Consider the following 57,671-nt stretch of genomic DNA (forward strand, 5'->3'; position numbering starts at 1 on the left):
GAGGCGTACTGAACACGAATGCACATCAGGGATCCCCCCGAAACGGCAGGCGACAGGGTGTCAGCCGCACGGAGGGCCGGCGCCGCGGCCCGGGGCGTACGCGCGGTGGGGGCTGCGGGAGCCGCTCCGTCCGGCGCCGGCGCCCCCGGCCCGTAAACCGGACCGGCCCTTCGTCGTGGACCGCGTACCGACCCGCGACAAGGTCGTCTTCCTCACCTTCGGCGACGGCGCCGCCGAGGACTCCGCGTTCGTGCGGCTGGTCGACGAACTGAACCTGCCGGTCAGCGTGTTCCTGACGGACAGCGCGACCTCACCCGGACACGGCCGCTTCGACCGGCTGAGGCAGGCGGGCGGCGGCCCCGGCACGGTGCAGAACCACGGGGTCGGCCAGGTCTACCTGCCCGGTCTGCCGTACGCCGGACAGCGCGCCCAGATCTGCGGCCAGCGGGACCGCCTGGAGGCCCGCTTCGGCACCGGGCCGCGGCTCTTCAGGCCGCCCTACGGGGCGTACAACAACCAGACGCTGCGGGCGGCGGGCGACTGCGGGGCCGACGCGGTGGTGCTGTGGCGGGTTTCGGCGCGAGGCGGCGACCTGCGGTACGCGCGGGGCGGCCGGCTGCGGCCGGGCGACATCGTGCTCGCGTACCCCAGGGGCCCCGGTGAGCTCAAGGGGCCGGCGCTCACGGAGACGACGGTGCGGGTGCTGCGCAGCATCCAGGAACAGGGGTTCGCGGTGGCGCGGCTGGAGGACTACCTCTGAGGACCGCTTCGGGGGACTGCCTCCGAGAACTGCCTCCGAGAACGGCCTTCGAGAACTCCTTCCGAGGACTGCCTCCGACGCGGCCGGGCACCGGGGCGGGAACACGCGCGGCGGCGCTGAATTGGCACTCGGCTTGACCGAGTGCTAACCGCGTCATAGTCTCGGCGTTGGCACTCTCCACCGGCGAGTGCCAATAGTAGCGACGGGCAGGTCCGGCACCCGCGACGACGGATCCACCTGGTCGCCACCCCACATCAGTTAACCCCGTGAGATCTCCGAAGGGGGAGACCGGACCGTGACGACCACCAGCTCCAAGGTTGCCATCAAGCCGCTCGAGGACCGCATTGTGGTCCAGCCGCTCGACGCCGAGCAGACCACCGCCTCTGGCCTGGTCATTCCGGACACCGCCAAGGAGAAGCCCCAGGAGGGCGTCGTCCTGGCCGTGGGCCCGGGCCGCTTCGAGAACGGCGAGCGCCTGCCGCTCGACGTATCCGTCGGCGATGTCGTGCTGTACAGCAAGTACGGCGGCACCGAGGTGAAGTACAGCGGCGAGGAGTACCTCGTCCTCTCGGCTCGCGACGTGCTCGCGATCATCGAGAAGTAACTCGCCCCAAGATTGCTTTTGATCTGCGCCCCTGGCCCCCAGCGATTGCCGGGCGGCCCGGGGCGCATTTCGTTTGAGAGGACAGAGAAGCTCCATGGCGAAGATTCTGAAGTTCGACGAGGACGCCCGTCGCGCCCTCGAGCGCGGCGTCAACAAGCTTGCCGACACGGTGAAGGTGACGATCGGCCCCAAGGGCCGCAACGTCGTCATCGACAAGAAGTTCGGCGCCCCCACCATCACCAACGACGGTGTCACGATCGCGCGTGAGGTCGAGCTCGACGACCCGTACGAGAACCTGGGCGCCCAGCTCGTGAAGGAGGTGGCGACCAAGACCAACGACATCGCGGGTGACGGCACCACCACCGCCACCGTGCTGGCCCAGGCGCTGGTCCGCGAGGGCCTGCGCAACGTCGCCGCCGGCGCTTCCCCGGCCGCCCTGAAGAAGGGCATCGACGCCGCGGTCAAGGCGGTCTCCGAGGACCTCCTCGCGACGGCCCGCCCGATCGACGACAAGTCCGACATCGCCGCCGTGGCCGGGCTCTCCGCCCAGGACTCGCAGGTCGGCGAGCTCATCGCCGAGGCGATGGACAAGGTCGGCAAGGACGGTGTCATCACCGTCGAGGAGTCCAACACCTTCGGCCTGGAGCTCGACTTCACCGAGGGCATGGCCTTCGACAAGGGCTACCTCTCGCCGTACATGGTGACCGACCAGGAGCGCATGGAGGCCGTCCTCGACGACCCGTACATCCTGATCCACCAGGGCAAGATCGGCTCGATCCAGGACCTGCTGCCGCTGCTGGAGAAGGTCATCCAGGCCGGCGCCTCCAAGCCGCTGCTGATCATCGCCGAGGACGTCGAGGGCGAGGCCCTGTCGACCCTGGTCGTCAACAAGATCCGCGGCACCTTCAACGCCGTCGCGGTGAAGGCCCCCGGCTTCGGCGACCGCCGCAAGGCCATGCTCGGCGACATCGCCACCCTCACCGGTGCGACCGTCATCGCCGAGGAGGTCGGCCTCAAGCTCGACCAGGCCGGTCTCGACGTGCTGGGCACCGCCCGCCGCGTGACCGTCACCAAGGACGACACGACGATCGTCGACGGCGGAGGCAACGCCGACGAGGTCGTCGGCCGCGTCAACCAGATCAAGGCCGAGATCGAGTCCACCGACTCCGACTGGGACCGCGAGAAGCTCCAGGAGCGCCTCGCGAAGCTGGCCGGCGGCGTGTGCGTGATCAAGGTCGGCGCCGCCACCGAGGTGGAGCTGAAGGAGAAGAAGCACCGTCTGGAGGACGCCATCTCCGCGACCCGCGCCGCGGTCGAGGAGGGCATCGTCTCCGGTGGTGGCTCCGCCCTGGTCCACGCCGCCAAGGTGCTCGAGGGCGGTCTGGGCAAGACCGGCGACGAGGCCACGGGTGTCGCGGTCGTCCGCCGCGCCGTCGTCGAGCCGCTGCGCTGGATCGCCGAGAACGCCGGCCTCGAGGGCTACGTCATCACCGCCAAGGTGAGCGAGCTCGACAAGGGCCACGGCTTCAACGCCGCGACCGGCGAGTACGGCGACCTGGTCAAGGCCGGTGTCATCGACCCGGTCAAGGTCACCCGCTCCGCGCTGGAGAACGCCGCGTCCATCGCGTCGCTGCTGCTCACGACCGAGACCCTGGTCGTCGAGAAGCCGGCCGAGGAAGAGGCGGACGCCGGCCACGGCCACGGCGGCCACGGCCACAGCCACTGACGTCGTACGACGTGTGAGGGCCCCCGTTCCCACCACCGCCCGGTGGCGGGAACGGGGGCCTTGTCGTCGGGTTCAGCGGACTGCGCCGAGCTGCCGCATCAGGCCCAGCGCGTCCATGTGCCACCAGCCTTCCCGGATCATTCCGTCCTGGAAGCAGAAGATCGTGGTGCCGGTCATGGTGCACTGCTTGCCGGTGGGGGCGATGCCCATGAAGTCGCCCTTGTGCATGCCGGTCCACGTCCACAGCGTGACCACGTCGTCCCCCTCCGACACCTGCTTGTCGAGGACGAAGCTGAAGTCGAAGGCACTGCGCCAGCCGGTCACGTCACCGCGGATGGCGTCGATGCCGGCCACCGTGTCCTCCTCCTTGAGGACGTCGTGGTCCCGGTAGTCGGCCGCGAACAGTTCGTCAATGGCGTCGAGGTTGCCCCCGGCGGCGACCTCGTGGAAGAAACGGCGGGCGGTCGCCGCGTTCAGCTGCTCCTCACGGATGACGTCGAGGTCCGTGAACGAGGGCATCCCGTCGCAGAGCGCCACCATTTCCTGGAAGATCCGGTCCGTCTCCGGCAGGTGGGAGTTCTTCATCGCCTCTTCGTGCGACGGGAACTCGACGATCTCGACGTAGTGGTTCGCCCGGGAGCGGTCCTTGCCGACGATGTTGTGCGTGGCGGTCCGCTTGCCCTTGGTCTGCTCGGCCCACCGGTCCATGAGCTGGTTCATGTCGTCGGACCGCTCGGTCGTGTAGTCGATTATCTGTACGAATTTCATGACGCCTCCCGCGCTGGGATGGGACACGTCCATCTTAGTGAAATGCGCGTTATACCCCCTTTCAGGCCGAGTGGCGCAGGGACTCCGGACGGACCGGGTCGGCGAAGGGCAGGCCCTGTGCGTAACGCTCCAGCTCGTCCAGCGCCTGGTCGGCCATGCGGTGGAGTTCGCCGCCCAGCGAGCCCGCGATGTGGGGGGTCAGCAGGACGTTCGGGAGGTCGTACAGCGGCGAGTCCGGCGGTGGCAGTTCCGGATCCGTCACGTCGAGTACGGCGTCCAGGCGGCCGGAGGCGAGCTCCGGGAGCAGCGCGCTCTCGTCGACGAGGGAGCCCCGGGCGGTGTTGATCAGGGTCGCGCCGGCGGGCATCGCGGCCAGCTGGCGGGCGCTGATCATGTGGTGGGTCGCCGGGAGCTGCGGGGCGTGGACCGAGACCACGGAACTCCGTGCGCACAGGTCGTCCAGGGAGACCGGCTCGACGCCGAGCGCGGCGGCTTCCCGCGGGGTGACGTACGGGTCGTACAGCAGGACGTCCAGGTCGAAGGGGCGCAGCAGTTCGATGACGCGGCGGCCGATGCGCGAGGCGCCGACGATGCCCACGGTGCGGCGGTGGTTCCCGGCGCCGTGGAGATACGCGCCCCAGTCGTGGTCGGCGCGCAGGGCGCGGTAGCGGGCGGCGGAGCGCAGGACGCGTTTGCCGGCGAAGAGGATCGCGGCGAGCGTGTACTCGGCCACGGGCAGGGCGTTGGCCGCCGCCGCGGAGGTCACGGAGATGGAGCGGTCCCAGCAGGCCCGGGTGACGTGGTGCTTGACGGAGCCCGCCGCGTGGACGACGGCGCGCAGGTTCGGGGCGGCGTCGAGGACTTCGGCGGTGAGCGGCGTGGCGCCCCAGCAGGTGAACAGGACCTCGGCCTCGGCGAGGGCCGCCGCGACGCGCGGCGCCGGGGCGGCGAGGTCGTGCGCGACCAGGTGCGGGTCGGTGCGCGCCAGCCCGGCCAGCCGGACGCGGTGGCGGTCGGTGAACAGGCGTTCCGCGATGCCGGGGCCCATGGCGAGAAGCAGGGACGGCTGACTGTCAGTGGCGTGGTGCATGGTGGAACTCGGGCTCCTCTTGAGTCACTTGACGCTTCCGGCGGTGAGCCCGGCCTTCCAGTGCCGCTGAAGGGAGACGAAGGCGACGATCAGGGGGATGACGGCGAGGAGGGAGCCGGTGACGACGAGGGGGTAGAACTCCGGCTCGCCGTGGGCGTTGCTGTTCCACGCGTACAGGCCGAGGCTCAGCGGGAAGAGCTTCTGGTCCGAGAGCATCACCAGGGGGAGGAAGAAATTGTTCCAGATGGCGGTGAACTGGAAGAGGAAGACGGTCACGAACCCCGGCATGATCATGCGCATACCGATGGACCAGAAGGTGCGCAGCTCACCCGCTCCGTCGATACGGGCGGCTTCGAGGGCCTCGTCCGGGATGTAGCCGGCGCTGAAGACCCGGGCGAGGTAGACGCCGAAGGGGTGGACCAGTACGGGGACGAGCACGGCCCAGTAGGTGTTGACGATGCCCACCTCGCTGGCGAGCAGGTACAGCGGCAGGGCGAGCGCGGTCGTCGGGACCAGTACGCCCAGCAGGACGGCGCCGAACAGCTTCTCCTTGCCCCTGAACCGGTACTTGTCGAAGGCGTAGCCCGCGGCGACGCTGATCAGCGAGCTGACGAGGGCGCCGCCGCCCGCGTACACCAGGCTGTTGAGGTACCAGCGGAAGTAGACGCCGTCGCCGTACGAGGCCAGGGCGGAGAGGTTCGCGCCGAGGCTGAAGTCCTCGAAGGAGAAGGCGTTTCCGGCGAGCAGGCCGCCGGTGTCCTTGGTGGCGGCGGTGACCAGCCAGACGAGGGGGAGGAGCATGTAGACCATGGCGAGGACGAGCGCGCCGTTGACGGCGGACTTCGACAGCCAGCGGCTGGTGGTGGTGCTCGCGGTTCTGTCCGGAGAGCTCATGCCTTCTTCCCCTTCCGTCCGGTGAAGCGGGTGACCGCGAAGGAGAGCAGCGCGGCGGTGAGCGCGAGGAGCACGGAGGCGGCGGCCGCGAGTCCGTAGTCACCCCGGTCGAAGGCCGCGGTGTACGCGTACATGTTCGGCGTCCAGGTGGAGGTGACGGACGATCCGGTGCCCTTGTTGATGATCAGCGGCTCGGTGAACAGCTGGAGCGAGCCGATGACCGTGAACAGCGCGACCATCACGACCGAGGCGCGGATCAGCGGGACCTTGACGCTGAACGCGATGCGCCAGGAGCCGGCCCCGTCCACCGTGGCCGCTTCCAGCACGGAACGGTCCACGGCCTGGAGGGCGGCGTAGAAGATCACCATGTTGTAGCCGAGCCATTCCCACAGCGCGATGTTGATGACGGAGGGGAGGGCGCCTTCGGGTGCGAAGAAGTCGAAGCCGATGCCGCCGGCCTCCATCGCGTCGACGACCGGGCTGAGCTGGGGCGTATAGAGGTAGACCCAGATCAGCGCGGCGATGATGCCGGGGACGGCGTGCGGCAGGAAGAGCGCGAGCTGGAAGAAGCGGCGGGCGCGGGCGAGCGTCGAGTCGAGGAGCAGGGCGAGCGCGAGGGCTCCGCCGATCATCAGCGGGATGTAGAAGACGCAGTATCCGAGGAGTACGGCGAAACCCTCGCGGAAGGCCGGATCACCCAGCGCGGCGGCGTAGTTGCCGAGGCCGCTGAAGACGGTCTCCGATCCGCCGAAGCCCAGCCCCGACTGCTTCTCGGTGAACAGGCTCAGCCAGACCGCGTACCCGATCGGCACCACCATCACCAGGGTGAAGAGCACGAAGAAGGGGGCCAGCAGCATGCCGGCGGCGGCGTTGGTCCGGGTGCGGGCCTTCACGGTCGTCTCAGCCCTCCACCTTCAGGCCGCGCTTCCTCAGCTCGGAGACGGTCGCGTCGTGCCCGGCCTCGACCGCGTCGGCGATTGTCGCGCCACCGCCGGCGACCTTGCCGAACCCGTCCTTGATGACGGTGTTGGTGGTGCCGGTGCTGGGGCCCCACGCCCAGTCGGGGGAGATGGAGGCGCCGGCGTCCTCGAAGACCCGGTAGATGTCCTGGCCGCCGTAGAACTTCGCGTCGAAGGCGGCCTTGGCGGCCGGGCGCAGTCCGGCGGCGGCGGGGAAGGCGCTCGACGTACCGGAGGCGATCCGGGCCTCGATGCCGTCCTCGGTGGTCGTCATCCACTGCGCGAACTCGACGGCGGCCTCCGTCTTCCGGCTGTCCTTGGTCACCGCGAAGGTGGAGCCGCCCAGCATGCCGCTGGCGGGTTTGCCGTCCCAGGACGGCATCGGGGCGACGGCCCACTTGCCGCTCTGCTCGGGCAGGATGCCCGTCAGGACGCCCGCGCCCCAGGAGGCGCCGAGGTAGCCGATGGTGGAGCCGCTCTTGAGGGAGTTGGTCCACTCCGGGCTGAAGGAGGCGTTGTTGCGGACCAGGTCGTCGTCGAGCAGTCCCTGCCAGTACGCCGAGACCTTCTTGGTCGCGGCGTCGGTCGTGTCGACCTTCCAGGTGTCGCCCTCGGCCTTGAACCACTGGGCGCCGGCCTGCCAGGCCATCGCCTGGAAGGTGGTCGGGTCGTCGGGGAAGAAGGTGCCGATGCGCGCCTTCCTGTCGGCCTTCCTGACCTTCTCGGCGGCCTCACGGAACTCGTCCCAGGTCCTGGGGACTTCGACGCCGTACTTCTCGAACAGGTCCTTGCGGTAGTAGAAGGCCTGCGGCGAGGCGTCGAAGGGAACGGCCCAGTTCTTGCCGCCGAGGGCGGTCAGCTCGACGGCCTGCGGCAGGAACTTCTTCCTCACGTCGTCGGAGAGGTGGCCGCTGATGTCCTGGACCGCCCCCTGGCTGACGAACTCCGGGAGCATCGGGTACTCGATGGAGACCAGGTCGGGGGCGTTGCCCGCCTTCACGGCGTTGGAGATCTTGGCGTAGCCGCCGGCGTTGCCCGAGGGGATCTCCTCGTACTTCACCCGGATGTCCTCGTGCGAGGCGTTGAAGGCGTCGACCACCTCCTTCGAGCCCTTGGCCCAGCCCCAGAAGGTGATCGGGACGGGCTTGCCGTCACTGCCGGGGGCGGCGGACTCCTTGTCCGCACCGCTGCCGCTGCCGCCGCAGGCCGTGAGGACGGCGAGGGCGGTGGCGGCGCCGACTATGACGTGGGTCGTTCTGTTCCAACTGCGGCTCACGGCAGGGCTCCTGAACAGGCGGCGGGATGGGCGTTGGCCGTGATCCTTGGACCAGCGCTGACCGAAGTCAAGAGCGAAAGATTGATTGATCGAAAAAAGATCAGATCGATGAGGCTCCGCAGGACGCCCGTACGCGCAACTGCGGAAGCAGCGTCAGATGCCGCCGCGGCTCCTCCCCGTCCGCGTCCCGCCCCCGTCCCGGCCGCCCCCGCCCCAGCCGCTCCACCAGCAGCCCGGCCGCCTGCCGCCCCACCTCGCGCTTGGGCGGCGCCACCGCCGTCAGGGGGGTGTCCGCCAGCGCCGCCACCTCGTCGTCGTACGCGATCAGCGCCAGGTCCTGCGGCACCCGCACGCCCAGTTCGGCCAGCCGCTGCACCACCTGGATCGCGTCCACGTCGTTGTGGATCAGCGCGGCCGTCGCCGCCCCCGAAGCCACCGCCTCCCGCAGGGCCCGTACCGCCGCCTCGAACCGGTCCGGGTACACCTCCGCCGGTACGGAATCGATCACGTCCCGCGGCGGGCGCAGCCCCAGCACGCCCAGCGCGTCCGCGTACCCGGCGCGCACCGCGAGAGCCGTCGGCGAGTCGTCGCGGGCCATCAGCAGCGGCGCCCCGTGCCCCAGTTGCCTCAGGTGGCGCACCGCCAGCAGCACCCCGTGCCGGTGGTCCGAGCAGACCCGGTCGGTCCCGTCCAGCGGCGACCCGGCCGCCGGCCGGCGTTCCAGCAGCACGGCGGGCACGGGCAGCGAGGCGATCCAGTCGCCGTACGCCGCCGGGTCGCCCGGCCGCCGCCATCCCGGCGCGACCAGCAGGCCCTCGGCGCCCGCTGCCAGCAGGCCCTCGGTGCGCGCGTGGTCCTCCTCCGGCCGGTAGTCGGAGATCCGCAGGATCAGCCGGGCGCCGGCCCGCGCCGCGGCCTCGTGCGCGCCCCGGATGACCTCGGCGAAGTAGTACGTCGCGGAGGGCGCCAGCATGCCGAGCACCAGTCCGCCGGCGGCACCGGTGCCGCCGCTCTGCTCCTGCGGCCACGACACCGACCCGTGCACCCGGTCGAGCAGGCCGCGCCCGGCCAGCTCCTCCACGTCCCGGCGCACGGTGACGGGGGAGACCCCCAGCCGGTCGGCGAGATCCGACACGCGGGCCGAACCCCGTTCCCGCACCAGGTCCAGCAGTCGGTCGTGACGTTCAGCAGCACTCTCGCGCACGGCGGCGGTCCCCTCGCAGTTGTGGCGCAGGCCAGAATGATCGAACGATAAGAGTTTCGATCATTCAACCGCAATCCATTGGCGTTCGATCAATTCGGGTTCTGGATTCCGGTGACGCCGCACCCCGCCCGGCCGTCCACCCGTCCACCCCGTCCGACCGCTCGTCCGCCCCCGGCTCTCCAGGGGAGCATCATGCCGCTCGGGAACCAGCCGAAGGGCCCGTACACCCCCTGGAGCCGTGACGACTGGGAAGCGACGGCGGGCCGGACCCGGCTGGCCGTCCGCCCCCACGCGTCCCCCGCCGCGCTCTGATCAACCTGCCCCGCACCCGGCCCGGTTGGTCCGGCCCCCGCTCCGGCGGCCTCGAAGGCTTCGCCGGTACCCTCCTGCCCGCCGCCTTCCGGTTCCGGGGCGCGGGCGCGCGGGGGCCACGACCCGCACGGACACCTCGCCCGCTACGCCGGAGGTATCGCCGCGGGCACCGCCGAGTCCGGCCCGGCCCCCGTCGCCATCCCCGCCGACGTCCGGATCACCGGTCGCGCCATCCGGGTGACCCGGGAGAACGGATCAACTCCCCAGCTCTCCCCGCATTACCGAGGCCCCTGATACCGAGACCCCTGATACCGAGGCCCGTACCGCCGGGATCCGCGCTACCGAGGCCCGTACTTCCGGCCCGTCTTCGAAGTGATCCCTCCGAGCAGGCCGCGCGGCGCCAGCTTCACCGCGCCCATCAGCGCCTTGTACCGGGGATCCGGCACCGACACCGTCTTCCCGCGCGCCAGATCGCTCATCGCGGCCGCCACCAGCTTGTCCGCGTCGAGCCACATCCAGCTGGGGATGTTGTCCGTCCCCATCCCGGCCCGCTCGTGGAATTCCGTACGCACGAACCCCGGGCACAGCGCCATCAGCCGCACCCCGCTGCCCGCCAGGTCCCGCGCCACGCCCTGCGTGAACTGCACGACCCACGCCTTGGAGGCGCCGTACGTCCCGCGCGGCACGAAGGCCGCGACCGACGCGACGTTGACGACACCGCCGCGCCCGCGCTCCTTCATCCCCGCGGTGGCCGCCGCCGTCAGCCGCAGGACCGCCTCGCAGTGCACCTTCAGCATGGTCAGCTCGTCGGCCATGGACACTTCGAGGAAGCGCCCCTTGTTGCCGAACCCGGCGTTGTTGACCAGCAGGTCCACCGGGTGTCTGCGGTCCGACAGCCGCGTCTCGACCGACGCGATCCCGGCCTCCGTCGACAGGTCGGCGGTCAGCACCTCCGCCTCGATGCCGTGCAGATCGTGCAGTTCTGTCGCCTGCTCCTGGAGCCGCTCGGTGTCGCGCGCCACCAGCACCAGGTTGTGCCCGTCCGTGGCGAGGCGCCGCGCGAAGGCGGCGCCGATGCCTGCTGTAGCCCCTGTAATCAGTGCAGTCGTCATACGCGGCACGTTAGTGCCCCGCGTGCCCTGCCCGCCCGGCAGGCTTCCCGGCCGCGGAAACCGGCCAGGGCTCAAAGCTGCCTGTCATTATTCCACGATCACCCCAAGAGCCACTTATGCTTCAAGGGTGATCGAAGCCCGTCATCTCCGTGTCCTGCGCGCCGTCGCCGCCACCGGCTCGTTCTCCGCCGCCGCGCGTGAACTCGGCTGCACACAGCCTGCCGTCAGCCAGCAGATGAAGGCCCTCGAACAGTCCGCGGGCACCCCGCTCCTCATCCGTACCGGCCGCGAGATGCGACTCACCCAGGCGGGTGAAGCCCTGGTCCGGCACGCCGCCGGCATCCTCGCCGGACTGACCGCCGCCGAGGAGGAGGTCGCCGCCATCGCGGGTCTGCGCGCCGGACGCGTACGCCTGGTGTCGTTCCCCAGCGGCAGCTCCACCCTGGTGCCCACCGCGCTGGCCGCCCTGCGCGCCGCCCACCCCGGCACCCGCGTCTCCCTGGTCGACGCGGAGCCCCCGCGCTCGGTCGAGATGCTGCGGGAGGGGGACTGCGACGTGGCGCTGGCGTTCCGTTACGGGCCCGGCGGCGCCACCGAGGACTGGGGCGACCTGGTCGTACGCCCGCTGCTCACCGACCGTCTCGTCGGTCTGGTCCCCGAGGGGCACCGGCTCGCGGAGGCCGGCCGGGTCGGCATCGGCGAGCTGGCCGACGAACCCTGGATCGCGGGCTGCCCGCGCTGCCGCAGGCAGTTGGTCGAAGTGTGCGAGAGCGCGGGCTTCGCGCCCCGGATCGATTTCGCGACCGACGACTACCCGGCCGTGATCGGCCTCGTGGGGGCCGGCCTGGGGGTCGCGGTCCTGCCCGAGCTGGCGATGGAGTCGGTACGTCCGAAGGGCGCGCGCACCGTGGCGGTGGAGCCTCCGGTGCGGCGCGAGATCGTGGCACTCACGCTCCCGGACCTGGCCCAGGTGCCGGCGGTGGCGGCCACGCTCGATCAGCTGGCGCTGGCTGCGGCTCGCTGAGCGGGGAGGGCGCGGGACGACGCGGGGCGGGGTGAGAGCGGGGGAGGGGCGGGAGCAGGGGGGAGAGGGAGGAGCGGAAACGTTCCTTCAGGAGGTCGGTGTGGCGGCGGGCCCCGCCGAAGCCGAGATGAGGCGGTTGCGCGCGCGGCCCATCAGCTCTTCGCGCTCGTCCTCGGTCAGTCCGCCCCACACGCCGTAGGGCTCACGCACCGCAAGAGCGTGCGCCGCGCACTCCGCGCGCACCGGGCACCTCATGCAGACCTCCTTAGCCGAGTTCTCACGCGCACTCCGTGCCGCGCCCCGCTCCCCCTCCGGGTGGAAGAAGAGCGAGCTGTCCACCCCACGGCACGCTGCGAGCAGCTGCCAGTCCCACAGATCGGCGTTGGGTCCGGGAAGGCGGGAGAAATCTGCCATTGCTTGTCCCCTTGCATCGATGCATCGAGAGTGCTCTGGACTTGAGGCGGCATCCACTGGTGTAAGCAGATGTAAATATGACTCATTGCGAATCTAGCCACAGACACCAGCAAAACGGAAGAAAAGCCGCTAAATGGGGCATAGCTTTACTTAGGAGACATGGCAACCCCTGATGCGCCCCTGCGCAACCGCACACTTACGTAGAGTGCCGATGGCGCACGTCCGGCCCGTAACTCTTTCGAGTGACCGTCGTTGAGTGTGTGAAGCGGTTGAAGGAACAAGCGATCGGGCAAGTGTCCGGGAGCGTCAATCGCACAGGTGACGAAATACGTACCAGCCTGGAGGCTCAAGGTGACGCGCATCAGCTGCGGAGGGCGGTCATGACATCCGTCCTCGTCTGCGACGACTCCCCGCTTGCCCGAGAGGCGCTCCGCCGCGCGGTCGCGACCGTGCCCGGCGTCGAGCGCGTGACGACAGCGGCCAACGGCGAGGAAGTCCTCCGCCGCTGGGGCGCCGACCGCTCGGACCTGATTCTGATGGACGTACGCATGCCCGGTCTGGGCGGCGTCGAGACCGTGCGCCGGCTGCTCTCCGCAGACCCGGGCGCCCGGATCATCATGCTCACGGTCGCCGAGGACCTCGACGGGGTCGCGCTCGCGGTCGCCGCCGGCGCCCGCGGCTACCTGCACAAGGACGCCTCGCGCGCCGAACTGCGGGCGACCGTGACCCAGGCGCTCGCCGACCCGACCTGGCGGCTCGCCCCGCGCCGGCTCAGGTCGGCCGAGATGGGCGCGGCCCCGACGCTCACGGCGCGTGAGATCCAGGTGCTCGAAGGCATGAGCCACGGACGCTCCAACGCCGAGATCGGCCGTGAGCTCTTCCTCTCGGAGGACACGGTCAAGACACACGCCCGGCGGCTCTTCAAGAAACTCGGCGCCTCGGACCGGGCGCACGCGGTCGCGCTCGGATTCCGCTGGGGCCTGGTCCGATAGGACCCGGCCGGTGCGCTCTCGCGCGGCTGCCGCGTTCCCCGTCCGCCCCCCGGCGGACGGGGTGACGGACGGGCGTGCCCCTTTCCGCCGCCGATGCCGCATCCTTGGGGAGTGGAAGAGTTCCTCAGGGACGATTCGGTCGAGCGGGAGGGGAGGGGCAGGAGATGAGTTCCGGCGTACCCGCTCATAACGCTTCAGTGCACAACTACGGACGTGGTGCCGCGAATGACCCGGCGCCAAGGCACCATGGACCGATGCGCGACGACGAGACGACGGTGATCGGTGCACTCGTCCGGCGTGCGGTCGAGGGCGACGAGCAGGCCACGCACGATCTCCTGGCCCGGGTCCACCCGCTGGCCCTGCGGTACTGCCGCACCCGGCTGAGCCGGCTGCCCGGTGATGCCCGCCACTTCGTGGAGGACCTGGCGCAGGAGGTCTGCGTCGCCGTCCTGATGGCACTGCCGCGCTACAAGGACACCGGCAGGCCCTTCGAGGCGTTCGTCTTCGCCATCGCCGCCCACAAGGTCGCCGACCTCCAGCGGGCCGCCATGCGTCACCCCGGTTCGACCGCCGTGCCGTCCGACGAGATGCCGGAGCGGCCCGACGACTCCCTCGGCCCCGAGGAGCGCGCGCTGCTCAGCAGCGACGCCGAGTGGGCCAAGAAACTTCTGGCGAATCTCCCGCAGGCGCAGCGCGAACTGCTGGTCCTGCGGGTCGCGGTGGGCCTGACCGCCGAGGAGACCGGGCAGATGCTGGGCATGTCGCCCGGCGCCGTCCGGGTCGCGCAGCACCGCGCGCTCAGCAGGCTGCGGGCCCTGGCCGGGCAGTAGCCGGACGGCTCTTCGCGCGCCCGCCTGCCGTATGAATGTACGAATTCCGTGAGTGATCTTGCTCGTGGAATGAGACACCCCGCGATCCCGTTAGCATGGACATCCGCGCCGAGCAAGACCATTTGGGAAGGTGTCAGGCATGACTGCCAACGTCGATGGAGTGCCCGAGAAGTTCGCGATGCTCGGGCTGACCTACGACGACGTGCTGCTGCTGCCCGGCGCGTCGGACATGGCCCCCGACCAGATCGACACCTCCTCGTACATCTCGAAGAACGTCCGGGTGAACGTCCCGCTGCTGTCCGCCGCGATGGACAAGGTCACCGAGTCGCGCATGGCCATCGCCATGGCCCGTCAGGGCGGCGTCGGTGTCCTGCACCGCAACCTCTCGATCGCCGACCAGGCCAACCAGGTCGACCTCGTCAAGCGCTCCGAGTCCGGCATGGTGACCGACCCGATCACCGTGCGCCCGGACACCACGCTCGGCGAGGCCGACGAGCTGTGCGCCAAGTTCCGCATCAGCGGCGTGCCGGTGACCGACCCGGCGGGCAAGCTCCTCGGCATCGTCACCAACCGTGACATGGCCTTCGAGACCGACCGCTCCCGTCAGGTCCGCGAGATCATGACGCCGATGCCGCTCGTCACGGGCAAGGTCGGCATCTCCCGCGTCGACGCGGTCCAGCTGCTGCGCCGCCACAAGATCGAGAAGCTTCCGCTGGTCGACGACGCGGGCATCCTCAAGGGCCTCATCACGGTCAAGGACTTCGTCAAGGCCGAGAAGTACCCGAACGCCGCCAAGGACGCCGAGGGCCGGCTGCTCGTCGGTGCGGCCGTGGGTGTCGCCGGCGACGCGTACGAGCGTGCTCAGGCGCTGATCGAAGCGGGCGTCGACTTCATCGTCGTCGACACCGCGCACGGCCACTCGCGGCTCGTCGGCGACATGGTCGCCAAGATCAAGTCGAACTCCACGGTCGACGTCATCGGCGGCAACGTCGCCACCCGCGACGGCGCCCAGGCGCTCATCGACGCCGGCTGCGACGGCATCAAGGTCGGCGTCGGCCCCGGCTCCATCTGCACGACCCGTGTGGTCGCCGGCATCGGCGTGCCGCAGGTCACCGCGATCTACGAGGCCTCGCTGGCCGCGAAGGCGGCCGGTGTGCCGGTCATCGGCGACGGCGGTCTCCAGTACTCCGGCGACATCGCGAAGGCGATCGTCGCGGGCGCCGACACGGTGATGCTCGGCTCGCTGCTCGCGGGCTGCGAGGAGTCGCCGGGCGAGCTGATGTTCATCAACGGCAAGCAGTTCAAGTCGTACCGCGGCATGGGCTCGCTGGGCGCGATGCAGTCCCGCGGCCAGGCCAAGTCGTACTCCAAGGACCGGTACTTCCAGGAGGGCGTCGGCGCCGACGACAAGCTCGTGCCCGAGGGCATCGAGGGCCAGGTGCCCTACCGGGGCCCGCTGTCCGCCGTCGTGCACCAGCTCGCCGGCGGTCTGCGCCAGTCGATGTTCTACGTCGGCGGCCGCACGATCCCGGAGCTCCAGCAGAACGGCCGGTTCGTCCGGATCACCTCGGCGGGCCTCAAGGAGAGCCACCCGCACGACATCCAGATGACGGTCGAGGCGCCGAACTACAGCAGGAAGTGACACGCGGTAACACCGACGCGCGCGCAGGGGCGGCCCCGGAATTTCCCGGGGCCGCCCCTGGCGCGTGTGTCGGGGATACTGGAACGGCATACCAAGAGGGAAAGGCCACACACGTGACTGAGATCGAGATCGGGCGCGGCAAGCGCGGCCGCAGGGCGTACGCGTTCGACGACATCGCCATCGTGCCGAGCCGGCGCACCCGGGACCCGAAAGAGGTCTCGATCGCCTGGCAGATCGACGCCTACCGCTTCGAGCTGCCCTTCCTGGCCGCTCCGATGGACTCGGTCGTCTCGCCCAGGACCGCCATCCGCATCGGTGAGCTGGGCGGCCTGGGCGTACTGAACCTCGAAGGTCTGTGGACGCGGTACGAGGACCCGGAGTCGCTGCTCCAGGAGATCGCGGAGCTCGACGACGAGACCGCGACCCGCCGTCTCCAGGAGATCTACGCCGCTCCCATCCAGGCGGACCTGATCGGGCAGCGCATCAAGGAGGTGCGCGACTCGGGCGTGGTCACCGCCGCCGCGCTGTCCCCGCAGCGTACGGCCGAGTTCTCCAAGGCCGTCGTGGACGCCGGTGTCGACATCTTCGTGATCCGCGGGACCACGGTCTCCGCCGAGCACGTGTCGGGCGCCGCCGAGCCGCTGAACCTCAAGCAGTTCATCTACGAGCTCGACGTCCCGGTCATCGTGGGCGGCTGCGCGACGTACACCGCAGCGCTGCACCTGATGCGGACCGGCGCGGCCGGCGTCCTCGTCGGCTTCGGCGGCGGCGCCGCGCACACCACGCGCAACGTGCTGGGCATCCAGGTGCCGATGGCGACCGCCGTCGCCGACGTGGCCGCGGCCCGCCGCGACTACATGGACGAGTCCGGCGGCCGGTACGTGCATGTCATCGCCGACGGCGGCGTCGGCTGGTCCGGCGACCTGCCGAAGGCCATCGCCTGCGGCGCGGACGCCGTGATGATGGGCTCGCCGCTGGCCCGCGCGACGGACGCGCCGGGGCGCGGCCACCACTGGGGCATGGAGGCCGTCCACGAGGACGTGCCGCGCGGCAAGCGCATGGACCTGGGCGCGGTCGGCACGACCGAGGAGATCCTCCTCGGCCCGTCGCACACCCCGGACGGCTCGATGAACCTGTTCGGCGCGCTGCGCCGCTCGATGGCGACCACGGGCTACAGCGAGCTCAAGGAGTTCCAGCGCGTCGAGGTGACGGTCTCCCCGGCCGAGCACAAGCGCTGACCCCCGGCCGTACGTGTCCGGTACTTCGCCCCGCCGGGTTTCCGGGCGGGGCGAAGTGCTGGGCGGCCCCGCTTCTTCCCGCCCCGCTTCTTCCCGGAGAGCGTGTGCTTTGATCTTCGCGCGGCCGGTCCGGCTGCCCGAAGATCGACCTGGGGGTTGTGTCTTGCGCAAGCTTTTCCTGGTGACCGCCGGCATGTGCGCGGCCACTGTTCTGAGCTTCACCGGCATCGCCCCGGCCACGGCCGTGGAGCCGCAGCCGCAACCGCAGCCGGCGGACCGTACGACCGCGGACTTCAACGGGGACGGCTACCCCGACCTCGCGATCAGCGCGGAATCCGCCACCGTCGCCGGCCTGAAGAAGGCCGGCGGCATCTCCGTCGTGTACGGATCGGCCACCGGTCCGGAGCTCGGCACCGCCGCCTTTCTCACCCAGGCCACGCCCGGCGTCCCCGGCGAGCCGGCCGCGGACCGCAGGTGGGGCTACCTCGGGGGCCACGGTGACGTGGACGGGGACGGCTACGACGACCTGATCGTCCGCGACGGCTCCGGCGTCCTCGTCTTCTGGGGCGGCGCGCAGGGCGTCACCGCACCGGCCACCACGGTGACGACCGGCTCCGGGGACCCCGCGACCGCGCCCCGGCTGTTCAACTCCAGCACCGGAGTCGGCGACGTCACGGGCGACGGCGTCGCGGACATCGTCGCGCCGGCGGCCGTCGGCGAGCACCCCGGCACGAAGTACGGCATGGTCGTCGTGCGCGGCCCGGTCAGCCGTTCCACGGGCAGGCCGTCGGCCGTGCGGTTCCGCGACACCCCGGCCGAGGACGGCCACAGCGTCAGCCACGTCCACGTCGGTGACATGACCGGCGACGGCGTCCGGGACGTCGTCGCCCACGGCACCGCCACCGGCGGCATGTCCCGGACCGAGGGCTCCGTCCTCAGGGGCACGGCCTCCGGCCTCGTCCGGGGCGGCGCGGTCACCTCCGGCTGGAACGGCTCCTTCGGCGACCTGAACAAGGACGGCTACCAGGACTTCGTCGGCGGCGGCCCCGACCGGAGCGCCGACGCGCCCGGGGGCAGGATCTTCGTCACGTACGGCGGCCCGGAGGGCGTCGGCACGACGCTGCCCGGCCGGACGTACACGCAGAAGAGCACGGGCGTCCCCGGGGTGGACGAGGAGAAGGACCGCTGGGGCTCGGACGTGTCCGTGGCCGACACCGACCAGGACGGTTACGCCGACATCGTCGTCGGCGCCGAGTGGGAGACCGGCAGCGACGCGGCCGTCACGGCCAGTGGGGCGATCACCGTCCTGCGCGGCAGCGCCACCGGAGTCACCACCGCGGGTGCGAAGTCCTTCACGCAGAACTCGGCGGGGATTCCCAGCGCGTCGGAGACCGCCGACCACTTCGGATCGGCGGTCCGCGTCATCGACACCGACCGGGACGGCAAGCCCGAGGTCTACGTCGGCGGCAATGGCGAGGACGGCTTCAAGGGCCGGGTCTGGAAGCTGAAGACGGACACCTCGGGCCTCACCGGCGCCGGCGCCACCAGCTTCAGCCTGGCCGGCCTCGGCGGCCCCGCCGGCGGCGCCAACTTCGGGTTCCACTTCAGCGGCTGACCGGCTGACCGGCTGACCGGTTCTCCGGCCGGCCGCCCCCGCGCGGCCTCGCGGGCCACCGCCTCCCCTGCGTCAGAGGCGGTGGCTCGCGCCCGTCGGGGTCGCGCCCCGGGTGTCGAGGAGGAGCTGGGCCTTCACCGCGAGGGCCTGGAGGTCGTACGTGCGGTGGTTCTGCAGGAGCACGGTCAGGTCGGCGTTGGCGGCGGCCTCGTAGAGGGAGTCGGCGCGGGGGACCGGGACGTCCCGGACGCGCCAGTGGGGGACGTGCGGGTCGTGGTAGCCGACCTGGGCGCCCAGGTCCATCAGGCGGGTGGCGATCTCCTGGGCGGGGGCGCCCTGCTGGTCGGCCAGATCCGGTTTGTAGGTGACGCCGAGGAGCAGGACGCGGGCGCCGCGGGCGGACTTGCCGTGCTCGTTGAGGAGCGTGGCGCAGCGCTGGATGACGTACTGCGGCATGCGGTCGTTGATCTCCTGCGCGAGGCCGACCATGCGCAGCGGGTGGCCCGGGGTGGTGCTGCTGTGCGGGATGTAGTTCGGGTCGACGGGAACGCCGTGGCCGCCGACGCCGGGGCCCGGGCGGAACGACTGGAAGCCGAAGGGCTTGGTCTCGGCGCAGCGGATGACGTCCCAGAGGTCGACGCCGAGGTCGTGGCAGAGCACGGCCATCTCGTTGACCAGCGCGATGTTCACGTGCCGGTAGTTGGTCTCGAGTACGCCGACGGTCTCGGCCTCGCGCGGGCCCCGAGCCCGGACCACCTTGTCGGTCAGGCGCCCGTAGAAGGCGGCGGCCGATTCGGTGCAGGCGGGGGTGAGGCCGCCGATGACCTGCGGGGTGCCCGCGAAGGTGTGGAGCCGGTTGCCGGGATCCACCCGACTGGGGGAGTACGCGAGGTGGAAGTCGCGGCCCGCGCGCAGCCCGGATCCCTCTTCGAGGAGGGGACGGAGGAATTCTTCCGTGGTGCCGGGGTACGCGGCGGATTCGAGCAGCACCGTGGTGTGCGGGCGCAGCTGCGCCGCCAGGATCCTGGCGGCTTCGCCGACGGCGCTGAGGTCGAGCGTACGGTCGGCGCCGAGTGGAGTGGGGGCGCAGATGACCGCGGTACGGACCCGGCCGAGCTCGGCCGGCGCCCTGACGGTACGGAAACCCCCGGCCAGCATGCGGCGCAGGTCGGCGGCGGTGAGGGAGCCGTCGCCCGGGGTGCGTCCCGCGGTGAGGTCCGCGAGGAGGTGCGGGTCGGTGTCGTAGCCGAGGGTGTCGATGCCGGAGGCGACCGCGGCCTGGGCGAGGGGCAGGCCGAGATGGCCGAGTCCGATGACGGCGAGATCTGCGGGCATGGCGGTGGGCCGTCCTTCCCAATAGCCGGAGGGGAGGCAACGCGCAAACCCTGGGGACAGTTCGGGCGAGCGCAATGTCAGACTAGGCGTAAATATGACCGTTATGCGGCATTGTGTGCGGCCGGGGCGCGGGAGTGTTGTCCACAGGCGGTGGCTGAATGCGGGCCCTGCGGACAGAATCGAGGGGGCGGGGATGTGATCCCGACCACCCGACGACTACGGGAGGCAGCGGTGAGGACAGCGACACTGGGGCCCGCCGAGCGCGCCGAGGCGCTCGCGGCGATGGCCGAGCGTGAACTGGACGTGCTGGTCGTGGGCGCCGGAGTGGTCGGTGCGGGAACGGCCCTCGACGCCGTCACGCGCGGGCTGGCGACCGGCCTGGTCGAGGCGCGGGACTGGGCCTCGGGCACGTCGAGCCGGTCGAGCAAGCTGATCCACGGCGGGCTGCGCTATCTGGAGATGCTCGACTTCGCCCTCGTGCGGGAGGCGCTGAAGGAGCGCGGGCTGCTCCTCGAACGGCTGGCGCCGCATCTGGTCAAGCCGGTGCCGTTCCTCTATCCGCTCCAGCACAAGGGGTGGGAGCGGTGGTACGCCGGGTCGGGCGTGGCGCTGTACGACGCGATGTCGGTGTCGTCCGGGCACGGGCGCGGACTGCCGATGCACCGTCACCTGACGCGCGGGCGCGCGCTGCGGGTCGCGCCCGCGCTGAAGAAGGACGCACTGGTCGGCGCGTTGCAGTACTACGACGCCCAGATGGACGACGCGCGTTACGTGACGACGCTGGTGCGCACGGCGTCGCAGTACGGCGCCCAGGTCGCCAACCGGGCCCGGGTGACCGGCTTCCTGCGGGAGGGCGAACGGGTCGTCGGGGCGCGGGTGCAGGATGTCGAGGGCGGCGGGGAGTACGAGGTCCGGGCCCGGCAGGTCGTCAACGCGACCGGCGTGTGGACGGACGACACCCAGGCGCTGATCGGCGAGCGCGGGCAGTTCCACGTACGGGCGTCCAAGGGCATCCACCTGGTGGTGCCGAAGGACCGGATCCACTCGTCGACCGGGCTGATCCTGCGGACCGAGAAGTCGGTGCTGTTCGTCATCCCGTGGGGGCGCCACTGGATCGTGGGGACGACCGACACGGACTGGAGCCTGGACAAGACGCATCCGGCGGCGTCCAGCGCGGACATCGACTACCTGCTGGAGCATGTGAACGCGGTGCTGGCGGTGCCGCTGACCCGTGACGACGTCCAGGGCGTGTACGCCGGCCTGCGGCCGCTGCTGGCCGGGGAGTCGGACGCCACCAGCAAGCTCTCGCGCGAGCACACGGTGGCGCACCCGGTGCCGGGGCTCGTCGTGGTCGCGGGCGGCAAGTACACGACGTACCGCGTGATGGCGAAGGACGCCGTGGACGAGGTGGTGCACGCCCTCGACCAGCGGGTCGCCGCGTGCGTGACGGAGGACGTGCCGCTCGTCGGGGCCGAGGGGTACCGGGCGCTGTGGAACGCGCGGGCGCGGACAGCGGCGCGCGCGGGGCTCCACGTGGCGCGCGTGGAGCACCTGTTGAACCGTTACGGCTCGCTCACCGAGGAACTGCTGGACCTGATCGCCCGCGACCCGTCGCTGGCCGAACCGCTGAGCGCGGCGGACGACTACCTGCGGGCGGAGGTGGTCTACGCCGCCTCGCACGAGGGCGCGCGCCACCTCGACGACGTACTGACCCGGCGCACGCGCATCTCCATCGAGACCTTCGACCGGGGAACGCGCAGCGCGCGCGAGTGCGCGGAGCTGATGGCGCCGGTGCTCGGGTGGGACAAGGAGCAGATCGAGAAGGAGGTCGCGCACTACGAGAAGCGGGTCGAGGCGGAGCGGGAGTCGCAGCGCCAGCCGGACGACCTGACGGCGGACGCGGCGCGGCTGGGGGCGCCGGACATCGTGCCGTTGCAGTGATCCGGCCACGGGCGGGGAACCCGGCTCCGGTGCGGGGAGATTCGGTGCAGCTGCCCTGCCACCGCTGTGAACTGGGAGGGGTCCCTTTTGTCGGTGCCGCGGAGAGAGGCCGACGACCCGGGACCACGATCGGTCGCGCAGTGAGGGACAATGATTGCTCTGCCAGGGCGGGTTACTGCATCACCCTGGAACGCAGCCATCGCGGGCGAAGATCAGGGATCGCAGAGGGGACGCATGTCGGAGGCGGAGCAGTCCAAGGACACCAAGGGGCGTCTTCTCGCCGGGCGGTACCGGCTCGGAGAGGTGCTCGGCCGGGGCGGCATGGGCACGGTCTGGCGCGCCGTCGACGAGACGCTGGGCCGCACCGTCGCCGTGAAGGAACTGCGCTTCCCCACGAGCATCGACGACGAGGAGAAGCGCCGGCTCATCACGCGCACGCTGCGTGAGGCGAAGGCGATCGCCAGGATCCGCAACAGCGGCGCCGTGACCGTCTACGACGTGGTCGACGAGGACGACCGGCCGTGGATCGTCATGGAGCTGATCGAGGGCAAGTCGCTCGCCGAAGCCGTGCGCGAGGACGGGGTGCTGACGCCGCGTCGCGCCGCCGAGGTGGGCCTCGCCATTCTCGACGTCCTGCGCGCCGCGCACCGCGAGGGCATCCTGCACCGCGATGTGAAGCCGTCCAACGTGCTGATCTCCGAGGACGGCCGGGTCGTGCTGACCGACTTCGGTATCGCCCAGGTCGAGGGCGACCCGTCGATCACCTCGACCGGCATGCTGGTGGGCGCCCCTTCGTACATCTCGCCGGAGCGGGCCCGTGGCCACAAGCCGGGCCCGGCCGCCGACCTGTGGTCGCTGGGCGGTCTGCTGTACGCGTCGGTGGAGGGCACCCCGCCGTACGACAAGGGGTCCGCGATCGCGACCCTCACGGCCGTGATGACCGAGCCGCTCGACCCGCCCAAGAACGCGGGACCGCTGGCAGAGGTGATCTACGGCCTGCTGGCCAAGGACCCCGGCCAGCGGCTCGACGAGGCGGGCGCGCGGGCGCTCCTCAACGATGTGCTCAGCCTGCCCGACAAGCCGGCCGAGCCCGAGCCGTCGCCGGAGGCGACGCGGGTGGTGGCACTGCCGCCCGTGCCCGAGGACGGGCTCGGCGCGGTGCGGCCGCCCAGGAACGACGAGGCGACGGACGCCGGCGAGCGGGTGCGGGGCGCGCTGAAGTCCGTACGCAACGCGGCGGCGGCCCAGTCCGCCAAGCAGAAGCAGACCGCGCAGACCCGGACCGGGGAGGCGCGGCAGTCGCAGTCCGTGCCGGGTCCGAGGCCGCCGGAGCGGGCTTCGCTGACGGATGTCGTACCGCGGCGCACGCTGGTCCTCGTGGCGGTGGTCGCGGCGCTCGCCGTGATCGGTACCGTGCTCGCCGTCGCACTGAACAGTGGCCCCGACGACAGCACGCAGGGCAAGTCCAAGGACGGGACGTCCGCTTCGAGCGGCGCCACGGCCGGCGACGACGCCAAGGACGGCGAAAGCACGGGCACGGGCACGGAAACGGACGGCGGGAAGGGCAAGGGGCAGGGCCAGACCCCGAGCGACGGCCAGAGCCGGTCCGAGGACTCCGGCAAGGACGCGGGCAAGGGCGACGACAGCCAGGACCCGGGCGAGTCCGGGACGGACGGTCCGTCGAAGGACGGCGCGCTGCCCGACGGGTACGTGAAGGTCGGCGACGACCGGTTCCACTTCACCATGGCGATGCCCGAGGGATTCCGGCGGAACGGCATAGCGGGCACGAACTCCGGCGGCATCTACAACAAGGACGGCGGATACCCGCGCGTCCAGGTCGACTTCACCGACAGCCCCAAGGACGACGCGCGCGCGGCCTGGGCCGCGGCCCGGCTCGGGGTCGCCGCGACCAGCAACAACTACAAGCACTTCGGGATAAGGCCCGTCGACTACAACGGATATCCCACCACCGCCGACTGGGAGTTCGAGCGCGACGTGCGGGGCATGCGGGTGCATGTCCTGAACCGTGGCTTCAAGGTGGACGCGAGGCACGGGTACTCGATCATGGTCAGCTGCAAGGCGAGCGAGTGGAACGGCGACGAGTGCCGGACGCTGCGCGAGACCGCGTTCGACACGTTCGCACCGAAGGACTGACGGACTGAACCGCCGGGTTGCCCGGACCCGGCCGCGCGGCCGGTCCCAGCCACGTATCGTGAGAGCTCGTGGACTGACCGTACGCGACCGGAATTGACGACTTGATGCGGTCAGACTGGCCGGGGGAACAGCGCGCTCTGGGGAGGCGTCGTGGACGACTACGCGGGACGGGTACTTGCCGACCGCTACCGCCTTCCGTTGCCGCCTTCCGACGCGTACGAACTGGTCGAGACCAGGGCCTTCGACACCTACAGCGGTCAGGAAGTCCTGGTCCGCCAGGTGCCGTTGCCCGAGGTCGTGGACGCGGAGTTCCTGGACGGCGAGGGCGGCGGCGGGGCGGCGCAGCGGCATGCCGCCGGGCGCGCGACGCGGCGGCCGGCCGACCCCGCCGTGCGGCGGGCCGTCGAGGCGGCGCAGGCCGCCGCGCAGATCCCCGACCATCCCAGACTCGACCAGGTCTTCGACGTCTTCGCCGAGGACGGCTCGCTCTGGATCGTGAGCGAGCTGGTGGCGGCGCGGCCGCTTGCGGCGCTGCTCGCCGAGAGGCCCCTGAATCCCTACCGGGCCGCGGAGATCGCCTCCGACGTGCTGACCGCGCTGCGGGTGCTGCACGCGCACGGCTGGACCCACCGGAACATCACCGTCCGCACGGTGCTCGTCTGCGACGACGGCCGCATCGTCCTGACCGGCCTCGCGGCCGGCGCGGCGGAGGAGGCGCTCTGCGGGTACGCCCCCGTGCCGGTGCCGGCGGAGCCGGTGGCGGACGCGGAGGAGAGCGACGGCGGTTGGGGCGACGCCGGCCCTTCGGAGCAGGGGGCGGCCGGAGGCGGCCGTGGGGCGGAGGTCACGCCGTACGGTCCCGGTCCGGGCGCCGCGCCCGGCTCTTCCCACGACCCCGACGCGCGCACCGCGCTGCCGGCCGGAGGGGGGAACGCCGCCGCCGAGGTCCGCGCCGCCCGCGCCGGGGCGATAGCGGCGTACCGCGCGGGAGCCCGTGCGGCGGCCCGGGTCACCGAGGAGCAGCACCCGGGCGGCGGCGCGCGCCCGCTCCCGGCGCAGCGCGCGATGCCGCGCCCGGCCGGGGGTTCGCGGGCGATCAGCCCGTACGTCGACCCTGACCCCGGTCCCATGTCCGGGCCCGCGCCCGCCGGGCGCCCGGAGCCGGGCGGCGACCGGCACGGTGCGGCCCCCGGTGCCGGAACAGGCGACGCCCTGCGCGCCGACGGCCTGCGACGCGCCCATGCACAGAGTCCCGCGCAGGGCCAGGGCCAGGGCCAGAGCCAGGCGCAGGGTCATGCGCAGGGCCGGGCCCAGGAAGAAGCCCGCAGCTGGGACGAGTTCGTGGCGGGCGGGCAGGCCCCCGCGTACCGCGGGCCCGCCACCCCGCTCGCCGCCGAGCGCGCCCGGCAGGCGCGGATCGCCGTCGTCGGCGCCGTCACCGAGCGCTGGGCCCCCGAACAGGCCGGTTCCGTCCACGAGAACTGGCAGCTCGCCCCGCCCATCGGCCCCTCGACCGACCTCTGGGCCCTGGGCGCGCTCCTCTTCCGTACCGTGCAGGGCCACGCCCCGTACCCGGAGGAGAGCGCCATAGAGCTGGTCCAGCTCGTCTGCGCCGAGCCGCCCGCCTTCGCCGAGGAGTGCGGCCCCCTGCGGCCCGTCGTCGAATCGCTGCTGCGTCAGGACCCCACGGAGCGCCCCGACTTCGAGGAGGTGCGCGGCTGGCTCCGCTCGCTCGTACGGTCCGCCCCCGAGCCGGATGCCGGTGCGAACGTCGTGCCGCTGCCGTCCGTCGACGCCACGCGGCTTCCGATCGTGCGCCGCCGCGGTGAGCTCGTACGCCGGCGCCGCGGCGGGGCGGCCGACGCGCACGGACGCCACCGGCACAAGAAGACCAGGGCCGGGGGCAAGGGGGAGCCGAGAGAGCCGCGGCCTCCCCGGGAGCCGCGGATCAAGGAGCCGCGGATCCAGAAGAAGCAGCGCGGCGGCCCCCGTTCGCTCGGGCGTACGCTCCTGCTCCTGATCCTCCTCGGCCTGGCCGCCGCGCTCGTCTACGCCATGGTCTTCATGCCGAAGGCCGGTGAACAGGACCGGGGCCAGGGCGCCCCCGAGAACGCGGGGGACGGCAGGAGCACCGCCGCTCCCGGCTCCTCCGGCACCACCGCGCCCGCGCCGCCTGAGAAGGAGGCACCGGAGAAGACCCCCCGGAAAACCCCGGAGGCGTCCGGTGCCCAGCAGCCGCAGACCTCCGCCCCGGCCGCCGACGTCGCCGAGGGGTACGGGATCCGCAAGGATCCCGAAGGTTTCCAGACAGCCGTCGACAAGGACTGGGAGCGGCGGCCGATCAACGACGCCGGGCAGGTCCGTTACCGCGGCGGCGCATTCGAGCTGCTGATCGTCCCCGGCCGGGACTCCGTCGAGGAGCAGGGCAGCGACCCGATGGACTACCAGCTCAGGAAGGAGCGGGAGCTCCAGCCCGTCAGGGACTCCTCCTGGTCCACGCAGAACGGGCTGCGCCGCATCGACGTGGGCGGACGGGCCATGGCGGAGGGCCAGTTCACCTGGCAGGACAGCAGCGGGCGCGACGTGTACGTCCGCAACCTCGCGATGATCGTCGGCGACCGGTACCACGTCGTCCAGGTGATCGGCCCCGAGGCGCAGCGCGACGAGATCACCGAGATATACGAACAGGCTACGAACGCCTACCGGGTGACGGGCTGAGCGACCCTCCCGGAGGCCGTGCCACGCGCCCGGCGACCGATCACATTGGGACACGTGAGAGGTACGAGGTTCCATGGCCGTCTTCCGCTTCGTAATCTGGCAGCCGTAGACGCGGGGCAGGAAACGTGGACCACTCACACCGCATGACCGGCGAGGCCGTGGGCGGAAGCCGCCTGGTCGCCGGGCGTTATCGCATCGGTGACCGGCTGGGCAGCGGCGGCATGGGCACCGTCTGGCAGGCGACGGACGAACTGCTCGACCGGCAGGTCGCCGTCAAGGAACTCCACTTCGGCGGCGACGAACCCGGCTCGACCGCCGCCGACGCGCAGATGCGCCGCGAGCGGGCGCTGCGGGAGGCCAGGACCGTGGCCCAGCTGGTCCACCCGCACGTGATCGTCGTGCACGACATCGTCGAGGACCCCGGCACCGGGCTGTCGTACATCATCATGGAGCTGATCGACGGCGATTCGCTCGCGGACCGCATCGCGGCCGAAGGGCCCGTCGACCCCCGCGAGGCCGCGAGGATCGGCCTCGCGCTGGTCAGGGCGTTGCGCATGGCCCACGAGCGCGGCGTACTGCACCGTGACCTCAAGCCCGCCAACGTCCTGCTGGAAGCGGACAGCGGCCGCGTCGTCCTCACCGACTTCGGGGTCGCGCGGCTCTCCGGCGGTACGACGATCACCAACGCCGGGTCCTTCGTCGGCTCTCCCGAGTACACCGCGCCCGAGCGGATGGAGGGCGTCGGCGCCGGCCCGGCCTCCGACATGTGGTCGCTCGGCGTGCTGCTGTGCACGGCGGTGAGCGGCGAGTCGCCGTTCCACCGCGACTCGCTGGGCGGGGTGCTGTGCGCGGTCATGCACGACCCGATCCAGGTGCCCGTGGCCGCGGGCCCGCTGCTCCCCGTCGTACGGCGCCTGCTGGAGCGCGACCCGGAGCGCAGGCTCGGCGCGGCCGAGACGGAGCGGCTGCTGCTCGCCTTCCTCGCCACCGGTGCGTCTCCCGAGGCGCCTTATTCGGCCACGCAGCCGAACATTCCCCTCGCCCCGGGGGCGGCGCCGCGGCCCCGGGCCGGCGGTGTCCGGGGCGCGCTCGTCGCGGGCGCCCTCGTGGTCGTGACGGCGGGGGCGGGCGCGGGGACCGCGGCGCTGTTCCTCGACGGCGGCGACGACGGCGGTGACGGCCGCGGCGGCAACGGGCGTACGGACACCGCGCCCACCCGTACGGTCACCTCGACCGTGTCCGGCGGCGGAGACGGCGGGGGGCCGCCCGGACGCTCCGGCACGGGCGCCACCGCCCGCACGCCCCCGGCCGGCTACCGCAAGGTGACCGACCCCGCGGGTTTCACGCTCGCCGTCCCCGAGGGCTACCACCGCTCGGCCGACGACGACCGGGTCTCCTACATGTCGCCGGACAAGAGCGTCAGGATCGGCGTACGCCAGCAGATCCCCGCAGCGGGCGGCCCGCTCGGCGCGATGCGGCTGGCGCACGCGAACGGTCCGCGCACCCACCCCGGATACCGCGAGGGCAAGGTCACCCGGACGACCCACAACGGATGGCCCGCGGCGCTCTGGGAGTTCAAGGCGGACGGGTTCGGGGCGGGCGACGAGGACCGGCACACGTACGAGATCTCCTGGGAGGAGGGCAGCCTGATGTACGACGTGAGGGTCTCCGCGCCGGTCGGCCGGCAGGACGAGGCGAAGCGGCACTTCGACACCGCCCTCGACTCGTTCGCCCGCGGCTAGCCCGCGAGCCGGGAACACGAGCCGAAAGCACGAGCCGAAAGCACGAGCCGAAAGCACGAGCCGAAAGCACGGGCCGAAAGCACGGGCCGGAAACACGGACCAGGAACACAAGCCCTGATCAGGGGTTATGTGCCAGTGAATGCTGGCACGGTGGTGAGGGGCTGGTGAAAAGGCGTTACCGGTGGGTACCAAAAGACTCCCGGGAGGCTTACTCTCGCCCTCATGACGGACACGCAGGCCCCCGCGGCCGCCCTCGGTACGAACCCCCGCGCCGCCGCCCCCGCCGAGGCGCGCACCGCGGCCGATGTGGTCACTCCCGAGGTGGTCGCCCAGCTCACGCGTGACGTGGTCGGTTCCGGCCGTACCGCCAACCACACCCCCTTCACCGGGGAGAAGCTGGCCGACCTGCCCGGGTCCACCCCCGAGGACGTCGCCACCGCCTTCGCGCGGGCACGCGCCGCCCAGCCCGTCTGGGCCGCCATACCCGTCCGGCGGCGCGCCGCGGTCCTGCTCCGCTTCCACGACCTCGTCCTGGAGCGCCAGGCCGAGGTCCTCGACCTCATCCAGCTGGAGACCGGCAAGGCCCGTCTGCACGCGCACGAGGAGGTCCAGGCCGTCGCGATAGCCGCCCGCCACTACGGGCGCAAGGCCGCCTCCTACCTCAGGCCCAGGCGGCGCACCGGAGCCGTCCCGACCCTGACCAAGGTCACCGAGCTGCGCCAGCCGCGCGGAGTGGTCGGCCAGATCGCCCCCTGGAACTACCCGCTCGAACTGTCGGTCGGCGACGCGCTGCCCGCCTTCGTCTCCGGCAACGCCGTCGTGATGAAGCCCGACACCGAGACCGCGCTGACCGCCCTGTGGGCCCGCGACCTCCTCGTCGAGGCCGGTCTGCCCGCCGGGGTCTTCCAGGTGGTCCTCGGCGAAGGCCCGGTCGTCGGCCCCGAGATCGTCAAGCACGCCGACTACGTCTCCTTCACCGGCTCCACCCGCACCGGCCGCGAGGTCGCCCGGGGCGCCGCCGACCGCCTCATCGGTGTGTCCCTCGAACTCGGCGGCAAGAACGCCATGCTGGTCCTCGCCGACGCCGACGTCGAGAAGGCCGCGGCGGGCGCGGTCCGCGCCTGCTTCTCCTCCGCCGGACAGCTGTGCGTCTCCATCGAGCGGCTGTACGTCCACGAGTCGGTCGCCGACGACTTCGTGGCCCGGTTCGCCGCCCGTACGAAGGCGATGCGCCTCGGCACGTCCCTCGCGTACGGCGCCGACATGGGATCGCTCGTCGGCGAGCGCCAGCTGGAGAACGTGAAGCGGCACGTCGAGGAGGCCGTCGCCAAGGGCGCCACGCTCGTCGCGGGCGGCGTCGCCCGCCCCGACATCGGCCCGCTCTTCTACGAGCCGACCATCCTCGAAGGCGTCGAGGCGCCGATGGCGGTGTGCGCCGAGGAGACCTTCGGCCCGGTCGTCTCCGTCTACCGCTTCACCGACGAGGACGAGGTCGTCGAGCAGGCCAACGCCACGCCGTACGGCCTCAATTCGAGCGTCTGGACCAAGGACGGCAAGCGCGGCCACGCGATCGCCGCCCGGCTGCGCACCGGCACGGTCAACATCAACGAGGGCTACGCCCCGGCGTACGGCAGCGTCCAGGCGCCGATGGGCGGCATGAAGGAATCGGGCCTCGGCCGCCGCCACGGCTCCGAGGGCATCCTCAAGTACACCGAGGTCCAGACCGTCGCCCACCAGCGGCTGATGCCGATGGCCCCGTCCTTCGGCATGGACGACGAGAAGTACGCGGCGTTCATGAGCACCAGCCTGAAGGCGCTCAAGACCCTGCGTTTCCGCTGATCCCAGGCTTTTCCAACGAGGAGCGCCCATGTCACAGGAGAGCTCTGCCCGCAGCCGGGAGGCCGAGGCGGATTCCGCGTACGACTACGACGTCATCGTCGTCGGATCCGGCTTCGGCGGGTCCGTCTCCGCGCTGCGCCTGACGGAGAAGGGGTACCGGGTCGGCGTCCTGGAAGCGGGGCGCCGCTTCACCCGCGAGACCCTGCCCAAGACCTCCTGGGACATCAGGAACTACCTGTGGGCGCCCGCGCTCGGCCTCTTCGGCATCCAGCGCGTGCACCTCCTCGGAAACGTCATGGTCCTGGCCGGCGCGGGCGTGGGGGGCGGCTCCCTCAACTACGCCAACACGCTGTACGTGCCCCCCGCCCCCTTCTTCCAGGACCGGCAGTGGGCGGACATCACCGACTGGCAGGACGAACTGGCGCCGTACTACGACCAGGCCAGGCGCATGCTCGGGGTGCGCATGAACCCGACCATGACGCCGTCCGACGTACACCTGAAGGCCGCCGCCGAGGCCATGGGGGTGGGGAACAGCTTCCACCTGGCACCGGTCGGTGTCTTCTACGGCGACGGCAAGGACGCCGGCGGTGAGACGAAGGCCGCGCCCGGCACGGAGGTCCCCGACCCCTACTTCGGCGGCGCGGGCCCGTCCCGCAGGGCCTGCACCGAGTGCGGCGCGTGCATGACCGGCTGCCGGCTCGGCGCGAAGAACACCCTCAACGAGAACTACCTCCACCTCGCCGAGAAGGCCGGCGCGGTCGTCCACCCGATGACCTCCGTCATCGGCCTCGCCGAGCACCCGGACGGCGGCTACCGCGTCGCCACAGTCCCCACCGACGCCCGCCGCAGGGCCGCGCCCCGCACCCTGCGCGCCCGCCAGGTCGTCGTGGCCGCCGGGACGTACGGCACGCAGACCCTCCTGCACGCCATGAAGGACCGCGGCGAACTCCCCCGCATCTCCTCGAAGCTCGGCGAGCTGACCCGCACCAACTCCGAGGCCCTCGTCGGCGCCCAGACCACCGACCGCCGCTACCGCAGGAAGCACGGCGCGAAGAACGGCGTGAGGAGGGCCGACTTCACGCGGGGCGTCGCCATCACGTCCTCGATCCACCCCAACGCCAGCACCCACATCGAGCCCGTCCGCTACGGCCGGGGCTCCAACGCGATGGGCGCGATGTCCATCATCCAGGTGCCGTACGCCGAGAAACTCCCCCGCGTGCTCGGCTGGCTCGGCCACGCCGCCAGGCACCCGCTGCTGACCGCCCGTTCGCTCTCCAACCACCGCTGGTCGGAGAAGACCATCATCGGCCTCGTCATGCAGTCCCTGGACAACTCCCTGACGACGTACCGCAAACCGCGCGGCATCGGAAAGGGCCTGCTCACCGCCCGCCAGGGGCACGGTGCGCCCAACCCGAAGCAGATACCCGAGGCGGCGCGCGCCGCCTCGGTCCTCGCCGAGGAGATCAACGGCTTCGCCGGCAGCAACATAGGCGAGCTGATCGGCACACCGCTGACCGCGCACTTCCTCGGCGGCTGCCCGATCGGCGCCTCCCCCGAGCAGGGCGTCATCGACCCGTACCACCGGCTGTACGGGCACCCGGGCATCTCGGTCGTGGACGGCGCCGCGGTCTCCGCCAACCTGGGCGTCAACCCGTCGCTGACGATCACCGCGCAGGCGGAGCGGGCCATGTCGTACTGGCCCAACAAGGGCGAGCCGGACGTGCGCCCGGCGCAGGGCGCGGCGTACGAGCGCCTCGCCGCGGTCGCGCCGAAGGCGCCGGCGGTGCCGGAGGACGCCTTCGGCGCGCTGAAGCTGCCGTTCCTCGGCATACCGGCGGTCCCGCCCAAGAGCTGAGCGGGCGCCGGGCGGACAGCGGAGCGAGCGCTGAGCGGACAGGCAGAAGGGGCTGCACCCCCCTCCGAGTGCAGCCCCTCCTGCCGGCTCTCCACCGGTGTGTCACACCGGTTCGTTCAGGCCGTGCGCGGGCCGTGTCAGGCCTCGGAACCGGCCTTGCGGCGGCGTACGACGAACATCGCGCCGACGCCGAGCGCGACGGCCGCGCCACCCGCGAGGGCGAACATCGGCATCGTGGACGAGGAACCGGTCTCGGCGAGGCTGCCGGTCACCGGGATCTCCTTGGCGCCGCCCTGCGGCTCCTTGGGGCTGACCACGGGCTTCTCGACGGGCGGCTCGACCGGCTTGGGCTTGCCCGGGTTCTCGTTGTCGGCGCCCGGCGCGAGGACGCTGAACTCCCAGTAGCCGAGCGCGGATCGGTAGCACTCCTCGTCGGAGTCGAGGTACGCGCCGAGGCCGAGGGCGAAGCTGTCGCCGGACGGAGCCTTCGCGTCGATGTTCACGCGCAGCTGGATGTCGACGACGTCCTTCGCGCCGAGCTCCGTCCTGCCCATGAACTCCTCGTCCTCGATGGACTTCCAGGTCTTGGTGCCCTGGTCGAGGTACTGGAGTTGCAGGTGGTTGCTCAGCCAGTCGTTCTCGTTGCCGCTCTCCGAGTAGTTGTCCACGAAGGCGATCCAGCGGACCTCGCCGAGCGCCTCGTCCGTGGTGTTGGAGGCGGTCATCCTGAAGTTGTGCCAGCCGCTGCCCGCGACGATCTTGCCGGGCAGGCCGTTGATGTCCAGCCGGAGGGCGGACGCGGCGTCGATCAGGTCGCCGTCCTCGTCGATGACCGGCTCGCAGGCCTCGAACTCTTCCTCCGGGTCCGTCGCCGGGTCCTCGTCGGGCTTGGGGCCCGGCTCGTCCTCGGGGTCGGTCCCGTCGGCCGGGTCCTCCTCCGCGTCCGGGTCGGTGGCCGGGTCGGTCCCGTCGGCCGGGTCCTCCTCGCCCTCCGGGTCGGTGGCCGGGTCGGTGTCACCGGCCGGGTCCTCGTCCGCGCCCGGGTCGGTGGCGGGGTCGGTGGCCGGGTCGGTGTCACCGGCCGGGTCCTTCCCGGTCTCGTCCTCGGTGTCGGTCACCGGGTCCGTGGCCGGGCCGGGCTCCGGGTTCTCGGCGTCGTCCGGGTCGGGCTCGCCGGCCGGGTCGGACTCCGGAGTCTCGGTGTCGGTCTGGTCGGAGCCGGCCGTCCCGTCCGGGTCGGTCGCCTGGCCCGGGTCGGTCGTCTCGGTCTGCGTGGTGGTCGCGGGGTCCCCATCGGCGTACGCGGCCGGCGCAGCCAGGAAAGCGGCAGGAGCTATGACGGCCGTCGCGGCCGCAAGGGCCATGGCGCGGCGAAGCTTCATGTAGACCTCAGAAAGTCTGGCGTACCGCGTGGCGGCGGCACGAGATGTGAGGGCCGCCGTGGATGTGGGGTGCACGGGTGGCCGTTGGTTCGCATGGATGACCTGTGGAAGGCGTAAAGGGTTGCCCGGAATCGCACGGGTTCTTCATGTGACGTGCGCCACACCTGCCGTCTGCCGCCTGCCGGTGCGGGGCGAAGGGCCCTGTGGACCGGAGTCCGCAGGGCCCGGGCCGTCAGCACCGACGTCAGGGCAGCGTCGGTGCTGAGGAGCGGCGCCGGGGGTACGCCGCTGGCTCGTGCGATGGAGCGGGGGTGCGGGAGCGGGTGGTGCGCCGGCGGTCTGCCCGGCGCGCGACGGGCGCGCACCGATGGTGTGGACCAATGGCGGCAGCCGCTCGGGGTGCGGGGCCGCCTTTGCATCGTGGGGGATCGGCCGCGGCGCGCGCAACAGTTTCGACGACATCCCGGGACCGGGCCGCGGGACACGGCCGGCCGGTTCCGGGCGTCCCCGGAACCGGCCGCCTTGGGTGACCGGACCGCTGTCCCCTGCCGACCGGTCACGCACGCCGGGACGAGGTCCCACGGCGCACATGCGGTGCGCCGCACGCCCCGGCGGGGCCACGCGTGGTTCTTTCCTGCACGCCCGCCCCTGGCTGGCACGGACACCGGGACCAACGAAGCCCTGCGTGGCCCGGTCACGCGCCGTACGGGTGAGGACGTGCCCGAACTCAGATGCGGCCCCGCTCAGATGCCGCCCCGCTCAGATGCGGCCCCGGCACAGTTCCAGCATCGTCATCGCGAGCGCGGTGCCGGGCTTTCCGAGGGCGTCCCTGTAGTGGGCGAGGATCTCCATCTCGCGGGAGAGGTTCACACGGCGCCCGCCCGAGGTGATGCGGGCCTCCTGGATGACGGCCGACACGGCCATCCGTTCCTGGATCAGACCGATGATCCTGTCGTCGAGGGAGTCGATGCGCTCCCGGGCGTCGCCGATGAGGTCCGCGGCCTCGTCGGTGCGGGCGCCGGTCTTCTCCGTGGCGGTGGCGGTGGCGGTGGCGGCGGTGCTGGTGCTCATGTCCGTATCTCCTGAACCGGGAAGGGAAGGGGGTACGGCGTCCTGGACGGCGACCGGGTCCGGAAACGACAGAGCGCCCCGGGCCTTGTCGGCCCGGGGCGCCTGTGAAGTCGCTTGTCAGTAGCTCAAGCAGCTCGACCATGGCACCGGTCGGACCGGGTGCCATAGGTAAAGAGGAAGCTCAGCTGCTGGTGCATGAGGCCAGTATGGCCTGCCGCCGGCGGACGGCCAACGCCGGGTTCGGATGGTGAGACAAGGGGAATGTCTCGCCCCCGGTAGAATTGACCGTCCCGACACCCTTCACCGCCGGAAGGCCGCCCTCGTGCCAGCAGTGCCCCCCGCCGCCCCCGACGCCGTCCTCGTTGTCGACTTCGGCGCGCAGTACGCCCAGCTCATCGCCCGCCGTGTCCGTGAGGCCCGGGTCTACAGCGAGATCGTCCCGAGCACCATGCCGGTGGCGGAGATGCTGGCCAAGAACCCCAAGGCGATCATCCTCTCCGGCGGCCCGTCCTCCGTGTACGCCGAGGGCGCCCCGACCATAGACCGCGAGATCTTCGAGGCGGGCGTCCCCGTCTTCGGCATGTGCTACGGCTTCCAGCTGATGGCCACGACGCTCGGCGGCACCGTCGACGACAACGGTGCGCGCGAGTACGGGCGCACCCCTCTGGCCGTCACCAAGACCGGCTCCACGCTCTTCGAGGGCACCCCTGCCGAGCAGTCGGTGTGGATGTCGCACGGTGACGCCTGCTCGGTCGCGCCCGAGGGCTTCAGCGTCACCGCGTCCACGGACGTCGTGCCGGTCGCCGCCTTCGAGAACGACGAGAAGAAGCTGTACGGCGTGCAGTACCACCCCGAGGTGATGCACTCCACGCACGGCCAGCAGGTCCTGGAGCACTTCCTCTACCGGGGCGCGGGCATCGACCCCGACTGGACCACGCACAACGTCGTCGAGGAGCAGATCGCCGCGATCCGCGCGCAGGTCGGCACCAAGCGTGCCATCTGCGGCCTGTCCGGCGGCGTGGACTCCGCGGTCGCGGCGGCGCTCGTGCAGAAGGCCATCGGTGACCAGCTGACCTGCGTGTACGTCGACCACGGCCTGATGCGCAAGGGCGAGACCGAGCAGGTCGAGAAGGACTTCGTCGCCGCCACCGGCGTGCAGCTGAAGGTCGTCGACGCGCAGGAGCGCTTCCTGAACGCCCTCGCCGGGGTCTCCGACCCCGAGGAGAAGCGCAAGATCATCGGCCGTGAGTTCATCCGCGTCTTCGAGCAGGCCCAGGCGGAGATCGTCGCCGAGGCCGGCGCGGAGGGCGAGGACGTCGCGTTCCTCGTGCAGGGCACGCTCTACCCGGACGTGGTCGAGTCCGGCGGCGGCACCGGCACCGCGAACATCAAGTCCCACCACAACGTGGGCGGCCTCCCCGACGACATCGAGTTCGAGCTCGTCGAGCCGCTGCGCCAGCTGTTCAAGGACGAGGTCCGGATGGTCGGCCAGGAGCTCGGCCTCCCGGAGGAGATCGTCCAGCGCCAGCCCTTCCCCGGCCCCGGCCTCGGCATCCGCATCGTCGGCGAGGTCACCAAGGAGCGCCTGGACCTGCTGCGCGACGCCGACGCGATCGCCCGCGAGGAGCTGACGGCGGCCGGTCTGGACCGCGACATCTGGCAGTGCCCGGTCGTGCTGCTCGCGGACGTGCGGTCCGTGGGTGTCCAGGGCGACGGCCGGACGTACGGCCACCCGATCGTGCTGCGCCCGGTCTCGTCCGAGGACGCGATGACGGCGGACTGGACGCGGATGCCGTACGACGTACTGGCGAAGATCTCCACCCGCATCACCAACGAGGTCGCGGACGTGAACCGCGTGGTGCTCGACGTGACGAGCAAGCCGCCGGGCACGATCGAGTGGGAGTGACCCTCCCCGCTCAGTCAGGTCAACGCCGGCGCCGTCGCTCATTCGTCTGAGCGGCGGCGCCGTCGTATCCCGTGGGTACGCCCTCCGGGAGCAGGCCCCGGACCATCCGGACGCCATCCGGGAGACGGCGGTCAAGTCCGTCGTCGCAATCGGCCTCACCGCGATCGACCGCCGGCCCGGGACGGTCTGAGCGCGCACGGTCCGGGCCGGTGCCGGCCGCGGCGCGCGGGCCGTCCCGCGTACGGCACAATTCCCTTATCGCGGAAGGAAGTTCCCTCCGGCGGGTTGGTTCGAAAGGGCGGCATCCTCCGTGGCTGTGCAAGAGGCGATGCAGAACACGCACAGTGGCGGTGGCGGCGGTTGTACGTGCGGCGACTGCCCGCAGGGCGTACGTGAGGGGCACCGGCGCGCGGTGGCGGAATTCCTCGCCAAGCGGGACGGTCTGGCCGCGGGCCGGGGCCTGCCCGCCGCCGTCGCGCACTCCGCCGGCGCCTCGCGCCAGTGGGTGTCGGACGAGCTGACCCAGTCGGCCCGCGCGGTCGCCGAGCGCAGCCGCGAGGCGGGCGAGGCGTGGCTGCGGCGGGTGTGGCGCAGCACGCTGGCCGTGGTGTGGGGCGGGGTGCTCGTGCTCGTCCTCGCGCAGGCCTTCACCGCCATCGGCGCCGGGTGGACCACGGCCCGCACCGCGGGGCTCCTCGCCGCGCTCGTCACCGCCGCCCTGCTGACCGGCGCGGCGCACGTGCACCGGGCGCGCGGCGGGCTCCTCGCGCCCCTCATCGGTGAGGACAACCGGCTGTCGACCTCGCGCGCCGTCGCCGCGAGCTGGGTGCTGCTCGTCGTCTTCTCGGTGCTGGTGATCGCGATCCAGCTGGCCGGCGCCTCCGGCCACGCCGGCCGCGACGCGCTCATCGCCGGTCTCGAACTCGCCCGTGGCGTCGGCATGCTGACCGTCCTCGCGCTGACCTGCGCGATCGCCGTCGTCGTCCGTCATGTGGTGACCGTGCGCGTGCTCACCCAGCGCCTCCAGAAGGTACGGGCCGACCGGCCCCGCGCCGCCGACCTGCTCACCGACGACTCGGGCCGCGGCAGCTTCTCCGACATCCAGTACGTCCTGGTGAGCGCGGTCGCGGTGGTCTTCGCTGCGGTGCGTCTCGCCCGGCGGCCCGAGCAGCTGCCCGACCTGCCGTGGGGTCTGGCCCTGCTGGTGGCGGTCTCGGCGGTGACGTACTTCGCGGGCAAGTACGCGGAGGGCGGCCGCCCGGTGGTCCTGTCGGTCGTACGGGCGAGGGAGGCGGGCGACCTGGACGCGCCCATCCGTACCGGCGACGACATCGAGATCCGCGGCGCGGGCTTCGTGCCGCCGGGCGCGGGGGCCCCCGACCGGCTGGCCCGGATGGTCGTACGGATCGGAACGGTGCACGTCCACGTGCCGCTGATCCCGGTCACCGGCGGCTTCGCCAATCCGACCGACACGGTGCTGACCGTGCCCGTGCCGGTGGAGGTCGAGCCGGGCCGGGTCGAGGTGCAGGTGGTGACGGCGGCGGGCACGGAGACCGAGCCGGTGACGATCGACGTCACGGACTGAGCGGGAGCCGGCGGGGCACCGTGAGCGTGCCGGTGAGCGGCCGGCGGGCGGCCGTCTGAGCCCGATCCCCGCCGCACACGTATCCCTCTTCGCACAGGGCGGGAAGAATCGTGCCCGCGCCGCACGGGCGTTTCGGAGAGGCGGGACCAGACCATGACTCACGGCCATCGGACCGGCGGCGGCACGACCGGCACGGGGTGGGGCGACGGGCCGCGCGGGCGCGGGGGCCTGCGGGCGACGGCGAGCCGCTACGCGCTGCTGCCCCTGCGGATCTTCCTCGGCGTCACCTTCGTCTACGCCGGGCTCGACAAGCTGACGGACAGCCGGTTCATGTCGGCGGCCGGCACCGGGTCGATCGGCGACATGATGCGCGCCGTGCGCGACAGCTCGGCCGTCCCCGCCCTCGTCGACCTCGCCCTCAAGAACCCCGAGGGCTTCGGCCACACCATCGCCATCGGTGAACTCGCCGTCGGCGTCGCCACCTTGATCGGGCTGCTCGCACGGCTGGCCGCGCTGGGCGGGGCGCTGATCTCGCTGAGCCTGTGGCTGACCGTGAGCTGGCAGAGCGATCCGTACTACTACGGGAACGACCTGGTCTACCTCATGGCCTGGCTGCCGCTGGTGCTCGCGGGCGCCGCGTTCCTCTCCGTCGACGCCGCCCTGGCGGCGCGCCGGCGCACGCTGTAGGCCACCCAGCTCGCCGTGCCCGCGACCAGCAGTCCGAGGCAGAGCGCCGGGAGCCCCACGTAGGAGGGGACGTGCCACAGGCCGCCCGCGTCACCGGCGTACGCGACGGCCGTGCCCAGCAGGACGAGGCCGGTGATCAGCCTGCCGGGCCTGAACTCGTGCCGGAAACGGGACGGGCGGCGCCGGGGGCCGGCCTCTGTCCGCGTCCGCGTCCGCGTCTGAGTCTGCTTCTCACTTCGCCGCACGGGTCACCTCCACCTGTCCGACGCCGACTTCCAGCCGCAGTTCGAGCGTCCCGGCACCATCGCTGCCCCGCGGCGGCTCCAGCGTCTGCTGCCGGTCGTGGTCCGTCCGGACGCGGAGGCCCTGCCGGGTCTGCCCCGGCAGCCGGATGTCGCCGGCGCCCAGCTCCGTGCGGAGTTCCACCGTCGCGTCCTTCGGTACGACGACCCTGAGCAGCCCGGCGCCGACCTCCACCCGGGTGGCCACCGAGGAGTCCGCGGGGATGCGCACACCGCTGAGGTCGAGCGTGCCCACGCCCGATCCGAGCTGGTATCCCGGCCGCACGGCCGAGGCCGACGCGGGGGTCCAGTCCGTACGCATCCAGTCCGTGGAGATCTCCTTCGGCAGCGCGGCGGCCCCGGCCAGCAACAGCGCCGTGATCACGGCGAGGAAGACCGAGCCGGTGCTCGTACGCCCGCGGAAGGCGCTGACCGCGATGCCGAGCCCGAAGACACCGAGCGCGCAGGACAGACCGGTCTGGAGGCTCGTGCCGAGCGGCTGGGTGTCCCACGTCAGACCGGTGCCGAGCCCGGCCGCCAGCACGGCCAGCAGGAACACCCGGCCGCCGATGCCGCGCGGACCGCGCGTCGCCGGATCGCGCCGCTGCCGCGGGGGGCCGCCGGGGGCGCCGGCCGGGTCCAGGTCCGGCGCCGCGTCCGCGACCGCGTCCTCGGGCCCCCACAGATAGCCGCCGGCGACCGGGCCCGTGGTGCCGTCCTTGACGATGGGGTCCCGCCACCAGGAGGGCGCTCCGGGCACGGGCGGCGCCTGCGTCTCGGGCGGCGCGACCGCGGCCGCCTGCGCGGCCACCGGATCGAGCGGGCCGGTCCTGGGATCGGCGAGGCGGCGGCGCTGGGACCAGTAGCCGGCGCCGGCGAGGGCGATCGAGAGCATGACGGCGAAGCCGAGGACGGAGTTGTTGTTCAGCATCGAGAGGAAGAGGCCGCAGCCGGCGAGGGCGAAGAGCACGGCGATGAGGGTGGCGCCGTCGACCCGGCCCGTGAGCAGCCGGCGGGCCTCGTTCTCGTCCTCGCCGTCGAGGGGGACGACGAGCCACGCGAAGCCGTAGAAGATCAGGCCGATGCCGCCGGTGACGGTCAGGACGCCGAGACCGATCCGGAAGATCACCGGGTCGAGGTCGAAGTGCCGGCCGAGCCCGCCGCACACGCCGCCCACCAGCTTGTGCCGCCTGCTGCGGCGCAGCGGGGGCTGCGGCGTCTGCGGCAGCGGCTCCTCGGCGGCTCCCCGGGGAGCGGCGGCGTCGTACGGCTGTGTCATACGTCCATGGTGCGGGGCGCTCCGGTGCCGCGGCACCCGCGCCGACCCTGGACGATCCCTGATTTCCGCCCCTGACGCCCTTCCGGCGCCCTTCCGGCGCCCTTCCGGCGCCCCGGGAGCGGCCCGCCCCGCCGGCGACGGGTCAGGGGTATGTGGGGGACCGACCCTGATGCCCGCGCCCGCCCGTACGTGTGACCATCGGGGCATGCCAGTCGCCACGCCCCGCCGAGCCGCGGGCGCCCACGCCCCCGAACCGGAGGAGCCGCAGCCGCGCAAGCTCTACCGCAGCGCCGAGGGGCGGATGCTCGGAGGGGTCGCGCGCGGGCTCGCCGGGCATCTCGGGGTGCCGGTCGTGTGGGTACGGATCGTCTTCCTCGTCCTCTTCCTGGCGGACGGCATGGGCGCGCTGCTGTACGCCGTCTTCTGGTTCGTGGTGCCGCTCGGCGTGGGCGGCGTGGGCGGGGCGAACGCGCCGCGCTCGGCCTTCGAGACCGCACCCGACGGGCGCCGCAGGCTCCGCAAACCCGACAAGGGACAGGTCTTCGCGCTCTTCGCGCTGCTCGTCAGCGCCGGCACCTTCGTCAGCAGCGTCGAAGTGGGCGGCCGGGCCGGGCGGTACGTCTGGCCGACGCTGCTGATCAGCCTGGGCGTCGTCCTCGTGTGGCGCCAGGCCGACAACGCGCGCCGCGCCCACTGGACGGGGACCGGCCGCCGCCGCCGGATGCTGCAACTCGCGCGCGGCATGGCGGGAGTCGCGCTGGTCGGCATGGGCCTGACCGCGTTCCTGGTGGTACGGGGATCCGCCGCGCAGCTCGGCAGCGTACTGACGGCGGCCCTCGCGGTCGTCGCCGGCATCGCGCTCCTCGCGGGCCCCTGGCTGGTGCGGATGACCCAGGACCTGTCCGAGGAGCGCCTGATGCGCATCCGCGCCCAGGAACGCGCCGAGGTCGCGGCCCACGTCCACGACTCGGTCCTCCACACCCTGACCCTGATCCAGCGCAACGCGGAGGACGCGGGAGAGGTACGGCGCCTCGCCCGCGCCCAGGAGCGGGAACTGCGCAACTGGCTCTACAAGCCGGAGGGCAACGGCAAGGACGAGTCGCAGGAGCCCGACACCCTCGCCGAGGCGGTCAAGCGCACGGCGGCGGAGGTCGAGGACAAGCACGGCGTGCCGCTGGAGGTCGTGGTCGTCGGCGACTGCCCGCTCGACGACGGGCTGGTCGCGCAGATGCAGGCCGCGCGCGAGGCGATGGTGAACGCCGCCAAGTACGGTGGCGAGGGCGGGGCGGTGCAGGTCTACGCCGAGGTCGAGGGCCGGACGGTCTTCGTGTCCGTACGGGACCGGGGGCCCGGGTTCGATCTCGACGCGGTACCGGACGACCGTATGGGCGTGCGGGAGTCGATCATCGGACGGATGCAGCGCAACGGCGGCACGGCGAGGCTGCGTTCCGCGCCCGACGGGGGCACGGAAGTCGAGCTTGAGATGGAGAGGGCGGCGGACGCATGACGGAGGACAGGCGCGTACGGGTGGTGCTGGTGGACGACCACCGCATGTTCCGTACGGGAGTGCAGGCGGAGATCGGACAGACGGAGACGACCGGCGTCGAGGTGGTCGGCGAGGCCGCCGACGTCGACCAGGCGGTCACGGTCATCACGGCGACCCGCCCCGAGGTGGTCCTGCTCGACGTCCACCTGCCGGGCGGCGGCGGCGTCGAGGTCCTGCGCCGCTGCGCGCCGCTGATGCAGGCGGCGGAGAACCCGGTGCGGTTCCTGGCCCTGTCGGTGTCGGACGCGGCGGAGGACGTGATCGGCGTGATCCGGGGCGGCGCGCGGGGGTACGTGACGAAGACGATCACCGGCACCGACCTCGTCGACTCGGTCTTCCGCGTGCAGGACGGCGACGCGGTCTTCTCGCCCCGGCTGGCGGGCTTCGTGCTCGACGCGTTCGCGTCGACGGACGCGCCGCCGGTCGACGAGGACCTGGACCGCCTCACGCAGCGCGAGCGCGAGGTGCTGCGGCTGATCGCCCGGGGGTACGCGTACAAGGAGATCGCGAAGCAGCTCTTCATCTCGGTCAAGACGGTCGAGAGCCATGTGTCCGCGGTCCTGCGCAAGCTCCAGCTCTCCAACCGGCACGAGCTGACGCGCTGGGCGACGGCGCGCCGGCTGGTGTGACGCCGGCCGGTGTGCCGTCCGCCGGTGCGGGACCGGTGGCCGGTGGCCGGTGTGAGATGCGTCCTTGGTCAATCACTTGTCAATTCCCTTGCGCCACAGGGATATTGATCCTCCTCTGGTGACGCCGCACCGATGCGGCGCCGGACGCGGGAGGAAGCGGACTGATGCCGCGGGACTGGGCGGGGGAGTCGGAGCGCGACCGGTCGGTGCAGACGTACGTCGAGTCGCTGATCCTCCCCGGGGACGGCGGCCGGGGCCGTACGGCGGCCGGGAACCAGCCCGTCACCCTGACGCTCGGCCCACGGGGCAGCGGCAAGACCACCCTGCTGCGGGCCCTCGCCGCGTGGGCGGAGACGACGCCGGTGGTCCTGCTGGACCTCGCGGAACTCTCCCGGCAGGAGAAGCGGCCCGTCGACGTGCTGAGCGCCGTGGCGTTCGGCCTGGAGCCCCGCAAGAAGCACGTGCCGCGCATCTCCTTCCGCGCCTTCCGGCCGGTGTGCGCCGCGCTCGCCGTCGAGGTGACCCCCGAGAACCGGGCGGGCGCCCGGCGCCGGATGGCACAGGCGCTGGCGGGGCCCCCGTCCCAGTGGCTGGCGGACGTCAACCAGGTGGCGCAGGTGGCCGCCTCGATGGTGGGCCTGCCGTCCGCGGTGACCGCCGCGCTCCAGTTGCTGCCGCTGGGCGAGCGGGGCTGGACGCGCGGCCGCCTCCACCGGCGGCTCTCGGGCATCCGGCGGGCCACCGCCATCACGTCGGCCCTGGACTTCCTGATCGAGCTGAACCTCGCCTACAACAGCGGGGCCGGCGAGGACCGGCGGCGCACCGAACGCGTCGTCTGCGAGGTCTTCCTCCGCGATCTGCGGCAGTGCTACGCCAGGAAGCACTGGGCCGTACGGTGCCTGCTGCTGCTGGACAACGTGGACAACCCGCTCGGCGGCGAGGTGCTGCGGCTGCTGCTGGAGGAGCGGCAGCCGGACGCCCCCGACCCGCTGGTGGTCCTCGCCATGGCCGGCAGCTACCCGGAGCGGCTCCAGGACGACGCGTTCGGCTGGCACGGCTGGCAGCACGCGGGCGGCGGCAGCCCCGCCGAGTGGGCCGCCGGCACGGCCTTCGACCCGCGGCGCGTCGCCGACGGGCTGCGGGTGGGCCGGCTGCGCGACCTGACCAGGAACGAAGTGGAACGCCAGGCCGAGGAGATACTGCGGACGGCGGCGGCGCCCGCGCCCCGGGGCGACGCGGGACTGCGCTGGCTCGGCTGGGCGGTGTACGAACTCACCCGAGGCCAGCCCGAGGGCACCGCCCGCGTCCTGGCCGCGCTCCTCGAATCCGACCGCACGGTGGCGTGGGAGGAGCGGCTGCGGCGGATCTTCGAACCGTCGGGCGGCGTCGTGCACGAGCTGCTGAACAGACTCCTGCCGATCGACCCGCCGGAGGGCCTGCGGCAGGCACTGATCAGAGCGGCCGCGGCCCCCGACCTCGCGCAGGCGCTCGCCACCCGCGCGTTACGGGACGAAGCCGCCGACCATCTGCGCACGGAGTTCCGGTCCTTCTGCCGGGACCGGCTGCGCACCATGCACATCGGCACCGGCGACGAGCACGCCGACGGCCGCCCCGAGACCCCGCACCCGCTGCTGCGCCGCCTGCTGCTCGGCGCGCTCGACGACCCGGACGCGGTGCACACCGCGCTGCGGGCGGAGGCCCTGGGCCGGGGCGAGCCGCGCCAGGCGGCGTACCACGCGCTGGCCTGCGGCGACCTGCCCGCGGCGGCGGCGTACCTGGACGGGATCTTCGAGCAGGTGCGGCCCGAGGAGTGGTGCGCGGAGCTGTGCCGGCTGCGCAGGGCCCCGCTGCCCGCCCACGTCGGCGGCGGCGCCGGCGTCACACCGTGGCGCAGGTACGAATCCCTCGTGCACCACCTCGGTGACGCGGCCGTCGGCCCCCGGCTGCGCACCGTCACCCGGCTGCTCGCCGCCAGCTGGCTCGGCCCGGAACCGGTGCCCGACCCGGCCACCGACCGGGTCGGTGACCCGTACCGCGAACCGCTCGGCGATCCGTACGCCTCGCTCTACGCGGAGATCAACGCGCGCTTCCACACCCTGGCCACCGCCCACACGGAGCACGTCGCCTGGACGGCCGTGCTGCTGGACAAGGCGGGACAGTACGACAAGGAGCCCTGGCGATGACCCCGACGCGGCCGACCGTCACGCCTCCCAGGCCCCCGCTCAACCGGGTGCTGTGGTCCGTCGTGGCGCTGGTCGTGGTGGCGGCCCTGGCCTATGCGGGCGTGTGGCTGGCGGAGGAGGCCGGGCAGTGCGCCGACGACGTCGACAAGGTCGACGGGGGCGAGTGCGTCGGCGTGACGGGCATGACCGACGACCCGTACGCCTTCCCCGGCCTGCGGGACATCAGCGAGAAGATCCGCGCGGAGAACCGCAGGGTCGAGAAGTCCGGCGAGAAGTCGGTGGCGGTCGCCTACCTGGAGCCGATGTCCGGCGGCGCCGACGACCGCGGCCCGGAGGGCACGCGCCAGGCGGTCACGGGCGCGCACATCGCCCAGCTGCGGCTCAACGCCGAGCGCGGCACCCTTCCCCGGGTCCGCCTGCTGCTGGCCAACACCGGCCGCCACGACGCGCACGCGGACCAGGTCGTCGGACAGCTCCTCAAGCTGAAGGACGGGCAACGGCTGGTCGCGGTCGCGGGCATCGGCCAGAGCAACGCGCACACGGCCGAGGCGGTGAAGAGGCTGCGGGAGGCGGGAGTGCCGACGGTCGGCGCGACGGTCGCCGCCGACGAGCTGAGCTCCCGCGAGAAGCCGGGGTTCTTCCGGGTGTCCTTCCCCGCCAGGGACCAGGCGTCCGCGGCGGTCCGCTACTTCAAGCGCCAGCAGGACAAGCACGCCGGATCGGGCTCGGGATCGGGCCCGGACTCCGGTTACCGGGTGCAGGTGGTCAGGAACACCACGGAGGGCGACATCTACAACGCCTCCCTCTACAACGGCTTCAAGGCGGCAGCCGAACGCCAGGGCCTGAAGGTGGACCCGGAAGTCGTCCCGTTCAGCACCGGCCCGGCCGCGCAGGGCGAGGGCAACGCCCTGCGCGTGGTCGCGGAGAAGATCTGCGGTACGGGCCCGCCCCCGGACGCGGTGTACTTCGCAGGCCGGGGCCGGGAGCTGCGCAGCTTCATCGAGGCCGCCGGGGAGAACCGGCGCAGCTGCCCCGTGACCGTGCTCTCCGGTTCCAGCGCCGTGGGCGTGTACTTCGACACCAGCAGCCAGGAGCGCGAGGAGGAACTGGCGGAGCTGGGCAGGCGCTGGAAAGCCGGCGGCCTGAAGGTCTACTACACGGCGTACACCCACCCCGAAGCGGCGGCGGAGCTGTACGGCGGCCGGGAACGCGGGCCGTACGCCGACTTCGAGCGCCGCTACCTGGAGGTGCGCGGCGGCCGGGTGGACGCGCTGGCCAACGGCCAGGCGATGGTCGGGCACGACGCGGTGTACACGGTGGGCATCGCCGCCCGCCGGGCCGTCGACAGCTACGGCCCGGAACACGTCACCGCCGGGACGGTCCACGAACTGCTGGGCCAGACCAACGGCTCGTTCCGGGTACGCGGCGCCAGCGGCGAGATCGCGTTCGACCCCGACACCGGCGAGCTGACCGACCGGCCGATGGCCCTGGTGGAGCTGGGCCCGCCGGGGGAGCGGGGCAGCAAGGACAGGGGCCGGTACCGCTTCGTCGAGCCGCTGAGGCCGTGAGGCGGTCTCAGATACCGCTCAGCGCGTCACGGGCGTCCATCAGGGCGAAGCCGAGCAGGTTCAGCCCGCGCCAGGTGGTGGGGGACGCGGCGCGTTCGTCGTCGGCCGCCAGCCCGATGCCCCAGATCCGGTCCACCGGGCTGGCTTCGACCAGGACGTGGTCGCGCGTGCCCAGGAGGTACGCGCGCAGGTCGTCGTGCTGTCCGAACTTGGCGATGCTGCCGCGTACGACGATCCCGTACCGGTGCTCGCGCCAGAGCGCCTCGTCGAAGCCGGCGATCCGACGGCCCAGGGACTTCGCCTCGGCGGGATGCCCGGCGCCGAGGATCTCGGCGGCGGTTCCGGGATCACCGAACAGCCACGCCTTGTGCGCCATCATGTAGTGCTCGGCGGAGCGGTAGGTGTGACCGTCCTCGGTGAACTCGACGGGCCACCACTGGCTGAGGCAGCCGGGCCCGGCGGCTCCGGGAGTGGGCTGATGACCCCAGAAGCAGAGGTAGCGCAGACGGGCACCGGCGGTCTGTTCTGCGACCATGGCCTCCCCGACGGACTTGGGGAGAGGGACGCGGGGATCGTTCGGCATGGGCGCACCGTTACACACCGTCGTCGGCCGCCTCAAGGCAATTGACCTCGGCATCGACCTCGAACCACACCGTCTTGCCGATCCCGCACTCCCGTGGCGCGGCCCCCCACCGCCCGGCGAGCGCGTCGACCAGCGCGAGCCCGCGCCCCGTCTCGTCGTCCGGCGACGCGTCGCGCGGATGCGGGAGCACGACGCAGGCGTCCGACACCTCGACACGGAGGACGTCGCCCCGTACCGCGAACCGCACCCGGATCTCCCGACCGGGCGCGCACCCCGCGTGGCGCAGGGAGTTCGTCACGAGCTCGCTGAGGAGAAGTACGGCGGTTTCGGCGACGTCATCGGCCACCTTCCACTCCCGCGCCTGCTCGGCGAGGAGGGCGCGGGCCCGGCGGACGCTGCGGGGGTGGCGGCGGAAATGCCACTCGATGTGGTCGTTCATGGCTCATACGGTGCAGAGGTGGGAATAGCCTGCTGAAGTAACGGCTCGCGTACAGAGGGTGGTTGTACCCATGACGAACCCCGAACCCCCGATGGCGTGGCGGTACTGCGGCAACCAGATCAAACGGTGGCGCGAGCGGGCGGGTGTGACGCGGGAGGCGCTGGCCGAGGAGGCCAGTTGCAGCTACGAGTACGTGAAGTCGATGGAGGCGGGGCGGCGCAAACCGACGCTGCACCTGCTCCAGGTGGCGGACGGGCTGTGCGGGGCGGGTGGGCTGCTGATCGCGGCGCGGGAGTTTCTGGTGCCGGAGAAGTTCCCCGCGCGGTCGCAGGAGTATTTCCAGTACGAGGACGAGGCGCGCAGCTTGTGGTCGTACGAGCCACTGCTCATTCCGGGCTTGCTGCAAACCGAGGCCACCGCGCGAGCGCTCCTCATGGCGCACCGCCCGCCACTGGACGATGAAACGATGGAGGCCCGGATCCAGGGTCGCCTGGGCCGACAGCGCTTGTTGACCCGCAAACCGCCGGTCGAGTGCAGTTTTGTTCTGTATGAAGCTGTCTTGCGTTGCCCGTTGGGCGGAACGGCCGCATACAAGGAGCAACTGTCGTACCTGCTGGAGGTCGGGTCACTCCGTCACGTTTCCGTTCAGGTGTTGCCATTCAGTGCGGGTGCCAATCCGGGTCTCAATGGGCCGATCGTGCTGCTTGAGACGGGGGAACATGCGCGCTTGGCGCTCCTCGAAGGGCAGTCGCTCAGCCGTCTCACGGCCGACCTGAATGAGGTGGGTACCGCGATGCAGCGTCATGGCATGATCCGAATGGAGGCCCTCGGAACCGAGGAGTCGGCACGATTCATCCAGCGGATGGCGGACGAGCTATGAGCGACGAGCTGAACTGGTTCAAGTCGAGTTACAGCGACACCGAGGGCAGCAACTGCGTTGAAGTCGCTCTCGCCTGGCACAAGTCGACGTACAGCGGTACCGAAGGCGGCAACTGCGTAGAGGTCGCCACCTGCCCCGACACCGTCCACGTCCGTGACTCGAAGCTCAAGGACGGCCCCGAGCTCACCCTCCCCGCCCCCTCCTGGGCCCGGTTCGTCGCGTACGCAACGCGCGGCTGAGCTTCGAGATCCGAGCGGCGAGACCCGAGCGTCCTTTTCAAGGAATGGGTGGTGGGCTGTGCCCACCCACCCTCCCAACTCCCGCGCGGCACCCGCGGGGTGACTTTTCGTGACCGGCTTGCCACGCGGCGTGTCGGCCCTCTAGCGTTCGCAACAACAAACGACCCCGACCGGTGTTAGCAGCACCGGGCCGGGGTCTGACCTTCAAGATCGAAGTGAGCGATCTCTTGGCTGCCGACGACTTTAGTCCTGCCCTGCGCCCGTCCGCACACCCCCAGGCAAGTCCGGGGTACGGAAAACGGTGCGCTCCCGGCCAATCCCCGCGCCGCAAGGGCGACTTCACGGATCTGCCGGCCCGGGAGGCGTATCTCGCGTCGTACATCGACCGGTTGCCGGAAGGTGCCGCGATCGACGTGAAGACCCTCGCCAAGGAGCAGCCCCTCTACGGCCAGCAGGCCGTCCGTTCCGCGCTGCGCGAGCTGTCCCGCGTCGGCCACCTGCGGCGCTTCAAGGAGAACGTGGGCGAGGGGTGCACGCGCTGGGTGTGGCACACGTACTTCTCGCGCACCGCCCGCGACGACGCCTGGTGGGAGCGGTTCGAGGCCGGTGACGTACCGGACGCGGAGGCGGGCGCGGAGCCGGTGCGCGAGAGCCGGGCTTCCGGCCGCTCGGCGGCGTACGACGTCCTCGCCTCGCTCGGCCGGACCGACCCCCGCATGGTGCTCTCCGCCGCCGAATGCGCGGCGCTGGAGGCCGACGCGGCGCAGTGGCTCGCGCGGGGGGTGAGCGCGGACCGCCTCGTGCGCGCGCTCACGGCGGGGCTCCCGGAGGCGGTGCACTCGCCGGGCGGCATCGTCCGCAGCCGGCTGCGCGAGAAGCTGCCGCCCGAGCCCGCCCCCGAGCCCGCGACGAGGGCGGCGCGGCGCCGGGTGATGGCGTGCACGGAGTGCGGGTCGCCCGGCGGGTCCGTATCGCTGCCGGGCGGGCTCTGCCAGGTCTGCCGGGGCCTCCCGGCGGAGGTGGTTCACCGGCGGGTGGAGGAGCTGCGCGAGATCAACGGCTCCCGGCACCGGAAAGGCGCCGGGACCACTAGCATCGAGGTATGCCCGCTGTGAACATCGAATTCACCGAAGAGGAACTCGCCGGGATCCGCGAGGCGGCCGCTGCCGAGGGCAAGAGCGTGAAGGCGTACGTGCACGATGTCTCCGTGCTGGAGCAGAAGCGCCGGTTCTTCGTCGAGGGCGTCGCGAAGTTCTTCAACGAGCACAAGGCGGAGTTCGACGCGGCGTTCCCGGACGAGGTCCCGCCGTGGGACCGCGAGCAGGGCGACGAGGCCGCCTGAGTGACCCTGTACGTCGACATCCCGTGGCTTCTGGCCGCCCAGGAGCGGGCGATTCCCGAGGACTGCTCGGTCGCGGACTACTCGGTCCTGGTGGCCGCCGTAGCCCGGCACAAGACCCGCATCCCGACGATGGAGACCTACCCCGACGCCGCGTGGCGGGCCGCGGCCCTGCTGCACACCATCGTGCGCCTCGGGCCGCTGCCCTTCCGCAACTCGCTGTACGGCGTCTCGGTGGCGACGTACTACCTGGCCTCGGCCGGCGAGGGGATCGACCCGCCGTACGGCGCGCTCACCGAGCTGGTCCGCGAGATCCGCACCGAGAACCTCGACGTCTTCGCCGTGGCCGAGCGCCTGCGCGCCTGGCGCATCTGAGACGACCGGCTCAGGCCGCGCCCGTGGCCGCCGCGCGCTGCCGCGGCACCCCATGACCGCTCACGCGGCCGGCCTGTCCGAGTGCCCCCGTTCGCCCGGCAGCTGCCCGTTCCCGGCTGGGCACGCCGGACCCGGGCCCGCCAGGGTCGCCCGGCCCTTTGACCACCGGCCCGTTAATGTGTCCGCCTGTGCGGATCGCCCGTACCAACTCGCAGGAGGACAAGTGAAGATAGCCGCCACCGCCATATCCCTGACCGTCGACGACGTGGCCGCCTCCGCGGGCTTCCTCGTCACCCACTTCGGGTTCCAGGAGGCCATGGCGGCCGACGGGTTCGCGTCACTGGCGCGTGAGGACGCGCCGAACGTGATCTTCCTGGAGCGGGGCACCGAGGTACTGCCCGAGGGCTTCCGGGACCAGCGCGCCGCCGGGGTGATCGTCGCGTTCACCGTCGACGACCTCCCGGCGGAGTACGAGCGGCTGAAGGGGGCGGGTGTCGGGATCAGCATGGAGCTGCGCGAGGAGCCGTGGGGCGAGCGGCTCTTCCAGGTCACCGACCCCAACGGCGTGATCATCCAGCTCGTCGACTGGGTGGCCGCCCCGGACGCCGGCCCGGAGGCATAGGCAGGCGCAGGCGCCGGGTCACCGGACCCGGCGCCTGCGCCCCTGCTTCACCCTCAGTACTGCCTCCGGCCGCCCCGCAGCCGTCCCAGCAGCTGCTTGGCCTGGGTGCGCTTCCTGGGGTCGGACGCCGCGCGGCGTCCCTGTGCGATCGTCCGGCGCCCCTGCGGGCTGCTCGCGTACTGCTTGATCCGGTTGATGATGCCCGGCATGGTCGGCCCTCCGTTCACGGTGGTGGCATATGGAGTGGCGTGCGTTTTGCCCTACGTACGGCACTTACCCCGTGCTGCCGGGCCTACGCGGGCCGTGTCGCCCCCGCGAACGGCATCTGGTCGATCGGGGCCACGCGGACCGGGGCGCCGGGGCGGGGCGCGTGGATCATCTGGCCGTCGCCGATGTAGAGGCCCACGTGGCTGAGGCCGGAGTAGAAGAAGACCAGGTCCCCGGGGGCCAGCTGCGAGCGCGGGACACGCTGTCCGGCGTGGATCTGCGTGTACGTCGTGCGGGGGAGCGAGACGCCCGCCGACTTCCAGGCCGCCTGGGTCAGGCCCGAGCAGTCGAAGGCGGAGGGCCCCGTGGCGCCCCAGACGTACGGCTTGCCGATCGCCCCGTACGCGAAGGAGACCGCCTGGCCGGCGCGGGGATCGGGCGCCCGGACCGGGCCGCCGCGCGGGGCGTCCGGGGCGGTCCGGGCGGTCCGGTCGGCACGCGCGGGGGCGGCGGCCGGTGCGCCGTGGCCGTCCTGCCGCGCGTACTGGGCCCGCTGCTCCGCCGTGAGCCGGGAGAGCAGCTTCTCGGCCGCGCCGATCCGGCCCTGGATCCTCGCCTTGTGGGCGCGCAGCTCCTTCTGCTGCGACGCGAGCCGCTCCAGGTGTCTGTCCGCCTCCGCCCGCAGCTGATCGATCCTGCCGAGCTGCCTGCGCACCCCGGTGACGGCCGCCGCCTGCCGGTCGCCGGCGCGCTCGGCGACCGCGGCGCGCTCCAGGTACCGGTCCGGGTCGGACGTGAGCGCGACCTGCACGGACGGGTCGATCGCGCCCGCGCGGTACTGCGCGGTGGCGAGCGAACCCAGGGCGTTGCGTGAGGCGTTGAGGCGTTCGGTCCTGCGGGCCGCCTCGTCGCGCAGCCGGTCCAGCGCCTCACGGCCGCTGTCCGCCTTCTCCTTCACGCCGTTGTACTTCTCGGTGGCGACCTCCGCGTCGTGGTAGAGCCGGTCGACCTTCGCCTTCACCTGAGCGGGGGTGAGGGCGGGTTCCGCGTGCCCGACGCCGTCGAACGCGGTGGCGCTCGCGGCCGAGGCGAGCGCGAGGGTTGCGGCGGTGCGGGCGGTGCTGCCGGTGAACATGCGTTGCTTGGGCTTTCGGTGCGAGGCCACGAGGGCGTCTACGTCCTTCCGTCCTGTACGGCGCTGTACGTCGGCCGCTCGCATCCGGCGGCGGGCCGCACGGGGCGGCGGCCCGCCGCCGGACCTTCGGCGGTGGCGGCCGACCGCCGCTCCGGGCAGGGGCGGCGGTGGGGAATCGGCCACCTGGGGAGGGACGCTAAACCGGATGGTCACGGGGGAGAGACACAATGACCGACAGTGGTCGAAACAGGCATTTCCATGTACGGGGATGAGAAGGGGAGCCACATCGGAATAGAACATTCCGTTCTTCCGTGACCGATACGGCGATGGCAGGCATACCTGGCGGCGAGGGCTGCTAGGGCCGGGGCTAGGCTCCGGCCCATGGACGTACTCATCAATGTCTTCGTCGGCCTGCACATCATCGGCATCGCCTCGCTGCTCGGCGGCTTCCTGACCCAGATGAAGGCGATAGGCGCGGGCACGGCCCGCTTCACGCCCGCGATGCTGCACGGCGCGCTGACCATGCTGATCACGGGCGTGGCGCTGGTGGGCCTCAACCAGGCGGACGGCCAGAGCGTGAACAACCTCAAGATCGGCATCAAGCTGGCGGTCCTCGTGGTGATCCTCGGCCTCGTCTACGTCAAGCGGGACGAGGAGAGGGCGGAGAAGGCGCTCTTCGGGGCGGTCGGCGGGCTGACCGTCGCCAACATCTTCATCGCGGTGCTCTGGACCTGAGCCCGGACACTCCGGCCGGCCCGGAGGCTCCGGCCGCCCGCGCGGACCGTTCGACCGCGTCGGCCGCCGTGCGCAGGCCGTCACGGCCGCGGATCTCCGAGCCCGTGGCGGCCAGGCGCTCGCGCAGGGCGGTGTCGGCGAGGAGGCGGCCGATCGCGGCGGTCAGCTCCCCGTCCGTGCAGCGGTACGGGTCCAGGCGGACGCCGAAGCCGAGCTCGTCCATGCGCTGAGCGTTGTCGTACTGGTCCCAGAACAGCGGCAGCACGACCATCGGCTTCCCGAAGTGCAGCGACTCGGTCGTCGTGTTGTTGCCGCCGTGGGTGATCACCAGGTCGACGTGGGGCAGGACCGACGCCTGGGGGAGGAACTCGGCGCCCGTCATGTTCGCGGCGAGCTCGATCTCCTCGTGCAGCGGGCCCATGGAGACGACGTAACGGTGGGGCGTCTTCGCCAGTACGCCGATGACGCGGCGCATCAGCTCCACGTCGGCCGAGCCCAGCGAGCCGAGCGAGAAGTAGACGAGCGCGCCTTCGCCCGGCGGGACGTCGAAGTCCGCGCCGTCGGTCTCGCGTACGCACGAGTCGAGGCGGCGCCAGGTGGGGCCGAGCTCGCGCGGGTAGTCGGCGGCCTCCGGATAGACGTACAGGTTCGCGGTCGCGGACTCGTGGATGAACTCGAGATCGGCCAGGGGCGGCGCGCCCTGCTCCACCACCCACGCGTTGAACGACGTCCACAGCTCGCGGTGGGTGCGGTCGTACTCGGCGCGGAAGGCCGCCCAGCCGGTGCGGTCGGCCGCCGGGTAGCCGGAGAAGGCGGGCGGGACGGCCGGGCTCTTGATCTCGAGCGGGTTGCAGGAGTTGATCCGCACGAAGGGGACCCCGGCGGTGAGCAGGGCGGGGAAGGCCACCACGTTGTCCTCGACGATGACGTCGGGGCGGGTCCGGGCGATGATCTCCCTCAGCTGCGGCTCGCAGTGCCGGGCGCCGGCGGTCAGCTCCTCCCACACCGGTCTGATCCACGTCTCCAGCTGCTGGATCGTCGGCTTGCGGAACTCCGGGGCGGTGTCGCGGACGAAGTCCTTCCAGAACTGGCCCGGATCCTGCTCCGGCGCCCCGTCCGCCGGCGGCGGCGCGAGGTCGACGAGGTCCTCCTCGAAGCCGAGCGCGGCCAGCCTCCCCTTCCACGACGCCTCGGCGGCGAACACGACGCGGTGACCGCGGCGGCGCAGCACGTCCGCGATGCCGACGCAGTTGTTCGTCGGGCCGTACGCGCTCTCCGGCACGAACAGGACGGTCAGCCGCTGCCTGCGCTCGGTCATTTTCCTTCTCCTCCGGTCGGTCCGATCAGTACGGAGTCGTCCGGGTCCGCGCCCGCACTTCTCGCCGATTGCGCCGATCGCGTCGCAACTCCCCCTGCCGGCACGCTGGTTGCGGCGTGATTGTGGCATCGCACGACAACCGGTACAAGCGCCTCCGGAAGGCCGGGCGGGCGGCCCCCGCCGGCGGCGTGAGGAAGGTCACGGACGCCGGATCACGGGTTCCCACCGGCCCGGACGGAGCGGGGCGGGGCGAATCCGGGGCGGGCTGTCGGCGGACCCGCCTAAGCTTGGACAACGATGAGCAGCCTCTTTGACGACAGCTTCCTGGCCGGCCTCCAGCACGCGCAGGACGCGGACCCGCCGCCCCCCGAGGACACCGACACCGCCCCGGAGGAGGTCCCGCACGACCTCTTCGAGGGCGCCTTCGACGCGCCCCCGGCGGCCAGGGACGCGTACTACAGGGACGGCGCGCCGCGCCCCGTCGTGGACGCCGCCGCGCTGCTCGACGGGCTGAACGAAGAGCAGCGCGCCGCCGTCGTGCACGCCGGGTCGCCGCTGCTCATCGTGGCGGGCGCCGGCTCCGGGAAGACCCGGGTGCTCACCCACCGGATCGCGTACCTGCTGGCCAGCCGGGGGGTGCACCCCGGCCAGATCCTCGCGATCACCTTCACCAACAAGGCCGCGGGCGAGATGAAGGAGCGCGTCGAGGAGCTCGTCGGCCCGCGCGCGGGCCACATGTGGGTCTCCACCTTCCACAGCGCGTGCGTGCGCATCCTGCGCCGCGAGTCGAAGAGGCTCGGCTTCACGTCCTCGTTCTCGATCTACGACGCCGCCGACTCGAAGCGCCTGATGGCGCTCGTCTGCCGCGACCTCGACCTCGATCCGAAGCGCTTCCCGCCGAAGGCGTTCAGCGCCAAGGTCTCGAACCTGAAGAACGAGCTGATAGACGAGGAGACCTTCGCGGGGCAGGCCGCCGACGGCTTCGAGAAGACCCTGGCGCAGGCGTACGCGATGTACCAGGCGCGGCTGCGCGAGGCCAACGCGCTGGACTTCGACGACATCATCATGACCACGGTGCACCTGCTCCAGGCGTTCCCGGACGTCGCCGAGCACTACCGGCTGCGCTTCCGCCACGTCATGGTCGACGAGTACCAGGACACCAACCACGCCCAGTACACGCTCGTGCGCGAACTGGTGGGCCCGTCGGGCGAGGGGCAGGCCCCGGCCGAGCTGTGCGTCGTGGGCGACGCCGACCAGTCGATCTACGCCTTCCGCGGCGCCACGATCCGCAACATCCTCCAGTTCGAGGAGGACTACCCGGACGCGACGACGATCCTGCTGGAGCAGAACTACCGCTCGACGCAGACCATCCTCACCGCGGCCAACGCCGTCATCGAGCGCAACGAGAACCGGCGGCCGAAGAACCTGTGGACGGACGCCGGCGCCGGCGCCCTGATCACCGGATACGTCGCGGACACCGAGCACGACGAGGCGCAGTTCGTCGCCGAGGAGATCGACCGGCTGACGGACGCGGGCGACGCGAAGGCCGGCGACGTCGCCGTCTTCTACCGTACGAACGCCCAGTCCCGTGTCTTCGAGGAGATCTTCATCCGCGTCGGACTGCCCTACAAGGTCGTCGGCGGCGTGCGCTTCTACGAGCGCAAGGAGGTCCGGGACGTGCTCGCGTACCTGCGCGTCCTGGCCAATCCCGAGGACACCGTTCCGCTGCGCCGCATCCTGAACGTACCGAAGAGGGGCATCGGCGACCGCGCCGAGGCGATGATCGACGCGCTGTCGCTGCGCGAGCGGATCAGCTTCCCGCAGGCGCTGCGGCGCGTGGACGAGGCGTACGGCATGGCGGCCCGCTCGTCGAACGCCGTGAAGCGCTTCAACACGTTGATGGAGGAGCTCCGCACGATCGTCGAGTCGGGGGCGGGGCCCGCCACGGTGCTGGAGGCCGTCCTCGAACGGACCGGCTATCTCGCCGAGTTGCAGGCGTCGACCGACCCGCAGGACGAGACGCGCATCGAGAACCTCCAGGAACTCGCCGCGGTGGCGCTGGAGTTCGAGCAGGAGCGGGAGGGGGAGGAGCCGGGGACGCTGGCCGAGTTCCTGGAGAAGGTGGCGCTCGTCGCCGACTCCGACCAGATCCCCGACGAGGACGAGGACGGGTCCGGAGTCATCACGCTGATGACGCTGCACACCGCCAAGGGCCTTGAGTTCCCCGTGGTGTTCCTGACGGGCATGGAGGACGGCGTCTTCCCGCACATGCGCGCGCTCGGCCAGACCAAGGAGCTGGAGGAGGAGCGGCGCCTCGCGTACGTCGGCATCACACGCGCCCGCGAGCGGCTCTACCTGACGCGGGCGGCGATGCGCAGTGCGTGGGGGCAGCCGTCGTACAACCCGCCGTCGCGGTTCCTGGAGGAGATCCCGGAGACGTACCTGACGTGGAAGCGCAAGGGGGCGCAGGTTCCGGCGGGGCCGGTGTCGGGCGTCGCCTCGTCGCTGTCGTCCTCGCTGTCCTCGTCGCGGGCGCGGTCCGGGGGCGGGAGCGCTTCGGGATTCGCCACACGACGGGCCTCGGACAAGCCGGTGGTCGCGCTGTCGGTCGGTGACCGGGTCACGCACGACCAGTTCGGGCTCGGCACCGTGATGACGGTGACGGGGACGGGGGCGGACGCGCAGGCGACGATCGACTTCGGCGACGAGCGGCCGAAGAAGCTGCTGCTGCGGTACGCGCCGGTCGAGAAGCTGTAGGGGCGGACGGCCTCGCGTCCTGCGGGGCCGCCGGTTCTGCGGGGCGGGCGTGTTCTACGTCGGGCTGAGGCCGTGGCTGCGGAACCACGGCAGGGGGTCGATCGGCGACCCGCCGCCGGGACGCACCTCGAAGTGGAGGTGCGGCCCTGTGGAGTTGCCCGAGTCGCCGGCGTACGCGATGACATCACCGGCCTGGACCGGTCCGGAGCGGATCTTGGTGCTGCTGAGGTGGCAGTACCAGGTCTCCGTGCCGTCGGCGGCGGTCACTATCGCCATGTTTCCGTAGGCGGTGTTGTACTGCGTACGGACCGTGCCGTCGGTCGCGGCCATCACCGGTGTGCCGTACCCGACCGGGAAGTCGATGCCGGAGTGCACGGACATCCAGTTGACACCGGCCTGGCCGTAGTACGCGCTGAGGCCGTGCTGCTGGACCGGCACGGCGAACTTGGGGCGGGCGGCCTCCTTGCGGGCGGCCTCCTCGGCCTTGCGCTTCTTCTCCGCCTCCTGGCGGGCCTGGAGGTCGATGCGTTCCTGCGTGCGGCTGGCGCGGTCGGCGAAGTCGTTGGCGTCCGCGTCGAGGGCGGCGAGCTGGGTGTCCAGCTTGTTGTTGACCGTCACGGGCTCCACCGAGCCGGAGTCGGCGGCGGAGACCGTCGTGGTGGTGTCCTTCTTCTCCTCGGCGGGGGCGCCGCCGACGTTGCCGACCGAGGCGGCGGCGATGCCGGCCACGCCCATCACACAGGCGGAGGGGACGGCGACGGTGAGGAGGGCCGAGCGCTTGGCGGGGGTGCGGCGGCGGCCGCGGCCGGCGTTGCCGCCGTTGCGGCGGGCCGAGCGGGGGGCGGGGACGGGGGCTGCGGCGGCGGGGATGTGCTCGGACT

The 57,671-nt window shown here is 72.0% G+C and carries 48 protein-coding genes (1 of these 48 running past the window's edge); 30 read left to right on the plus strand and 18 right to left on the minus strand.

Annotated features, from left to right (window positions below):
- Positions 1-175: 175 nt before the first annotated feature.
- The 3 genes from ACWD0Y_RS18900 to groL all read left to right on the plus strand — a co-directional run bounded on the left by ACWD0Y_RS18900 (position 176) and on the right by groL (position 3,090).
- The gene (locus ACWD0Y_RS18900; protein WP_450261470.1) at positions 176-760 is read left to right on the plus strand and encodes a polysaccharide deacetylase family protein; all 585 of its coding nucleotides are present in this window, start codon (positions 176-178) and stop codon (positions 758-760) included.
- Between the two features lie 295 nt (positions 761-1,055).
- Positions 1,056-1,364 (plus strand): co-chaperone GroES, encoded by a 309-nt coding sequence (groES, locus tag ACWD0Y_RS18905; protein WP_028812332.1) that lies wholly within the window; start codon positions 1,056-1,058, stop codon positions 1,362-1,364.
- A 94-nt stretch (positions 1,365-1,458) separates the two neighbouring features.
- A complete protein-coding gene (groL, locus tag ACWD0Y_RS18910) occupies positions 1,459-3,090 on the plus strand; it encodes a chaperonin GroEL (protein WP_450261471.1) in 1,632 nt (543 codons plus the stop codon).
- 72 nt (positions 3,091-3,162) lie between these two features.
- Here groL and ACWD0Y_RS18915 read toward each other — a convergent pair whose 3' ends face one another.
- The 7 genes from ACWD0Y_RS18915 to ACWD0Y_RS18945 all read right to left on the minus strand — a co-directional run bounded on the left by ACWD0Y_RS18915 (position 3,163) and on the right by ACWD0Y_RS18945 (position 10,705).
- Entirely contained in the window at positions 3,163-3,858 is a 696-nt protein-coding gene (locus tag ACWD0Y_RS18915; RefSeq protein ID WP_450261472.1) for an ester cyclase, read from the minus strand.
- A gap of 61 nt (positions 3,859-3,919) precedes the next feature.
- Positions 3,920-4,948, minus strand: a complete 1,029-nt coding sequence (locus ACWD0Y_RS18920) for a hydroxyacid dehydrogenase (RefSeq protein ID WP_450261473.1) — start codon at positions 4,946-4,948, stop codon at positions 3,920-3,922.
- Positions 4,949-4,972: 24 nt separating this feature from the next.
- On the minus strand, positions 4,973-5,842 hold the full coding sequence (locus ACWD0Y_RS18925) for a carbohydrate ABC transporter permease (protein WP_450261474.1): 870 nt from the start codon (positions 5,840-5,842) through the stop codon (positions 4,973-4,975).
- Positions 5,839-6,735 (minus strand): carbohydrate ABC transporter permease, encoded by an 897-nt coding sequence (locus ACWD0Y_RS18930; RefSeq protein WP_450261475.1) that lies wholly within the window; start codon positions 6,733-6,735, stop codon positions 5,839-5,841. The genes ACWD0Y_RS18925 and ACWD0Y_RS18930 overlap by 4 nt, the downstream gene beginning before the upstream one ends.
- Positions 6,736-6,742: 7 nt before the next feature.
- Complete coding sequence (locus tag ACWD0Y_RS18935; RefSeq protein ID WP_450261476.1) at positions 6,743-8,077, minus strand: ABC transporter substrate-binding protein; 1,335 nt, start codon at positions 8,075-8,077, stop codon at positions 6,743-6,745.
- A gap of 100 nt (positions 8,078-8,177) precedes the next feature.
- The gene (locus tag ACWD0Y_RS18940; RefSeq protein ID WP_450261477.1) at positions 8,178-9,281 is read right to left on the minus strand and encodes a LacI family DNA-binding transcriptional regulator; all 1,104 of its coding nucleotides are present in this window, start codon (positions 9,279-9,281) and stop codon (positions 8,178-8,180) included.
- A gap of 650 nt (positions 9,282-9,931) precedes the next feature.
- Entirely contained in the window at positions 9,932-10,705 is a 774-nt protein-coding gene (locus tag ACWD0Y_RS18945) for an SDR family NAD(P)-dependent oxidoreductase (protein ID WP_450261478.1), read from the minus strand.
- Positions 10,706-10,832: 127 nt separating this feature from the next.
- Here ACWD0Y_RS18945 and ACWD0Y_RS18950 point away from each other — a divergent pair, with 127 nt between their 5' ends.
- Positions 10,833-11,729 (plus strand): LysR family transcriptional regulator, encoded by an 897-nt coding sequence (locus ACWD0Y_RS18950; RefSeq protein ID WP_093799506.1) that lies wholly within the window; start codon positions 10,833-10,835, stop codon positions 11,727-11,729.
- A gap of 87 nt (positions 11,730-11,816) precedes the next feature.
- Here ACWD0Y_RS18950 and ACWD0Y_RS18955 read toward each other — a convergent pair whose 3' ends face one another.
- Entirely contained in the window at positions 11,817-12,143 is a 327-nt protein-coding gene (locus ACWD0Y_RS18955) for a WhiB family transcriptional regulator (protein ID WP_450261479.1), read from the minus strand.
- A 380-nt stretch (positions 12,144-12,523) separates the two neighbouring features.
- Here ACWD0Y_RS18955 and ACWD0Y_RS18960 point away from each other — a divergent pair, with 380 nt between their 5' ends.
- The 5 genes from ACWD0Y_RS18960 (at position 12,524) to ACWD0Y_RS18980 (ending at position 18,460) form a co-directional block, all read left to right on the plus strand.
- Positions 12,524-13,135 carry a response regulator transcription factor gene (locus ACWD0Y_RS18960; protein ID WP_003948568.1) on the plus strand — a complete coding sequence of 204 codons (612 nt, stop codon included), beginning with the start codon at positions 12,524-12,526 and terminating at the stop codon, positions 13,133-13,135.
- A 254-nt stretch (positions 13,136-13,389) separates the two neighbouring features.
- A complete protein-coding gene (locus ACWD0Y_RS18965; protein ID WP_028812321.1) occupies positions 13,390-13,965 on the plus strand; it encodes a sigma-70 family RNA polymerase sigma factor in 576 nt (191 codons plus the stop codon).
- A 139-nt stretch (positions 13,966-14,104) separates the two neighbouring features.
- Positions 14,105-15,607 carry an IMP dehydrogenase gene (gene guaB, locus ACWD0Y_RS18970; RefSeq protein ID WP_450261480.1) on the plus strand — a complete coding sequence of 501 codons (1,503 nt, stop codon included), beginning with the start codon at positions 14,105-14,107 and terminating at the stop codon, positions 15,605-15,607.
- A 113-nt stretch (positions 15,608-15,720) separates the two neighbouring features.
- Positions 15,721-16,845, plus strand: a complete 1,125-nt coding sequence (locus ACWD0Y_RS18975) for a GuaB3 family IMP dehydrogenase-related protein (protein WP_450261481.1) — start codon at positions 15,721-15,723, stop codon at positions 16,843-16,845.
- A gap of 163 nt (positions 16,846-17,008) precedes the next feature.
- On the plus strand, positions 17,009-18,460 hold the full coding sequence (locus ACWD0Y_RS18980; RefSeq protein ID WP_450261482.1) for an FG-GAP repeat protein: 1,452 nt from the start codon (positions 17,009-17,011) through the stop codon (positions 18,458-18,460).
- A gap of 72 nt (positions 18,461-18,532) precedes the next feature.
- Here the strand turns inward: ACWD0Y_RS18980 and ACWD0Y_RS18985 are convergent, their stop codons facing one another.
- Positions 18,533-19,795, minus strand: a complete 1,263-nt coding sequence (locus ACWD0Y_RS18985) for a nucleotide sugar dehydrogenase (protein WP_450261483.1) — start codon at positions 19,793-19,795, stop codon at positions 18,533-18,535.
- Between the two features lie 231 nt (positions 19,796-20,026).
- Between ACWD0Y_RS18985 and ACWD0Y_RS18990 the strand changes: the two genes are divergently transcribed.
- From ACWD0Y_RS18990 to ACWD0Y_RS19015, 6 genes are all read left to right on the plus strand, one after another.
- On the plus strand, positions 20,027-21,736 hold the full coding sequence (locus ACWD0Y_RS18990; protein ID WP_450261484.1) for a glycerol-3-phosphate dehydrogenase/oxidase: 1,710 nt from the start codon (positions 20,027-20,029) through the stop codon (positions 21,734-21,736).
- Positions 21,737-21,970: 234 nt separating this feature from the next.
- The gene (locus tag ACWD0Y_RS18995) at positions 21,971-23,890 is read left to right on the plus strand and encodes a serine/threonine-protein kinase (protein WP_450261485.1); all 1,920 of its coding nucleotides are present in this window, start codon (positions 21,971-21,973) and stop codon (positions 23,888-23,890) included.
- Between the two features lie 150 nt (positions 23,891-24,040).
- A complete protein-coding gene (locus ACWD0Y_RS19000; RefSeq protein ID WP_450261486.1) occupies positions 24,041-26,608 on the plus strand; it encodes a protein kinase in 2,568 nt (855 codons plus the stop codon).
- 125 nt (positions 26,609-26,733) lie between these two features.
- A complete protein-coding gene (locus ACWD0Y_RS19005; RefSeq protein ID WP_450261487.1) occupies positions 26,734-28,350 on the plus strand; it encodes a serine/threonine-protein kinase in 1,617 nt (538 codons plus the stop codon).
- A gap of 222 nt (positions 28,351-28,572) precedes the next feature.
- Positions 28,573-30,189: a succinic semialdehyde dehydrogenase gene (locus ACWD0Y_RS19010; RefSeq protein WP_450261488.1), complete on the plus strand. Its 1,617-nt coding sequence runs from the start codon at positions 28,573-28,575 to the stop codon at positions 30,187-30,189.
- Between the two features lie 28 nt (positions 30,190-30,217).
- Entirely contained in the window at positions 30,218-32,044 is a 1,827-nt protein-coding gene (locus ACWD0Y_RS19015) for a GMC oxidoreductase (protein WP_450261489.1), read from the plus strand.
- A gap of 137 nt (positions 32,045-32,181) precedes the next feature.
- Here ACWD0Y_RS19015 and ACWD0Y_RS19020 read toward each other — a convergent pair whose 3' ends face one another.
- Entirely contained in the window at positions 32,182-33,426 is a 1,245-nt protein-coding gene (locus ACWD0Y_RS19020) for an LAETG motif-containing sortase-dependent surface protein (RefSeq protein WP_450261490.1), read from the minus strand.
- Positions 33,427-34,185: 759 nt separating this feature from the next.
- Positions 34,186-34,497: a chorismate mutase gene (locus ACWD0Y_RS19025; RefSeq protein WP_450261491.1), complete on the minus strand. Its 312-nt coding sequence runs from the start codon at positions 34,495-34,497 to the stop codon at positions 34,186-34,188.
- Positions 34,498-34,819: 322 nt separating this feature from the next.
- Between ACWD0Y_RS19025 and guaA the strand changes: the two genes are divergently transcribed.
- The 3 genes from guaA to ACWD0Y_RS19040 all read left to right on the plus strand — a co-directional run bounded on the left by guaA (position 34,820) and on the right by ACWD0Y_RS19040 (position 38,675).
- Entirely contained in the window at positions 34,820-36,403 is a 1,584-nt protein-coding gene (guaA, locus tag ACWD0Y_RS19030; protein WP_093799492.1) for a glutamine-hydrolyzing GMP synthase, read from the plus strand.
- Between the two features lie 328 nt (positions 36,404-36,731).
- Positions 36,732-37,988 carry a hypothetical protein gene (locus ACWD0Y_RS19035; RefSeq protein ID WP_450261510.1) on the plus strand — a complete coding sequence of 419 codons (1,257 nt, stop codon included), beginning with the start codon at positions 36,732-36,734 and terminating at the stop codon, positions 37,986-37,988.
- 153 nt (positions 37,989-38,141) lie between these two features.
- Complete coding sequence (locus ACWD0Y_RS19040; RefSeq protein WP_450261492.1) at positions 38,142-38,675, plus strand: DoxX family protein; 534 nt, start codon at positions 38,142-38,144, stop codon at positions 38,673-38,675.
- Between the two features lie 231 nt (positions 38,676-38,906).
- Here the strand turns inward: ACWD0Y_RS19040 and ACWD0Y_RS19045 are convergent, their stop codons facing one another.
- Positions 38,907-40,235 (minus strand): PspC domain-containing protein, encoded by a 1,329-nt coding sequence (locus ACWD0Y_RS19045; RefSeq protein WP_450261493.1) that lies wholly within the window; start codon positions 40,233-40,235, stop codon positions 38,907-38,909.
- Between the two features lie 205 nt (positions 40,236-40,440).
- Between ACWD0Y_RS19045 and ACWD0Y_RS19050 the strand changes: the two genes are divergently transcribed.
- The 4 genes from ACWD0Y_RS19050 (at position 40,441) to ACWD0Y_RS19065 (ending at position 46,161) form a co-directional block, all read left to right on the plus strand.
- Positions 40,441-41,742, plus strand: coding sequence for a PspC domain-containing protein (locus ACWD0Y_RS19050; protein WP_450261494.1), 1,302 nt, complete (start codon positions 40,441-40,443; stop codon positions 41,740-41,742).
- Positions 41,739-42,410 carry a LuxR C-terminal-related transcriptional regulator gene (locus ACWD0Y_RS19055; protein ID WP_093799487.1) on the plus strand — a complete coding sequence of 224 codons (672 nt, stop codon included), beginning with the start codon at positions 41,739-41,741 and terminating at the stop codon, positions 42,408-42,410. The genes ACWD0Y_RS19050 and ACWD0Y_RS19055 overlap by 4 nt, the downstream gene beginning before the upstream one ends.
- Positions 42,411-42,574: 164 nt before the next feature.
- The gene (locus ACWD0Y_RS19060; protein ID WP_450261495.1) at positions 42,575-44,593 is read left to right on the plus strand and encodes an ATP-binding protein; all 2,019 of its coding nucleotides are present in this window, start codon (positions 42,575-42,577) and stop codon (positions 44,591-44,593) included.
- Entirely contained in the window at positions 44,590-46,161 is a 1,572-nt protein-coding gene (locus tag ACWD0Y_RS19065; protein WP_450261496.1) for an ABC transporter substrate-binding protein, read from the plus strand. The genes ACWD0Y_RS19060 and ACWD0Y_RS19065 overlap by 4 nt, the downstream gene beginning before the upstream one ends.
- 7 nt (positions 46,162-46,168) lie before the next feature.
- On the opposite strand, the gene ACWD0Y_RS19070 is transcribed toward ACWD0Y_RS19065, so the two are convergent.
- On the minus strand, positions 46,169-46,696 hold the full coding sequence (locus ACWD0Y_RS19070) for an NADAR family protein (RefSeq protein WP_450261511.1): 528 nt from the start codon (positions 46,694-46,696) through the stop codon (positions 46,169-46,171).
- A 58-nt stretch (positions 46,697-46,754) separates the two neighbouring features.
- The gene (locus tag ACWD0Y_RS19075) at positions 46,755-47,183 is read right to left on the minus strand and encodes an ATP-binding protein (RefSeq protein ID WP_450261497.1); all 429 of its coding nucleotides are present in this window, start codon (positions 47,181-47,183) and stop codon (positions 46,755-46,757) included.
- 70 nt (positions 47,184-47,253) lie between these two features.
- On the opposite strand from ACWD0Y_RS19075, the gene ACWD0Y_RS19080 reads away from it, so the two are divergent.
- The 6 genes from ACWD0Y_RS19080 to ACWD0Y_RS19105 all read left to right on the plus strand — a co-directional run bounded on the left by ACWD0Y_RS19080 (position 47,254) and on the right by ACWD0Y_RS19105 (position 50,638).
- On the plus strand, positions 47,254-48,063 hold the full coding sequence (locus tag ACWD0Y_RS19080; RefSeq protein WP_450261498.1) for a helix-turn-helix domain-containing protein: 810 nt from the start codon (positions 47,254-47,256) through the stop codon (positions 48,061-48,063).
- Positions 48,060-48,302 carry a DUF397 domain-containing protein gene (locus tag ACWD0Y_RS19085; RefSeq protein WP_450261499.1) on the plus strand — a complete coding sequence of 81 codons (243 nt, stop codon included), beginning with the start codon at positions 48,060-48,062 and terminating at the stop codon, positions 48,300-48,302. Before ACWD0Y_RS19080 ends, ACWD0Y_RS19085 begins: the two co-directional genes overlap by 4 nt.
- A 215-nt stretch (positions 48,303-48,517) precedes the next feature.
- The gene (locus ACWD0Y_RS19090; protein WP_450261500.1) at positions 48,518-49,417 is read left to right on the plus strand and encodes a hypothetical protein; all 900 of its coding nucleotides are present in this window, start codon (positions 48,518-48,520) and stop codon (positions 49,415-49,417) included.
- Entirely contained in the window at positions 49,405-49,644 is a 240-nt protein-coding gene (locus ACWD0Y_RS19095) for a hypothetical protein (RefSeq protein ID WP_450261501.1), read from the plus strand. The genes ACWD0Y_RS19090 and ACWD0Y_RS19095 overlap by 13 nt, the downstream gene beginning before the upstream one ends.
- Positions 49,645-50,016, plus strand: coding sequence for a toxin Doc (locus ACWD0Y_RS19100; RefSeq protein WP_450261502.1), 372 nt, complete (start codon positions 49,645-49,647; stop codon positions 50,014-50,016).
- A gap of 223 nt (positions 50,017-50,239) precedes the next feature.
- Positions 50,240-50,638 (plus strand): VOC family protein, encoded by a 399-nt coding sequence (locus ACWD0Y_RS19105; protein WP_450261503.1) that lies wholly within the window; start codon positions 50,240-50,242, stop codon positions 50,636-50,638.
- Between the two features lie 53 nt (positions 50,639-50,691).
- Here ACWD0Y_RS19105 and ACWD0Y_RS19110 read toward each other — a convergent pair whose 3' ends face one another.
- Together ACWD0Y_RS19110 and ACWD0Y_RS19115 are read right to left on the minus strand one after the other, a co-directional pair.
- Positions 50,692-50,847, minus strand: coding sequence for a hypothetical protein (locus ACWD0Y_RS19110; RefSeq protein ID WP_450261504.1), 156 nt, complete (start codon positions 50,845-50,847; stop codon positions 50,692-50,694).
- 83 nt (positions 50,848-50,930) lie between these two features.
- Positions 50,931-51,980, minus strand: a complete 1,050-nt coding sequence (locus ACWD0Y_RS19115; protein WP_450261512.1) for an NlpC/P60 family protein — start codon at positions 51,978-51,980, stop codon at positions 50,931-50,933.
- A 381-nt stretch (positions 51,981-52,361) separates the two neighbouring features.
- On the opposite strand from ACWD0Y_RS19115, the gene ACWD0Y_RS19120 reads away from it, so the two are divergent.
- The gene (locus tag ACWD0Y_RS19120; RefSeq protein WP_093799476.1) at positions 52,362-52,715 is read left to right on the plus strand and encodes a hypothetical protein; all 354 of its coding nucleotides are present in this window, start codon (positions 52,362-52,364) and stop codon (positions 52,713-52,715) included.
- On the opposite strand, the gene ACWD0Y_RS19125 is transcribed toward ACWD0Y_RS19120, so the two are convergent.
- Entirely contained in the window at positions 52,693-54,033 is a 1,341-nt protein-coding gene (locus ACWD0Y_RS19125; RefSeq protein WP_450261505.1) for a glycosyltransferase, read from the minus strand. The two genes, ACWD0Y_RS19120 and ACWD0Y_RS19125, sit on opposite strands and share 23 nt — an antisense overlap.
- Before the next feature lie 297 nt (positions 54,034-54,330).
- On the opposite strand from ACWD0Y_RS19125, the gene pcrA reads away from it, so the two are divergent.
- Positions 54,331-56,790, plus strand: a complete 2,460-nt coding sequence (gene pcrA, locus ACWD0Y_RS19130; protein WP_450261506.1) for a DNA helicase PcrA — start codon at positions 54,331-54,333, stop codon at positions 56,788-56,790.
- A 54-nt stretch (positions 56,791-56,844) separates the two neighbouring features.
- Here pcrA and ACWD0Y_RS19135 read toward each other — a convergent pair whose 3' ends face one another.
- Positions 56,845-57,671, minus strand: partial view of a M23 family metallopeptidase gene (locus ACWD0Y_RS19135; protein WP_450261507.1) — the 3' portion only. 736 nt of this gene lie beyond the right edge of the window; the window shows 827 of its 1,563 coding nt (coding positions 737-1,563); its start codon lies beyond the right edge, outside the window — the gene reads right to left on this strand; its stop codon occupies positions 56,845-56,847.

Source organism: Streptomyces altiplanensis, from assembly GCF_053591575.1.

Coding starts and splice junctions, on each gene's coding strand:
- groL (WP_450261471.1), top strand. CDS start 1,459: ATGGCGAAGATTCTGAAGTTCGACGAGGACGCCCGTCGCGCCCTCGAG.
- ACWD0Y_RS18915 (WP_450261472.1), bottom strand. CDS start 3,858: ATGAAATTCGTACAGATAATCGACTACACGACCGAGCGGTCCGACGAC.
- ACWD0Y_RS18920 (WP_450261473.1), bottom strand. CDS start 4,948: ATGCACCACGCCACTGACAGTCAGCCGTCCCTGCTTCTCGCCATGGGC.
- ACWD0Y_RS18925 (WP_450261474.1), bottom strand. CDS start 5,842: ATGAGCTCTCCGGACAGAACCGCGAGCACCACCACCAGCCGCTGGCTG.
- ACWD0Y_RS18945 (WP_450261478.1), bottom strand. CDS start 10,705: ATGACGACTGCACTGATTACAGGGGCTACAGCAGGCATCGGCGCCGCC.
- ACWD0Y_RS18955 (WP_450261479.1), bottom strand. CDS start 12,143: ATGGCAGATTTCTCCCGCCTTCCCGGACCCAACGCCGATCTGTGGGAC.
- ACWD0Y_RS18960 (WP_003948568.1), top strand. CDS start 12,524: ATGACATCCGTCCTCGTCTGCGACGACTCCCCGCTTGCCCGAGAGGCG.
- ACWD0Y_RS18965 (WP_028812321.1), top strand. CDS start 13,390: ATGCGCGACGACGAGACGACGGTGATCGGTGCACTCGTCCGGCGTGCG.
- guaB (WP_450261480.1), top strand. CDS start 14,105: ATGACTGCCAACGTCGATGGAGTGCCCGAGAAGTTCGCGATGCTCGGG.
- ACWD0Y_RS18985 (WP_450261483.1), bottom strand. CDS start 19,795: ATGCCCGCAGATCTCGCCGTCATCGGACTCGGCCATCTCGGCCTGCCC.
- ACWD0Y_RS18995 (WP_450261485.1), top strand. CDS start 21,971: ATGTCGGAGGCGGAGCAGTCCAAGGACACCAAGGGGCGTCTTCTCGCC.
- ACWD0Y_RS19010 (WP_450261488.1), top strand. CDS start 28,573: ATGACGGACACGCAGGCCCCCGCGGCCGCCCTCGGTACGAACCCCCGC.
- ACWD0Y_RS19015 (WP_450261489.1), top strand. CDS start 30,218: ATGTCACAGGAGAGCTCTGCCCGCAGCCGGGAGGCCGAGGCGGATTCC.
- ACWD0Y_RS19020 (WP_450261490.1), bottom strand. CDS start 33,426: ATGAAGCTTCGCCGCGCCATGGCCCTTGCGGCCGCGACGGCCGTCATA.
- ACWD0Y_RS19025 (WP_450261491.1), bottom strand. CDS start 34,497: ATGAGCACCAGCACCGCCGCCACCGCCACCGCCACCGCCACGGAGAAG.
- ACWD0Y_RS19035 (WP_450261510.1), top strand. CDS start 36,732: ATGCAGAACACGCACAGTGGCGGTGGCGGCGGTTGTACGTGCGGCGAC.
- ACWD0Y_RS19040 (WP_450261492.1), top strand. CDS start 38,142: ATGACTCACGGCCATCGGACCGGCGGCGGCACGACCGGCACGGGGTGG.
- ACWD0Y_RS19045 (WP_450261493.1), bottom strand. CDS start 40,235: ATGACACAGCCGTACGACGCCGCCGCTCCCCGGGGAGCCGCCGAGGAG.
- ACWD0Y_RS19050 (WP_450261494.1), top strand. CDS start 40,441: ATGCCAGTCGCCACGCCCCGCCGAGCCGCGGGCGCCCACGCCCCCGAA.
- ACWD0Y_RS19055 (WP_093799487.1), top strand. CDS start 41,739: ATGACGGAGGACAGGCGCGTACGGGTGGTGCTGGTGGACGACCACCGC.
- ACWD0Y_RS19060 (WP_450261495.1), top strand. CDS start 42,575: ATGCCGCGGGACTGGGCGGGGGAGTCGGAGCGCGACCGGTCGGTGCAG.
- ACWD0Y_RS19065 (WP_450261496.1), top strand. CDS start 44,590: ATGACCCCGACGCGGCCGACCGTCACGCCTCCCAGGCCCCCGCTCAAC.
- ACWD0Y_RS19070 (WP_450261511.1), bottom strand. CDS start 46,696: ATGGTCGCAGAACAGACCGCCGGTGCCCGTCTGCGCTACCTCTGCTTC.
- ACWD0Y_RS19075 (WP_450261497.1), bottom strand. CDS start 47,183: ATGAACGACCACATCGAGTGGCATTTCCGCCGCCACCCCCGCAGCGTC.
- ACWD0Y_RS19080 (WP_450261498.1), top strand. CDS start 47,254: ATGACGAACCCCGAACCCCCGATGGCGTGGCGGTACTGCGGCAACCAG.
- ACWD0Y_RS19085 (WP_450261499.1), top strand. CDS start 48,060: ATGAGCGACGAGCTGAACTGGTTCAAGTCGAGTTACAGCGACACCGAG.
- ACWD0Y_RS19095 (WP_450261501.1), top strand. CDS start 49,405: ATGCCCGCTGTGAACATCGAATTCACCGAAGAGGAACTCGCCGGGATC.
- ACWD0Y_RS19110 (WP_450261504.1), bottom strand. CDS start 50,847: ATGCCGGGCATCATCAACCGGATCAAGCAGTACGCGAGCAGCCCGCAG.
- ACWD0Y_RS19115 (WP_450261512.1), bottom strand. CDS start 51,980: ATGTTCACCGGCAGCACCGCCCGCACCGCCGCAACCCTCGCGCTCGCC.
- ACWD0Y_RS19120 (WP_093799476.1), top strand. CDS start 52,362: ATGGACGTACTCATCAATGTCTTCGTCGGCCTGCACATCATCGGCATC.
- ACWD0Y_RS19125 (WP_450261505.1), bottom strand. CDS start 54,033: ATGACCGAGCGCAGGCAGCGGCTGACCGTCCTGTTCGTGCCGGAGAGC.
- pcrA (WP_450261506.1), top strand. CDS start 54,331: ATGAGCAGCCTCTTTGACGACAGCTTCCTGGCCGGCCTCCAGCACGCG.